The organism is Campylobacter concisus, from assembly GCF_002913745.1.
Taxonomy (GTDB): domain Bacteria; phylum Campylobacterota; class Campylobacteria; order Campylobacterales; family Campylobacteraceae; genus Campylobacter_A; species Campylobacter_A concisus_R.
In genome coordinates this window covers 1-57671 of sequence record NZ_PPCG01000039.1, presented here as the reverse complement: position 1 = coordinate 57671, position 57671 = coordinate 1, and the positions used below count along the sequence as shown (strand labels likewise).

Below are 57671 nucleotides of genomic sequence, written 5' to 3'. Positions count from 1 at the left end.
AATTCTATTATCTTTTAAGTTTGTTGCTTGGCCAAGATCAGCATTATAATAGTAATTTTAGTTTAAGTTTCCACAATAGCATTAGTATGGATGAAAGAGTTGGATTTATGCAGGGAATGAATATAATTAAACAAGATTTTATAAAATGTCTAAATAGTATTCTTGATATATTAAGAGATAGATATATAGAAATAGACTTCTATGAAAATGACAAGCGAACGCTCAATGCATTCCTTGAATATACCAAGAAATTAAAAAAAGATTCTTAATTTATATGCTTTTTAGTAACCCATAATATAAACTATCCACAAAAAAGTGGAGAGTTTAGATGGATAATAATTTAGATTTAACCAGAAAAGCATTTAGCGAACTTGGAAATCATAAGGCGTTACAAACCTTGTGAAAAAGTTTCTTAAATTTACACTCTATGCAAAATAATATACAATAATTTTATACATTATTTTACCAACTCATCCAAATAATCTGCCCACCATTGCATCAATATCTTCATATCTGCTAGATTTTGAGCTCTATTGTAAGCTTCTCTTACCTTATCCTTGTCTTTGTGCGCAAGGCATCGTTCGATGATGTCAGCATGGCAACCATGTTCATTTCTTTTTTCGTTGGCCATAGTTGAAAACATCGCACGAAAGCCATGAGAAACGATTTCGTCTTTGCTATATCCCATGCGTCTTAGTGCTGTATTTAACGTATTTTCACTCATTGGACGGCTTTTGGATAGTGTGCTGGGGAAAAGATACCCCTCAGTGCTTCCGCAAATTTTGGTATAGTCTTTCAGCAAATTTACGACTTGATCGGCTAGTGGTAGTCTAAACGCATCTTTCATTTTCATTTTATCTGCTTTAACCGTCCAAATTTTAGCGGATAGATCAAACTCATCCCACTTGGCAGCTCTGACATTAAATGGGCGCATGGCGGTATAGATCGCAAGCTTTAATGCGACTTTTGTTTTTATGTCGCCATTATATCCATCTACTGACGCGAGTAACGTGTGTATCTCGTTTTCATCTGTGATAGTAGGGAAATTTTTAGGCTTTGCGGTTTTAAAGGCATATTTGAAATTTATATCGGCCACGACGTTGTGAGCGATTATCTCATAAGTGACGGCATATCTAAAAATTTGATTTAGCAATATAAATACACGCTTGATGGTTTCTAAATTTCCAGCTTTTTCTATGATCTTTAATACATCTATTATTTCTACTGCTTTTATATTGTCCAATGGCCGATCGCCTAAATACGGTGCAACGTGCTTGTTAAAAATCAAATTTTGTTTTTTTAAGTAGTTCTGAGTTATGTTTGCGGATTTTATATCTAGCCATTTTGCAGCGATATCGTTTAGTGTTGTTTTGCTACTCTTTTTACTTACTAGCGGATCAATACCATCTAGTATTTGAGCGGCCAACTCCCTGCGTTTTTCTCTGGCGGCTGAGAGGCTAAGGTCTGGGTATCTTCCTAATGCCATACGACGCATTTTTAATGTAAGCGGGCTTTTATACTCAAATGCAAAAAATTTACGACCACTTGGCTCGACAAATATAAATAAATTTTGTCCGTCGGACTTTTTATAAACTTTATCTTTTGGTTTTAAGGCTCTTATGGCTGTATCCGTTAAGGGAGGGTTGATCTTTGGCATTTTTGTCCTTTAAATGTCCGCAAGCCCCTAAAAATCAAGCGGCGATTTTTTACGGACATTTTTTAACGGACAACGTTTTATCTCCTAAATTATCCGTAAAAAGTCCTTAAAGGCAATTAAAAAGGCTTAAAAACATTGAAAGCAATTTAAAGAAAAAAGATGTAACAAAGCTCGTATTTATCGTATCTTTTGAAAGGTTTTTAAAAAGATTGAAAGGGATTGAAAATTGTAAAATGGTGGGTTCACCAGGACTCGAACCTGGGACCATCCGGTTATGAGCCGGATGCTCTAACCAACTGAGCTATGAACCCACAGTTGAAAGAAAACCGTATTATACAAGAAAAAGCTTATCTAAATATAAAAATAGCCTTTTTAATATGACGTATAAAAACGAACAAATTTAAAAAGAAAAAGCCCTAAAATAGGGCTTTTAAATTATTTATAATTTTTTATCGCAGCGTCTAAAATCTCTTTTGCAGCGTTTGCGTCTTTAAATTCTTTCACTTTAACCCATTTATTTGGCTCAAGAATTTTATAAGTTTCAAAGAAATTTTTGATCTTATTTAGTGTCGCAGCTGGCAGGTCTTCGTAGCTTTTTATCGCCTCATATCTTGGATCGATCTTTGTAACTGGCACAGCCAAAAGCTTCTCATCCATGCCTGCTTCATCTTCCATCACCAAAACGCCTATCAAACGGCAAGGGATGACGCTACCAGCTTGGAGTGGATACTCGTTTAGCACCAAAATATCAGCTGGATCGCCGTCAGCTGCAAGTGTGTTTGGCACAAAGCCGTAGTTTGCTGGGTAGAACATCGCTGAGTAAAGCACGCGATCAACTACGACTGCACCGCTATCTTTGTCGATTTCATATTTGATATTTGAGCCATAAGGTATTTCGATTACAGCATTGATTTTGTCTGGGTTTGAGCCAAATTTGATCTTTGAAACGTCCATATATTCGTCCTTTTTATTAGAAATTTTCGTGATTTTAGTATTTTTTGCATTAAATACTCGTAAATTTAACTACTTTACAACCTCTACACTATCTACGTCGATTTCTGTTTTTGTGAAGTCTTTATCTACTTCGCCTCTTATTCTTAAAGGCGTGTCCTCGTTAGCTGTTGCATTGCCCCATTTTTTGTTGTCAATCTCAACAACGATAGTGTCGCCATTTTTATCGGCAAATTCATACTTATCTGATTTGATGTGTGACTTTATCTTGCCCTCAAGCATGACTTTGGCATCGTCATTTAGTTTTAAAGCCTCTTTTACGCTTATAACATTTTCGCTTTTATGCTTTGAGACAAAGCCTCCAGCCATTGCGATGCTAGCAGCCAGTGAAGCGATGAAGATTTTTTCATTTTTATCCTTTTTGGTTGGTTGTTAAATTTAAAGGATATTACATTTTTAGTGTTATATAGATAGTAAGTTTTAAAACCTTGCACCTTTTGATGCAAGGTCTGTAAATTTATATAAGTTTAGCTAGTAAATTTTTGATGTCAGCTACGATCTCGTCGATGCCACGCTCGCCATTTACCACGTGAAGTAGCTCTTTTTCGCTGTAAAATTTGCGGATAGGTTTGATCGGATCAAGATATACTTTCATACGGTTGTTAAAGACTTCGTTGTTGTCATCAGCGCCTCTTGCACGGCCAAGTACTCTAGCCCTTGCCACGTCCTCGCTAACATCCACTTCGATGACACTTTTTAGAGAAATTTCATCTTGCTCGCTTAAGACTTTGTCAAGCTCGGTCATTTGCTCAACGCTTCTTGGATAGCCGTCGATTATGATGTTTGATTTATTCGAGCTTTTGATAGCTGAGACGATCGCATTTACGACAACTTCAAGTGGGACTAAATTTCCTTTTGAGATAAAGCCGTCTATTAGTTTGCCAAGCTCGCTACCACTTGCGACTTCAGCTCTTAAAAGATCGCCAGTTGAAAAGTGTGCAAATTTCTCATCATGCTGTGCAATGATCGATGCGTCTGTTGTTTTGCCGCTGCCTGGAGCGCCTATGATTAAAAATAAATTCTTCATTTTTTCCCTTTTTTATATTTTTTGAGCGCCTTTGAATGAGTTTGAAAATTTCACCCTGCAGCAGACTATATGTCTAGCTTTGGGATGAAATTTTCTACACAACATCCAAAATCATCTCAAAAATTTAATCTTTAAAATAAAATAACTCAAATTTAGACATCTAAAAGTCTAAATTTATTGCAAAAATTTTAATTCTTTTGCTCTTTTTCTCTTATCCTTAGTCCTAGCTCCCTAAGCTGTTCGTTGCTAGCGTAGCTTGGTGCCTTTGTGAGTGGGCACTGAGCGCGCTGTGTTTTAGGGAATGCTATGACGTCGCGGATCGAGCTTGCTTTATTTACAAGCATATTTAGTCTGTCAAAGCCGATCGCGATACCACCATGAGGAGGCGCACCAAATGTCAAGGCATCAAGCAAGAAGCCAAATTTCTCACGCTGCTCGGCTTCATCTATACCAAGAAGCTTAAAGACCTTTTGTTGGATGTCGTTTTTGTGAATTCTTATACTTCCGCCGCCAAGCTCAAAGCCGTTTAGCACGACGTCGTGAGCGATAGAGAGGATATCTTCAAGATCAGGCTCGTCTATATTTTTTGGCATTGTAAATGGATGGTGCATCGCAGAGTAGCTGCCGTCGTCATTTTGCTCAAACATTGGGAAGTCAAGCACCCATAAAAACTCAAGTCTATCTTGATCGATGATGCCCATTTGCTCAGCTAGGAAAATTCTAAATCGTCCCATATAATCAAGTACGATCTTCTTCTTGCCAGCGCCAAAGAATACGACGTCGCCAACTTTTAGCTCACATCTTGAGACGATCTCGTCAAGATCGCTTTGCTCGAAAAATTTGCAAAGCGGGCCTTTTAAACCATCTTCTTTCATCTGGAAGTAGCCAAGTCCTTGTGCACCAAATTTACGTACAAATTCCTCAAATCTATTCATCTCGCGCTTACTAAAGATGTTGTCGCCATTTGGCACTTTTAGCGCTTTTATGCGGTTTTTCTTCTTATCCTTTGCGATAGAGCTAAAAATTTCATTGCTTGAGCGCTCGAAAATATCGATCACATCGATCATTTTTAGATCATATCTAAGATCAGGCTTGTCTGAGCCGTAAGTCTCAGTCGCCTCTTTGTAGCTCATGCGTCTAAATGGCGTTTTGATGTCGTGTCCGCAGGCTTTAAAGATATCTTTTAGCATCGTCTCAGCCATATTTATGATATCTTCTTGCTTAACAAAGCTCATTTCGATATCTATTTGAGTAAATTCTGGTTGGCGATCAGCCCTTAAGTCCTCGTCGCGGAAGCATTTTGCTATCTGAAAATACTTATCAAAGCCAGAACACATCAAAAGTTGTTTAAATAGCTGTGGGCTTTGTGGGAGCGCGTAAAATTGACCTGGATATACGCGGCTTGGCACTAGATAGTCTCTTGCACCTTCTGGAGTTGCGCGTGTTAAAACTGGAGTTTCAAACTCGATAAAGCCCATTTTATCTAGGCTGTTTCTAGCTGCGATCGCTGCGCGAGAACGCATTTTAAAGATATTTTGCAAACGCTCGCTTCTAAGGTCTAAAAAGCGGTATTTTAGCCTGATGTCCTCATTTACGCTCTCATCACCTATCATAAATGGTAGTGGCTCGCTTGGATTTTCGATGATGAGCTCGCTTACTATCACCTCTATCTCGCCAGTTTTTAGCTTTGGATTGGTTAGTCCTTCACCTCTAGCTCTTACTTTTCCTTTTGCTTTTAAGACATATTCATCTCTTACTTTTGCAGCCACGTCGTGTGCTTCTTTGCTGTCGGCAGGATCACAAACTAATTGTATAAGCCCGCTAACGTCTCTTAAGTCGATGAAAACAACGCCACCGTGGTCTCTATATGTGTTTGCCCAGCCACAAAGTATTACTTCTTTGCCGATATCAGCTTTGCTAAGATCGGTGCAATAATGACTTCGCATAAAATGCTCCTTTGCAATGTTTTTTAGGCAATTATAATCGCTTTTTTCTTTTGAAAAGCTTTGTTAAAATAAAATATGTTACAATCATTTCTATGAAAAATGAACAAAAATTTAATACCACAAACGCCAAAAAAGTGGGACTTATCGCGAAAGATTATCCATTATTTAAGCAGGATTTAGCAAAGCTAGAAAAAATTTTAAAAAAGTATAACGCAGAAATTTTGCTTGAAAAAAGCTGTGCAAAGCAGGTAGAAAAAAGTGGCTTTGAGCTGATAAAACTAGCCAAAGAGTGCGAATTTCTTATCACGCTTGGCGGTGACGGCACGATCATCTCAACTTGCAGAAAGCTAGCTCACATCTCGCCGCTCGTCCTTGGCATACACGCTGGCAGGCTCGGCTTTTTGACAGATATCACGATAAATGAGAGTGAGAAGTTTTTTAAAGACTTTTTTGATAATAAATTTGAGGTAGAAACGCCTTTTATGCTTGATGTTACGCTTCACAAAAATGATGGCAAAACTGAGAAAAAGATAGCATTTAACGACGCGGTCATCGTTAGTAAAAATGGCGGCTCGATGACGCATATCGAGGCACTTTTAAATGAAAAGTATTTTAACTCATATTATGGAGACGGCGTCATAGTCGCAACTCCAGCTGGTACCACGGCATATAACATGAGCGCAAATGGTCCTATCATCTATCCACTAAGCGAGGTCTTTGCGCTAACTCCCATCTGCTCGCACTCACTCACGCAGCGTCCAGTCGTGCTTACCAAAAATCACACGGTCAAATTTAGAACAAATAGCGACGCCATTTTAGTCATAGACGGACAAGACCGCTTTGATATGAGTAAAATTTCAGCCGTTAGCATGAGTCTGAGTGATAAAAAAGCGAGGCTGATACGCCATATTGGCAGGGATTATTTTCAAATTTTAAAAGAGAAACTTCACTGGGGTTATAATGATTGATCGAATTTTGATTAAGGATTATCTAAATTTTAAAAATGTCGAGCTAAATTTCAAAGAGGGTCTTAGCGTATTTACGGGTGTTAGCGGTGCTGGTAAATCGGTACTGATGAGTGCCATAATGGCTGTTTTTGGGCTAAAAGATAGCGAGGCAAGGCTGATAGAAGCTGACGTGGAGCATAAATTTGAGCTTGATGAGTTTGGCATAGAAAACGAAGAGGTTAATATTTTCAAGCTTTTAAAAGATAAGAGCACGAGGTATTTTATAAATCAACAAGCCATCTCAAAGAAAAATTTAGCCCAAGTGGCGCGCGAGCACATCAAATATCTCTCGGCAAAAGAGGCAAATGAATTTGAAAATGAGAAATTTCTAAATTTGCTTGATAGGCTTGAAATTTCAAAAAATGAGAAATTTAAAGAGATAAAGCAGGAATTTGAAGAGGTGTTTTTGGAATTTTCTAAAATTTCAAAAGAGCTAGCCACTATAAAAGAGGAAGAGAAAAAGGTCGAGGAGCTAAAGGAGCTTGCTAGCTTTGAGATCGAGAAGATAAGAAGCGTTGGGCCTAAAAAAGGCGAGTTTGAAGAGCTTATGGAAACTAAAAAAAGGCTTAGTAAAAAAGATAAGATAAATGAGGCGTGGGCTAGGGCTGAGCGGATATTTGAGCTAGAGCACAGCGTAAATGAGGCGCTAAGCATCAGCGACCTTGACAACGGCTTTTTTGAAGATGCGATGAATGAACTAAGGGTTGCAAGAGATAGCCTAAATATGGAGGAGCTTGACGATATCGACGTGGAGAGCGTGCTTGATAGGATAGAAGCTCTTAATGCCATCATTAGGCGCTATGGCAGCGAAGAAGAGGCATTAGAAGCGCTTGATAAAAAGGAAAAAGAGCTTGCCAGATATGAAAATTTAAGCTTTGAAAAGAGCGAGCTTGAGAAGAAATTTGAAATTTTAAGCAAAAAGGCAAATGAGTTAGCCAGCGCTTTAAGCAAGGCAAGGAGCGTAAATTTAAAAGAACTTGAGGCGATGATAAATTTATACCTAAAAGAGCTTTATATGCCAGATATTACGCTAATGATCGAGGGCAAAAGGCTTGATATTTTAGGCGTTGATGAAATTTGTTTAAATTTAAACGAGACCTTGCTTAAAAATTTAAGCTCAGGCGAGCTAAACCGCTTAAGGCTGGCCTTCATAGCCGCATCTAGTGAGATCACGAAAACTGGCGGTGATGTCATCATTTTAGATGAAATAGATGCAAATTTAAGCGGAAAAGAGGCGATGAGTATCGCAAATGTCTTGCTCAAGCTTGCAAATTTTTATCAAATTTTTGCCATTTCGCACCAGCCGCAGCTTAGCTCAAAGGCAAATTCGCACTTTTTAGTAGAGCGTCACGGCGAGAGCTCAGTCGTAAGAGAGCTTGACAAAGAGGAGCGTGTAAATGAGCTTGCGCGTATGATAAGTGGCGAGCACATCAGCGAAGAGGCGATAAATTTCGCCAAAGGACTTTTAAAATAGCTTGAAATTTAAGTTTTAAATTTAAGCTTTGTGATTAGGTTTATTTGTTAAAATCCGAGCTAATTTAATAAAAAATCGCAGGAATAATATGGAAAGAATTCTAGTAGTTGATGATAATAAGGCACTTGCTAAGCTAATCGTCATGCAGATGGAAAAGAGCATTGAGGATATGGCTATCGACGTTGCGTACGATTTTGCCGAAGCCCAGATACTTATTAGCGAGCACGGCAAAGATTATTTTATGACTATCTTGGATCTAAATTTACCTGACGCACCAAATGGTGAGATCGTTGATTATGTCCTTGCTCAAGGGCTCTGTGCTATCGTTTTAACTGGTAGCATCGATGATAAGACAAAAGAATTTTTTATAAACAAAGACATAGTTGATTACGTCTATAAGGGCAACATGGATGATATCAACTACATCTTTCAAATGATAAACAGACTAAGCAAAAATAGACAATACAAAGTCCTAGTCGTTGAGGACTCACTGCCTTTTAGAAATATGATAAAAAAAATCTTAACTAGCCTTCAGTTTAAGGTTTTAGCAGCGGCTCACGGCGAAGAGGCGATGAGCTATTTTGCTGATAATCCTGATATAAATTTAATCATAACTGACTATAGAATGCCTGTTAAAGATGGCTTAGAAGTCTTAAAAGAGGTTAGAAAAGAGAAAGATAAAAACCACCTTGGTGTGATCGTGATGACCTCGCCTAGCGAAAAGACTGATGCTTCGATATTTTTAAAAAATGGAGCTAGCGACTTTATAGCAAAGCCATTTTCTAAAGAAGAGCTCATTTGCCGTGTAAATAACACCATTGAGGCGATGGAAAATATAAATAAAATAGCAAATTTTGCCAACCGCGACTTTTTAACTGGCGCTTACAATAGAAGATTTTTCTATCAAGATATAGAAGAGTATGTCCAAGCAGCTGAAGAGCTTGATGAACCTTATGCGATTGCTATGCTTGATATAGATCACTTTAAAAAGATAAATGACACATACGGACATGATGGTGGCAACAAGATACTAAAATCACTCGCAAAGATACTAATTGACAATACAAAAGGAAGAGATGTAGTCGCTAGGTTTGGTGGTGAGGAATTTTGTGTTGTTCTTAAAAAGATAGCAAAAGAGGAGGCGATTAAATTTTTTGTAAATTTAAGAGCAAAAGTGGCTGAAAATGAGGTGATCATAAAAGATAAAACCATAAAAGTGACCGTTTCTATCGGGGTTTCTTTTGGGAAAGGTCACTGCGAGATAGATGATATGCTTGAAGCTTGCGACTCAGCGCTTTATGTCGCTAAAGAAAATGGTAGAAATAGGGTAGAAATAGCTTTATGATTATAGATACGCATTGTCATTTGGATAGTAAAGTTTATGATTTTGACCTAGAGCAAATTTTATCTGAAGCCAGAAATTTAGGGCTAAAAGGCTTTATTATCCCTGGAGCTGATATTAATGATTTACCAAAAGCGGCTAAAATAGCGCACGAAAAAAGTGATATTTTCTTTGCCGTTGGAGTTCATCCCTATGATAAAGAGAATTTTAATATAGAGACTTTAAGAGAATTTGCCAAAGATAAAAAGTGCGTGGCTATCGGTGAATGTGGGCTTGACTACTACCGCTTGCCAAAAGATGAAGAAGAAAAGCTAAGAGAAAAAGCTGATCAAAAACGTGTTTTTTTAGCTCAACTTGATTTGGCAGTTGAGTTAAAAAAACCCGTTATCCTCCATATCAGAGAGGCTAATGAGGACTCTTTTAACATATTAAAAGAGTATGCGCCAAAGCTTGAAGCTGGGGCAGTTTTGCATTGTTATAATGCCTCGCCACTTCTTTTGGAGCTTTGCAAATTTGGGAATTTTTACTTTGGCATAGGTGGCGTTTTGACATTTAAAAACGCTAAGAATTTAGTTGAAATTCTGCCAAAAATTCCTTTTGATAGGGTATTGATAGAGACTGACGCCCCTTATCTCACGCCAGAACCAAATCGTGGCAAGAGAAATGAGCCGGCGTTTACGACATTTGTTGCTAAAAAGATAGCTGAAATTTTAAACCTTGAATTTGAAGTAGTTTGTAAAACGACTTCAGATAATGCCAAAAGGTTATTTAAGTGCTTTGCCTAAATTTTGGGCATTGTGCTTGCTTAAGATGCTAGCATCATTAAGCTTTGACACGAAAAAGGATAGAAATGAAAGCAATGCTTAAGATATTTTTATTATTTGCATGTAGCACCTTGCTACTAGCAAACGCCCCTGAGAAGAGCTCTTACGACACTCAGGTTAAAATTTTAAAGGAGCTAGACATCGATGCTAGCTTTATGAAAACTTCTCACTATGCAAAGATGAGACAAGGCATACAAAACTCACAGGTAAGAACATTTACAGATGCCTTGAAAAACGGCTATATGTATATACCAATGATAAAAGAGCAGATCAAAAAATCAGGCGTGCCTGAGTCGTTTTTCTACCTAGCAATGATAGAGTCAGGCTTTTCAAATCACACTGTCTCAAACGCTAAAGCTACTGGTATGTGGCAGTTTATGGAGCAAACAGCTAAAATTCACGGTCTAAAAGTAGGGCAATACACCGATGAGAGAAAAGATCCAGTTGAATCAACTGTTGCAGCTACAAACTATCTAAGATCACTTAAAAATCAATTTGGCAAGTGGTATCTTGCAGCATTAGCTTATAATTGTGGTGATGGAACGCTTAGAAGAGCAATACAAAAAGCTGGCACAGATGATTTGGTAACACTGATTGATTCAGAAAAGAAGTATCTTCCACCTGAAACTAGAAATTTCATCATTAAAATTTTAAGAGCGGCATATATAGCAAAAGATGCAGACTTTTTGATATCTAAAGAGTCATCTTTGCTAAACATAAATGGTGGATTAAGACTTACGAAAGTAAAAGTACCAGGCGGTACAAATTTAGCTCAGATAGGCGACAGCATCGGTCTTAGCACAAAAAAGATGAAAAGTAATAACCCGCATTTAAAATTTGTATTTACACCTCCAACTTTAAAAGATTATTACGTTTATATCCCTGAAAATAAAAAGCAACTTTTCTCAGATAATTTCAAACCATTTAATGGCAAAAATAACTTCTACGCATACACTGTAAAAAAAGGCGAGACCTTGCTTTCTATCTCTAAAAAGACAGGCGTTAGCCACAGAGCGATCAAGGACTACAACGAGCTTAGCACAAACGCAGTAAGCTATAATCAAAAACTAATAATCCCTTTTTCTACTCAAAATAAATCTCACAACTACGTAGTTCAAACAGGCGATACAATCGCATCTTTATCAAAGAAATTTAATGTAAGCGAAAAAGATATAAAAGATGCAAATTCTTTGGCTAGTTCAAATTTAAATGTCGGAGCAAATATTGTCATACCGTAAGAGCCTAAATTTCTACTTAGGACTAAGTTTTACACTTTTAATCACTGGTTGTTCTTGGAGCGGGGCTCCATTTACTCCAAGTGGCCCAACTAATGTAAGAGGCAACAACTCAGCCTCAGTTCAAAAAGCAACAATGAGACCATACACCATAAATGGCAAAACATACTATCCAACCGTCGTAAGTGTCGGCGATAAAGCCAGCGGAACGGCAAGCTGGTATGGTCCAAATTTTCACGGCAAAACAACATCAAATGGCGAAGTTTATAATATGTATAATATGACTGCGGCGCATAAAACTTTGCCGATGAATACAATACTTAAAGTAACAAATTTAAGAAATCAAAAAAGTGTTATCGTGCGTGTAAATGACAGAGGACCTTTTGTGGCTGACAGGGTGCTTGACCTTTCAAAAGCAGCTGCGATGAAGCTTGATGTCATCGGCACTGGTACAGCTCCAGTTAGTATGGAGGTTATCGGCTTTAATGAAGACATTAACGCTGTTACAACCGCTAGCGCGCAACCAACAAAACCAACAAGCACTGGCATAAAAGTGCCAAATCCAGTCTCTCCAACGGCCCCAGTTGGTGGCATTGTGATCTCATCAGAGCAACGCGTTGTGGGTGGAGATTTTATGGTACAAATTGGCTCGTTTAAAAACCTTGAAGGCGCAAACAGATACCAAAGAGAGCATAAAAGCATAGATGGTTATAGATCAGTCGTTAAGACATTTACGATAGATGGCTCAACCATTTATAGGGTATTTTTAAATGGCTTTAGAAGCGAGGACGAGGCTAGAGATTACGCAAGAAGCGGTAAATTCCAAGGTGCATTTATAGTAAGAGGTTAGGGCGTGAGAGAGGAAATTTTAGAACTAATTAGAAACACAAAAGAGACGCAAATCTCAATGAAGCTCAAAATTTACGGCTCTGGGGTTGCAAAGATAAGCACAGGCATTGGCTTTTTTGACCATATGCTTGAGGCATTTACAAAGCACTCTTTGCTCGATCTTGAAATTTCATGCAAGGGCGACACGCATGTGGATTTTCACCACAGCGTCGAGGATGTAGGCATAGTTTTGGGACAGCTTTTAAAAGAGGCTTTATATCCATTAAGCGGTGTTGAGAGGTTTGGCGAGGCGAGCGTTGTTATGGATGAGGCGGCTGTTTTTTGCGCGCTAGATCTTAGCAACAGAGCCTACCTTGTATATGAAAATTTTAATGAAAATGCCAAGGTTGGTGAGTTTGACACTGAGCTTGTGGAGGAGTTTTTTAGAGCAGTTGCTATAAATTCAGCCATCACTCTTCATCTAAATCAAATTCGTGGCAAAAACACTCATCACATCATCGAAGCAACATTTAAATCATTTGCCGTAGCACTCCGCAGAGCGCTTGCCAAAAACGCAAGGATTGGCACTCCAAGTACCAAGGGCGTTTTATGATAGAAATTATATTTTTAGACGTTGATGGGTGCCTCACTGATGGCAAGATCATCTACAATGCAAATGGCGAAGAGCTTAAATTTTTTGATGTAAAAGATGGTTACGCGATAGAGAGCTGGCTAAAGCTTGGCAAAAAGGTGGCTATCATCACTGGTAGAAAGTCGGCCATCGTTGAGCGAAGGGCTGAGGATCTAAAGATAAATCACGTCTATCAAGGCGTTGGCGATAAATTTGAAGTAGCAAGCGAGATATTAAAATTTGAAGGGCTTAGCTTTAAAAACGCAGCAGCTATCGGCGATGACTATAATGACTATAAAATTTTAGACGCAGTTGCATGGAGCTTTAAGCCAAAAGATGCCATTAAAGAGCTTGATGTAAAGACAAAGCTAAAGCACAAAGGTGGCAATGGCGCTGTTAGAGAGATGATCGAGATGATCATAAAATCAGAAAATTTATATGATGAGTGGTCTAAGCGTTGGTTGTAAAAATTTTCTACTTCGTCGTGGCTATTTTTAGTGCTGTGATGATATTTTTAGCTGCACAAGACCCATACCTAGCAAACGTGCTAAAGGTTGATACCAACATATCAAATATGCAGGTAAATGACGTGGTTGATTATGAGATAAACTCGACCAAGATAAGCGGAGTTTATGAGAGTGACGAGCTAAACAGATATAACGACAGGGATGAATTTTTAGACTTTAAGGCGAGAATTTTAAGGGGAAATTTAAGACATTTTCTAAGCTCAGACAAGGCTATCTCGCAAAACGATGAGATAATCTTTCAAAAAAATGCAAACTATGAAAACAACGATAGTTTGAAATTTAAAAGCGATGAAGTTATATATAATACAAAGACAAAAATAGTAAGATCAGAGGCAAATTTCACCATCACTAGAAATGGCGATAAAGCACTGGGCGATAGTGGAAGCTACGATCTTGGTAAAAAACAAACGCAGATAAAAGGGTTAAGGGCATGGGTAGAAGAAAAGCAGCGATTTTAGCGATGATTTTGGGCTTTACATTTTTAAATGCAGAGCAAGTTGAGATCACATCAAACGATTTTTTTGCTGATGAAAACAAGCAGATCAGCGAATTTGTAGGCAACGTAAATATCAAAAAAGGCTCATACGATGAGCTAAAGGCAAACAAAGTCGTTGTGCATTTTGATAAAAAGCGCCAGCCAGTAAAATATGTAGCCATAGGCAACGCTAGAGCTAAAATTTTCATGAAAGATAAGCACTATGACGGCAAGGGCGATACGCTCACATACGAGCCAGCAAAACAGACATACACAGTAACTGGCAACGGCTACTTGCACGAGGTAGAGACTGATAAAAATGTCTACGGCGAAAAGATCGTGGTCAATCAAAAAGATGGCACATATAGCGTAAATAGCGATGAGAAAAAGCCAGTTAAATTTATCTTTCAAATAGAGGATAAAACCAAGTGATAAGAGCCTTGAGCGCTAAATTTATCACTTCAAGCCCAAGCATAAAAGAGGCTCCAAGCTTTGTGACAAGCGAGGTGGTCTTTTTGGGCAGGTCAAATGTGGGTAAAAGCAGCCTCATAAACGCACTTGTAAATCAAAAAAATTTAGCCAAAAGCTCATCAACTCCTGGCAAAACGCAGCTTATAAATTTCTTTGAGGCTGAGTTTTGTGAGGAAAAAGAAGAGAGTGAAAAAGAGAAATTTAAACTCATCTTGGTCGATCTACCAGGCTTTGGCTACGCAAAAGTGGCAAAGTCAAAACACGATGAGTGGCGTAAAAATTTAGATGAATTTTTGAAATTTAGAAGCGACATCAGACTTTTTATACATCTAATAGACGCTAGACATTTTGACTTAGACATCGACGTAAATGTGGATTCTTACCTAAAAAGCTTTTTAAGGGCTGATCAGAAAATCTTAAATTTATACACAAAAAGCGACAAGCTAAATCAAAGCCAAAAGAGTGCGATAATGAAATTTGACCCAAGTGGCATTTTGGTCTCGACACTCAGCAAAAGCGGCATCGACAAGGCACGGGAAGCTATCATAAACCACGCTCTTGGTAGGTAAAATGCAAACCATAAGCAGCTTAGATATTAAAATTTTTAAAGGCTTTTGGTGGGTCATTTTTTTATTATCTTATGAGATCGCAACTACGCAGTTTGGCTTCTTGCCACCACTTATTGGCATCTTTTTTACATATATGATTTTGGAGTATTCAAGAAAGCAAAAGCAGTATGATGAGTTTAAGCCCTCGTGGTATTTTTCACTCATTTTCTTGGTCTTTGCCGAGCAAATTCATGGCTTTTATCTCTTTTCAACGATCATTGCGTTTTTGCTATTTTACAACTTCGTGCTAGACTGGCTATATACGACGATGAAGTGGCGAAATTGCCTGCTTATCATCTTTGTCGCCTCTGGCTATGTGCTAACTTTTCTTGTAAATAACCTTTTTGCCTACGTCTTAAACGAGCCAAATTTGACTTTTAGTGCAGAGTATCTATTTTTCATAGCGCTTGAAAGTGTGCTTACTATCGTGCTATTTAGGGACAAAGTGCTATGAGGATGCGTATCGTTTTTGGCGTGATCGCTCTTTTTTGGATCATGCTTTTGGGGCGGATTTACCACTTAAGTGTCAATTCAAATACTTACTATAACGAGATCGCTGAGCAAAATGCGATAAAAACTATCTATATCCCGCCAGTTAGAGGCATCATCTTTGATGCACACGACAAGCCTATGGCGGTCAATCGTCTAGGCTTTTCTATTTATGTAAAGCCGCACCTTAGCGCAAACAAAAAGGTGAAAATTTTAGACGATGAGCTAGCCTATATCGGCTCGCTATTTGGCGATCTAAATGTCACCAAGCTTAAAAATGAATATATAAAAAACGACTCAGCCTACAACCAAGACTTTATAAACGTGGTCGAATTTGTTGATTATGATAAATTTTTGCCATTTTTTGCGCCTCTTTCTCTGCGTGAAAATTTAGAGATAAGACCCGCATCAAAACGCCACTATCCATACAACGACCTAGCTTCTCACATCATCGGCTACGTTGGCAGGGCAAACCAAAAAGATATGGAAAATAACCATTTGACAAAGCTTACAAACTATATCGGTAGAAGTGGCGTCGAGCGCTTTTATAACCCGATCTTGCAAGGAATTCAAGGCTTTAAAAAGATCAAGGTAAATGCGCTAAATGAGGAGATCGAGCAGGTGAGCTATCAAGCGCCACAAAGTCAAAACATAAAGCTCGCCGTCGATCTTGAGCTTCAGCAGTTCGTCGCTGATGTATTTGGTAAGGATGCAGGAAGTGTCATAGTTATGAGCTTAAAAGATGGCGCCATCATCGCAGCAGGAAGCTTTCCTGAGTATGATCTAAATCCGTTTGTGCTTGGAATTTCTCAGGCTGAGTGGGAAGAGCTTGTAAAAAACGTCGATCACCCATTTACAAATAAGCTGATAAACGGTCTCTATCCGCCAGGATCTGTCGTAAAAATGGGTATGGCTCTTGCCTTTTTGGACAATGGCATGAGCAAATATGATAGCTTTTTTTGCAGTGGATCGTATGAGCTTGGAGGGCGTAAATTTCGCTGCTGGAACTCGCATGGTCATGGCACGGTTAATATGAACACAGCCATTAGAGAGAGCTGCGATGACTATTTTTACAAGGGTAGCCAAAAGATCGGCATCGACGCCATTGTACCGATACTTGAGCGCATGGGTTTTGGTAGAAAAACGGAGGTTGATTTGCCAAATGAATTTGTAGGGACCTTGCCAAGTAGGGAGTGGAAGATGAGGAAGTATGGCAAGGCGTGGTTTCAAGGCGAGACGCTCATCACCTCTATCGGACAGGGAAATTTTTTAGTCACGCCTATGCAGGTGGCTAAATACACAGCAGGCCTTGCAACTGGGCTAAATGTGACGCCACATTTTTTAAAGAGCATCGATGGCAAGGATGTTGATTTTACGCCAACAGATGATGCTTTTACGCCGTTTGAGAAGTCACAGCTACCTGCCATTAGGCATGCGATGTATGAGGTGGCAAATCACCCAAGAGGTACGGCAAATAGGCACTTTGTGGGAAGTCTTGTAAAGGTTGCGGCAAAGACTGGAACAGCTCAGGTCGTTGGCATCTCGCAAACTGAAAAGAAACGTATGAAAGAGGAGGATATGGCGTATCTGCAAAGATCTCACGCGTGGATGACGACCTATGCGCCTTTTGAGGACCCACAATACGTCATAACGATGGTTGTCGAACACGGCGGTCACGGTGGTAGCGCTGCTGGACCAAAAATCTCTCAAATTTATAACAAGCTAGTTGAAATGGGATATATAAAGCTAGATAAAGTCCAGACTGAGAAAGAGAAGAAATAGAATTTTTAAGTATATATTTGAAGCTTATATGTAAATTTTAGAGCCAAAATAAATTCTAAATTTACGAGGAATTTGCTGAGTATATTCTTTTTTTGTATTTTGCTTTGCAAGCTACAAACAGAATATAATTCAAGTTTTTGTTTTTTGCAAAAAAATATAAAGCTTACAAAATTTTAAACCTTCATTCATCCCTAAGAATTGATTACTAAAATTTGGCTTCACTTGTAGCTTAGGTTAAATTATAGAGCAAAAATACCATTTCAAATTTGCTCAAATTTAACCAAAAACGTATATAGAGTTTTTGCACAGTTGCATGTTATCTTGAACGCGCCAGGGAAGAAGGATTGTTAAGGGGAGAAGGGAGCTTTTTTTGTTCCATGAGCTCGCAACTGCAAGTAGAGTGTAATTTAAGCCTTTTTTGTCTCTTTTTTGATAAATTTATATCGCAAGTCAAATTTTAAAATCGTGCTCACTCGCCTTAGTAACTTAGTAAATTTAGGGCTCATAGTCATTCGCCACTAAATTTAGAAGCGTGATATGCTCGCTCATAAATTTTAAAATTTATTTTTCTCTAGTGTGCTACATGTACTTATAATGTTTAAATTATTAATTGCCTTTATGCGTTATATGGCTTTTTATTTGGATTTTAAAATCGTCAAAATTTATAAATTTTCCTAGCCCTAATCTCACTTAGGACTAGGAAAAGATTATTTTTTAGCTACAAGAGCATTTTTTAGCACATCATCGATCGTATCTACTGCGATGATCTTTATATCAGCCTTTACTTCAGCTGGGATGTCGATAAGGTCGCGATCATAGTTTTTGCGAGGTATTAGAGCTGTTTTGATGCCAGCTTTGTGTGCAGCGATGAGCTTCTCTTTTAGACCACCGATCGGTAGCACTCTACCAGTTAGCGTGATCTCGCCAGTCATTGCTATGTCGTGTCTTACCTTTGTATTAGTTAGTATCGATGCGATCGCGGTTGCCATCGTGATACCAGCACTTGGTCCGTCTTTTGGCACGGCACCCTCTGGCACGTGCAAGTGAAGGTCATAGCGTCTATAAACGTCACTGGCTTCTAGCTTGTGCTTGTCATCGTCAAATTTTGGCACGATAGCCATCGGCACTTTTATTTTTTTGTTGTCTATTAGCACTTTAACAACACTAAATGCGATCTGAGCACTCTCTTTCATCACGTCGCCTAGTTGACCGGTGATCTGCATATTACCTTTGCCTTGGATTCTGATAGCCTCGATCCTTAGCACATCGCCACCGACACTCGTCCACGCTAGGCCATTTACTAAGCCGATCTGATCTTTTTTATCCGCTGGCTCGATCTCATAGACCTTTTTCTCTAAAAATTCTTTTAAATTTTTGGCCGTGACGCTGATCTTGCCCTCATTTTTTTTAGTGAGGATATTTTTGGCGACTTTTCTTAATATATCAGCGATCCTACGGCGTAAATTTCTCACACCGCTCTCTCTTGTGTAGTCGCTGATAATTAGCTCAAGTGCCTCTTTGCTGATGCTAACATCGCTTGGTTTTAGACCGTGCTTTTTAAGCTCCTGAGGCAAGAGATATTTTTTAGCGATCTCAAATTTCTCTTGTGGAGTGTATGAGCTAAGCTCGATAAACTCCATCCTATCTCGAAGTGCGGCTGGGATCATGCTTACATCATTTGCTGTAGCGATAAAGATGATCTTGCTAAGATCGATGTTGAAATTTAAGTAGTAATCTCTAAATTTATTATTTTGCTCAGGATCTAAAATTTCAAGTAAAACCGCGGTTGGATCGCCTCTGTAGCTTCTACCAACCTTGTCGATCTCGTCTAAAACAACCACTGGATTCATCTGCTTAGCTTCTATGAGCCCTTGCACAATGCGACCTGGCATAGCGCCTATGTAGGTGCGGCGGTGACCTCTTAGCTCATTTACATCCTCAAGTCCGCCAAGTGCGATCCTAACTAGTTCGCGCTTTAACGCCTTTGCGATCGAGTTTGCAAGGCTTGTTTTGCCTACGCCTGGAGGGCCTGCAAAGCATAAAATGGCGCCGTTATTTACCTTTTCGCCAACACCTCTAAGCTCCAAAAGCTCACGCAAGGCAAAATACTCTTCGATGCGCTCTTTTGGCTTCTCTAAGCTGTAGTGATCGGCATTTAGGTGCTTGCTCACTTCAGCGATAGATGATTTTTTCTTAGCTACATTTTCAAATGGTATCTCAAGTACCCAATCAAGATAGCTTTGCAAAGTGTTTGCATCAGCTGAGTCTGGGTGCATACGCGAAAGCTTATCTATTTGTTTTTTGATCTCTTTGTAAGCGTCCTCGGCCATAAATTTCTTCTTCGCATCAAGCTTTTTGCGGTACTCTTCAAGCTCCTCTTCACGGCTCGTGTCCGCTCCAAGTTCGGCTTGGATTTGCTTTAACTGCTCTTTTAAAAAGTACTCTTTATTTGTCTTATCGATCTTTGAATGGACTTTATTTTTTATCTCTTTTTGAAGTTTATTTGCCTCGATCTCTTCGATGACGTAGTCAATTAATTTTAGCAAGCGTTGTTCTAAATTTTCCTCGACAAAAAAGCTATAAGCGATCTGTTTTTTTAGGCGAAGTGCACTTGAGACTAGATCACAAACTCTGATCGCCTCAGCACTCTCTTCGATCGTTTTTAAAAGATCAGGCGGGAAAAAATGGCTAAACTGCGAAAGCTCTCTTACTTTTTCTCTTAAAACTACGATGAGAGCGTCAGTTTTGACCTGTGATGGGCGCTTTACGTGGAGCATATCGACGATGCCACGGAGTGGGTTTATGCCTGATTGTTTTAAAATTTTACCTTTGTCGATGCCCTGAAATAGCACTTTTACGCGTCCGTCAGGTAGAGGCACACGGCGCATTATCGTGCCGATAACGCCTGCGTCATATATGCCGTCAAAGTCTCTAGCGCCGTCTTGCTGTGGCTTTGTAGGCACGACAAGGATCGGCGTTTCTCCTTGTATGGCAAGCTCAAGCGCTTTTAAATTTTCTTCGTCGCTTAAAAAAAGCGGTGTTATCATAAATGGATATAAAAATAGCTCGTCCTCAACGATGATAGGGATCTCAGTGGGGAAGCCTTTGTTTTCGTTTATTTGCAAAATTTCTCCTATTCAAACAGTTTTCTATACCATGCCACGTCAGGTTTGATAAGGTCTGAGTTTTTAAACGGTGACTCTTCTAGCTTTTGCTCGTAAATTTTAGCCGAAACGTCACGGCCAGTTCTCTTGTAAAGATCTGCTATTTGCATATCTAAGAAGTAAAGAGCAAGTTTAAATTTGATAAGCATGGTCTCGATAAGTGGCTTATACTCGGTATTTGGATACATATAAAGAAATTTCTCGATCTCAGTTACGCTATCCTCCATTAGCTTTTGGTTGCGGTTTGGCTGGGTAAATGAGTCAAAATTTGCTTTTATCTTTAGATATTGAGCAAATTCTGTTTTTGGGCCGTTATCGCCGTATCTTTTGATGTATTCATCAAGATAGTGATTTGCCATGAGATACTCTTCATCATTTGCGTGAGCTTGGGCAAGGATGAGTAAAATTTGCTCCAAAAGCGGGCTTGCAACGTGCTCGCTAGCCATTGAAACGTAGTGTTTATCAGCTGACTCCAGATCGCCATCTTTTATGTCAGCGATGACCTGAGCGTACCACTCGTCTGGAGTTAGATTGTAAAGTTCGGTGTATTTTTCAGCACAACCACTAAAAAGCCCTAAAAGAGCCACGACTGCTAGAAATTTAGAAAATTTTTTCATGCTTTTCCTTAAAAATTTTAAATTCGCTTATTTTACATTTTTTGGCATTATTTTTGTATAAATTTTTTAAAACTATGCTAAAATAAGGCAATTTTACAAAACAGGAGTTAGTATGATTTTTAGTGTTAAAAGCCCTATTTTAGGCTTTGAGCATATCAAGACGATGGAACTGATTGAGCTCGATAAATTTTTTGTTAAGTTAGCAAGTAAAGATGATGAAACATCTTTTACAATGATAAATCCTTTCGCGTTAAGAAGTTATGAATTTGACATCCCAAGCTACTACGAAGAGCTTATGGATATCAAAGAGAGTTCGCAACTTAGAATTTACAATATCATCGTAGTTGCCCTTCCACTTGAGAAATCAACCGTGAATTTCGTGGCTCCTATCGTTTGCAATATGGACAATATGACCTTGTCCCAAGTTGTTTTAGATGTTACAAAATATCCACAATACGGGCAAGCCGAGATGATAGAAAATTTTATACAGAAAGCAACAAGCAAGGACATTTAGAAATTTTGAGTCTAATTACATTGAAGTTATTGTAATTTGAAATTTTTTTGTTTTATTTTTTTATCTTGTATTTATATCTTTGGTGATGAAGTATATCCAATAGATTATTTATTTATACCACATAGTGATGTATGCTCTTTTGCTGATGTTTGTAATGCTGGTTATGAATGCTCGATAGACAAAGATGGTTATAAGCATTGCATAAAAAAGGATACTTCTGCTACTGAATCTATGTATTATGTTGCTAATGACGATTATGGCAATCCAGTAAGAGCACGTATATATAGATATAATGATGATAGTGAAAGTATTGTACTGAAAAAGAGAGAAGAAGCTAGTTTTAAAAGAATTATAGGCGATATGGATGTTATTGGGGCTAGTGTAATTATACCAAAGATAGATGGTTATAATTTTTTGCCTCAAAAAAACATAGGCGGCAAAAATAAATTCTCGCAAACTTCTCAAATTGTAGAGAAAAGATTTGTTAATGAAGAACCTAGTTTAGGAACAACTAAATTCCCAAACTCATCTAGTGCAAAATTTAAATTTGAAGAAAAAAGTCAATATGAAAGGGAACACATAGATGGGAGCAAAATAAAATATGCGAGATTATATTGGGGAGGTAGCTTATATAAAGAATGGAATATAAAAACAAACTATTTTGCAACTATCTTTGAAGACACATATGGTTATTCAAGAGTAAATTTTAAGACTCCAAAAGGAACATTTGTAGTACAAGCAGATAAAGATGATATCAAATGGATTGGATCTTTTTCTCAAGGTGATCCAACTATAATGACGCATGATAGTTGGACAAAAGATGCAAGTCCTAATATAAGTGGAAGAGGCGGATATTACTATATTTATCAAGCAAGTGCCAACGTAACAAAAGAGGTGAGGGATAGCCTTGGTACTTCAAGTCAAAATAGAACATTTAGTGTTGGTAATATAGCGGCTAGTATTATAAAGTTAGAAAAAGAAACAAATAAATCCATAACATTTCCTGTTTTTACTACACCTATTGAAATGGTAACTAAAAAATTTAACTCACCTTATGGAGCTATACTTTACGGAGATGGCAAATGGAATTCGTCTTTTAGTGCTTCTCAGTTTGGTGGTTGGAGTTTAGTTATAGTTTATGATATGGGTGAAGATGGTGAAGTAAAAGGAGTCGAGCCAAGAGCAGTAAATATATATGATGGTATGGCAAATATCTATCCTGGCGGTATTGGAGTTAGCCAAGTAAATTTAAAATTTGATGGTTTTTACACTCCACCAAGCGGAGATATTAGATCAACCTTGGCTCTTTTTAGCTTTGGAGGTAGACAAGAAGTGAAAGGTGATGATATAGCAATAAAGCAGGATGGTACTTTTAAAAGTGTTTGGTCTCCGCTAAATTTACAAAACGCAAAAGATAATCAGTTTAACTCTTCTATTGCCAGATTTAATAATCCAGCAGATAGTAGCAAAATTTATAATGGACAGATGGATCTTGATTTATTTGACATTTCAGACAATATGTCGCATAGACAAAAAGATGTAGAGGTGCAGTTTCAAGTTACCAGTGAACGTGATCAGGATGGTAACTTCCAGGGAGAGAGACAAAACATTGGTATGGTTGCCTTTTCTACCTTGCTCTATAATCCTAAAGTGTGCTACACAGAAAAGCTTGAGGTTAGTAGAGATAAAGGTGCTAGCTGGATACCTGTAAAGTTAAAGGGCAGTTCTGGAGAATCAACTATCGTAAAAAAAGGCTCCTTGGTAAGGACTACCGTAACAGTTGAAAATGGAGGTAGCGAGGATGCTTATGGCTCTATCTTAAGAGTAAATTTAAAACCTGAATTTATGAGCTATAAGGATACTTCTACTAATTTAAGAACTAGTAAGGTGATAATATCTGATGCGAGATCAAATTCAGAAAACTGGACCACGCTTACTAGCGATACTAATGAAAATCTAAACAGGATTGATAGTCATACTTTAGAATATAAAATAGGAAAAAACGCAAGCCATGCAGTAGGCGGAGAGCTAACGCATGGTCGTCAAAACTATGCAAGAGTTCAGTTCATAGGCGTGATAGAAAAAGAGTATAAAAAGACAAGATATGAGGCTAAATTTCAAAATAGTGACGCAGGCTTAAAGTTTGATGATAGGATAAGCGAATGTATTCTAACATCGCCTAATCTAAAGATCGTAGAGGAAGAAGAAAATGACTTCTATCCACGAAGTAAAAAAGATGATAATTCAAATGGGGACTATAAAAACAGGCTTTTTACAAAGATAGCAAAAAAACCTTTTAGTATATACATCACAAACTATAGTGAGATAGATGGAAAGGCAAAAGCACCCGACTCGCCTACTGATGTGGATCTTAAACTTGTAGAGAACTGCAGTAGTGAAAATTCTGTATTAGGGCATCCTGTAACACTTCATTTTGCAAGTAAAGACACTGAAGAAGTAAAAGTAACTGTGCCAAGACCTTATAGGAAACTTCATGTTAAGCTAAAGTATCATAGCAAGCCAAAAAATCAAGATGTGGTAAAGTGTGAAGTCTTTGATGCATTTGCTGTAAGACCAGCTATGTTTCAGCTCTATGATAAGTCAGGCAGTGGTGGTGTATATAATGGTAGTAGTGTACTTGTGGGAGGTAAAGACTATAAGGACATAACTCTAGCTGCTTATAATATAGATAATACAACTCTTGCAAATGGATATACAAATACCCTAACAGCAGGCAGCTCAGTAACTGGAGTAAATCGTTATACAGAAAACAATGTATCAATCTTGCCTGTGGATAAGGCAGGGTGCATAATCACCGAAGATACAAAAAAGAGATTAAGTGAAGACAATAAACTAAAGATAGCCTTTGACAATCCAGCAAAAGCGGTAGGTACTATAACTAATTTAAAAACAAATAAAGAGGGATTTTCTTTCTCTGATATCGGAAATGCTAAATTTTATGTGGTGGATAAAAGCTATACAAGTATAGATAAAAAAACTCCACCACAAGATAGTGACTGTGTGCTTGATAAGAGTGATAATAATGAAAATACCGAAGGCAAGGTCGGTTGTGATATAGAATTTGGTGAGAAAAAATTTGGTTTTGAGCCAAATGATCTTGAAGTAAGCGAGTTTAAAATTTTGCCAAGAGGTATTAGCTACATTGCAAATGAAAGCAATGCAAGCTTTACCCCTATCTTGAGCTTTAAAGTAAAAGCTAGACTTTTTGATGATAATCCTGCACTTTTATATAAAGACGGTTGTTACTCAAACAATACACGCTTTAAGATAAAAGTAGGAGAAATGATAAATGGCTATACTGACAACAATGGCACCTTACTAAAAAACGACACAGATGGGTTAGCTAAGCTAAATAGTGAAATTTTGTTTTTTGGCAATCTTGATGCTAACAAAGTCGAAAAAGTACATCCAGCTTCTTTACACGAAGGGCTCTTTGAAGTCAAAAAAGAAGCGTTTAAAGGCGGCTATGCTGATGTAAATTTAAAATTTAATTTCAAACGCGAGAAAAATATGGCTAAAAATCCTTTCGAGGTAACAAGTGATACTTTCACGTTTGAAAGTTTAGTCGATGCAAATAAAACAAAAAACAATGGCAACTACAAAAAGCCAACTACAAAAACATCGGCGAAATTTTACTACGCTAGGACATACGCACCTTACTATGAGGGGCCAAACACTGGCTTTAAGGCAAAAATTTACTACGGAGTGTATTGTAATGGTTGCGACGAGAGCAAATTTATGTTGCAAAAACCAGGATCAAGCGCTCGCTGGGAGGAGTTTGCTGGTACGCACTCATGGTATGTAAATCCTCTGCACGATGCTAGTTATGGCAATGTAGATAGTTACAGCTTTTCAAATCACACTACGCGAGATATAGCCAAAGAGACAGCACTTAGTGACGGCGTCAGCTACATTTATGTAAAAAATGACCGAGCAGTTACAGATATAGCTAAGATGCATACGAAAAACTGGCTCATATATAATGAATTTGACAAAGATGCAGCGACAAATGATTTTACAGTGAGATTTCTCGTGCCAAATGGTGACTGGGCTGGCAAGACCCTAAAAAGTGGCTCTGGCAAAGGTGACGTAGGAAATGTCATAGGCGGCGAAAACAACTTTAACGATCTAAGCGATAAGACAAATAGGAGAATTTCTTGGTAAAAAGAGGCTTTTCTCTTATAGAGCTTATCCTCTCGATAGTCGTTGTGGCGATTATCAGTACGTCGATACCGCTTGTACTAAAGACCACATCTGAGCTAAATCAAAAGGCAGTTACGCAAGAGAGCTTGATGAATGCCAAGACCTACATGGGGCTTATCTTAAAAGCTCCCTTTAGCGACAAGGTCATCAAGGTCTCGACAAACATTGGCGGCAGTAGCGCTGAGACGGCTTACTTTTTTCCTATCATATTAAAGCCAGGTGATAAAAGAAACGAATTTTATAAGATAAATAAAATAACAGGCGACGGACATAGAGTTTTTGCCTATACAAACTCATCAGATCTAGCGCTTGATGCAGCCGTGAGGTCTGTGGATTATTACAAAACAAAAAATAAAAATTTAAACACGGCAAATCAAAGCAGAGACTATATAGTTGGCTCAGACTATGAGGTAAGTGTTAGCGAGGATAAGGGCTGGTTTAAGCCAAATTTGGCGCTAGATAACAGCGACGTAAAAGAGATAGTAGTAACTGCAACTTCATACAAAAATGATACAAAACAAGAGACGACATCGGTGCTAAGAGCTTACGCTTTTAACCTAGGTGAGGGCGGCTCGCTAAATACGAAAGCGTGGAAATGAAAAGAGCCTTTACTCTCCTTGAGCTTGTAGTCGTCATCGTCGTACTTGGTATCATCGCTATGATGAGCTTTAATGCCATAATGAACATCTACTCAAACTACTTTCAAACAAGGACAGTAAATGAGCTCGAGACGCAAACGGAGATCGCACTGGAGCAAATTTCAAAGAGGCTAGAACACCGCATAAAGCCAAGCGTGATCGCTAGAAAAACTGATGGAGCTTTTTTGGCGCTAAATGATAGCGGGGTAAATTTAAATGCCGAGTATGAAATTTTAGAATTTATCCCCTATGCGTATGAAATTTTTAATGACGTTATATCCCTTGATGCTAATGACAATGTCATAGAGCAGGGCGGAAAGGCAGGCAGATATAGTGGCTACGCAGATCTTGCTAAGAGCTCACCAGCAACTGGTCTTATAAGTCCGGGAAGTAATTTCACTACTGGAGTGGTCGAGACCATAAAAGATCTAACTTGCAAAGATGACACAAGAAATAGTAAATGCGTGGATTTTGAAAATAAAGATGGCGGTGTTGTAGCGATATTTTATGATGTTTATTATGATGTGCAAAACTCTTTTGGGTATAAAGGTATTTCAAATTTAGACATAGCAAAAGTTGGTGTAAAAGGCGGTCAAAGTGGTTTAAACGGCGATACGCTAGAAATTTCTGGTTTTGCAAACAAACAAATTTCAGAGCAGTATCATCTAGCCTACACAGCAAATGCCATAGTACCAGAGCAAAGCGCTGATCCAAAAGATACAGCAAATGGCGTCTTTGATCTAAATTTATACTACGACTATCGTCCATGGATGGGAGAAAAATATAAACAAAATGGCGAAAAAGCAACCCTTGCCAAAAACGTTACGAGGTTTGTCTTTACTGAAAAAAATGGTGTCATCGTGCTAAAACTTTGCATGAGAGCAAAAAACTCAGAGATAACCATCTGTAAGTCAAAGGCGGTTTATTGATGAGGCGAGGATTTACACTCATTGCAGCGATATTTTTTGTGGTGATCGCAAGCTCTATTTGTATGCTAGCTCTTTCGATCGCTAGCACTTCAGTTAAGCAAAATAGTGAAATTTATCTAAGAGAGCAAAGCGAGCTGGTAGCCCGTGCAGCGACAGAATACGCCATGCTAGCTATCATAAGCAATGACTTTTATAAAACTGGAGCAGTTTGCCTTGGCGACGAGCATAATCCGATAGCTGGCGAATTTGGTGATCTTTTTACCTTTAAAGTATTTGTAAAATACTTTGGCGATATGGGCATTTGTTCTGGTGACGCAGTGGCTACTACTGGAACAAATCAAGGCACGATAATGCTTGATGTATTTGTCAGCTCAAAACCAGGAAAAGCCTCAAATCCTATAAATTTTCACAAACGAACTCTTCAGAAACTTTAAAATTTTATAAAGATTTTACTTTAATTTGCTTTTAGTTTCGTCGTGTTATAATTATCTTACTTTCTATAAAGGAGATTGCGATGAACATAAGCATTGTAGGAAAACAATTTGAGCTAACAGAGCCCATCAAAAACTACATCCAAGACGCTTTTGACACCCTTGGCAAGTACAACCTTGACATCATCTCAGCAAGATGCGTAGTAGGAGCAGACGAAAAGCAAGGTAAAAAGGGCTTTAATGCAGAGTTTTCTCTAAATATGGCACATAAAGACACGATAGTCGTTCGCCAAAAAGATAAAGATCTCTATGCGGCGATTGATCTTGCTATCGAAAAGGCTTCAAAAGTTTTAAGAAGAGAGCACGATAAGAAATTTACCGTAAAAGGTAAGGCTGATGATAAAGAATTTCGCTCTAGAATAGGCGAAGAAAAGATCGAAGGTGTTGAGGAGATCGTGCCTATGGAGCTTGAAATTTACAAACCACTTGAGGTAGAAGAAGCGCTTGATAAACTAAAATCAAGCGATAAACAATTTTACGTATTTAACGATGTCGATGCCAAAATGCGCGTCATCTACAAAAGAACAGACGGAACTTTTGGTCTATACTAAAACTATGGGGCGCTTTGCCCCTAAATTTATTATCCATTTTTAACTCTTGCTTTAAATTCCAAATTTTATTTTGTGTTCTCTAGTGTTTTGTGTGGTAGAATTTTCATGATCAAATTCTAAATTTAACTTGCTAAATAATATAAAATTGAGTGCCAAATTTAAAAAATATTTTGTTGTTTAAAAATGGTGCATAAATTTAAAAATTAGCGAGTGAAATTTATAAAAACACTCTAAAAACCTTGATGAAAATTAATATGTAAAGTTAAAGAATAGACAGCGTTTAGATAAATTTGGTTACTTAGGTAATTTTAAAATGCTTATAAATTTAAGAATTTGATGAGAAAATTTTATAAAAGATTAGAAATAGTAAATATTAAGAGTTGAATTTAAAAGATTTTAGCCCAAAATAGGGCTAAAATTTATGGATTATAGACCTTCAAAAGGGTTCGAAACTACGTCTTTACGATCAACTATGTAAGGTATGATAGCCGCGTGGCGAGCTCTCTTGATCGCTTTTTCTACCATCTCTTGGTATCTTTTTGATGTGCCAGTTAGGCGTCTTGGCATGATTTTAAATCTCTCTGACAAGCAATACTTCAAAAGTGAAGTGTCTTTGTAATCTATAAAATCAATTTTCGCTTCTGTAAATTTGCAATATTTGCGTGAATATTTTCTTTTTTCTGCCATTTTTTATCCTTTAAAATTAAAACGGTATTTCTTCGTTGTTGAAGCTATCAGCATCAACGTCTATATCAGGAACTTCTGAATAACTCTCTTGCTTTCTTTGCGTCGTAGCTTGTGGTCTAGTTTCTTGTTGGCGGCTGTATTGATTGTTTTGATATCCGCCTTGTTGTCCGTAGCCACCACTATTTTGGCTATTCATAGAGTATCCGCCTTGTTGCGTTTGGTTATTTGAGCCAAGCATCTCCATGCTCTCAACGGCGATAGAGTGTTTTGAACGATTTTGTCCGTTATTGTCGGTCCACTGATCAAATTTGAGTCTTCCTTCGATAAGCAGCTTTGATCCCTTGTTGAGATATTGGTTTGCTATCTCTGCACTCTTGCCAAAAAATGATATATCAATAAAGCAAGTCTCATCTCTTCTTTCCCCATTTGAGGTGATTTTGCGTGTCACAGCTATACTAGAATTTCCTATGGCAACGCCGCTAGTAGTATATCTAAGCTCTATATCTCTGGTTAAATTTCCAACTAATACTACTTTATTGAACATTTTTTATCCTTGATTATTCTTCTGTAAATGTTTGCTCGTCTACTTTTTCAGCTCTTGGCTCGCGTGGTGCTCTTGGCTCGCGAGGTTCTTTTTTTATAGTTTGCTTGATACCTTTGCAAAGTCTTTCCCAAGCTGCGATTTCGCGTTTGTTTTCATATTTAACGCTTAAAAATCTTATGATATCTTCTGTAATCCTTACGTTTCTTGTAAGCTCTGCAAGAAGTGCTGGTGGAGCTTTGTAGTAGATAACAAAATATGTTCCACGCTCATATTTTTTGATGGTATAAGCTAGCTTTCTAGTGCCCATCTCAACGACAGTAGCGATCTCGCCGCCGTTTTTTGTTATGACTTCTTTTACGAAATCAACCTTAGCTTTAACTTCCTCTTCCGTCAATGTCGGCTTAAGAATAAATAAAAGCTCGTAATGTTTCATTTTTTCTCCTTATGGATATTTAGCTCACTTTGTGAGCAAGGATTTTGCATTAAGCAAGGGTGGATTTTAGCTTAAATTTACTTAATATTTGCTGTTGATGTGAGGTGCTGGAGGTTTAAAATGGTTGATAAAACGAAAATTTCTTTATCCATTTTTGTATTTGTTTTTAGCTCTAGCTCGGCTAAATTTAGCGTTTTAAAGATCTCTAAATAGGCATTTAAACTTAGCTTTAAGCTATTTGCTTTTAGTAAATTTGCCACATTTACTGGTGGCTGATAGCCGATCGCTTCGTCTAAATTCAAGCGGCCATTTATCTTTATATAAGAGTAAATTTTAAATAGCCTAAAAAATGCCTTGTAAAGTGAGTTTAGAAGTAAAATTTCATTAAAATTTGGATCTTCTAAGTAGGTAAAAAAGTCGTTTTTTATATCTTTTAGAGCCATAAATTTATTGAAAAAATCATCAAAATTTATCCCGCCAAGTCCAAAAACAAGCCTTTTTACATCGTCTTGTTCGATGTGGGTGTTTAGGCTCTTTAGTTTTGTTAGCTCGCTTGCTGCAAGGTATAAATTTTCATTATGCGTAAAATAAAGCTCATAAAGTGCGTTTTTGGTTATGTTTAGGCCTATTTTAGCTGAGCTTTTGGCTAGTAAATTTATCGCTTCATCTGGGTTTGATGGCTTAAAAAATCTAGCAAAATTTGTCCCAAAAGCCTTTTGCGTATCAAAAACTAGCTTCATATCAGCCTCATAAAGCTCAAACAAAAAGTAGTTGTCCTGGCTCTTTGAACAAAGCGAGATGAGCTCTTTTAGCTCTTTTGCTGGGATCTTTTTGTCGCTTTTTACATAGAGGATATTTTTGCCGCCAAAAAGCGACTGCTCACTTAGGTGAGAGCTTGCTTGCGCGTAGTTGTACTCGTCAAAATAAAGGCTTAATAAATTTGCATCTTCGCTTGCATAAAAGCTCAAAATTTCTTTGCCAAAAAGCTCTATCTGAAACTCATCTGCGCCAAAAAGCAAGAAGTAGTTGCTTAAATTTGCATTTGTTAAATTTAGCTCCAAATCTTTTCTATACATCGATCTTTCTTACCACTTTTGCAAAAATTTTAGCGCTCGCGATATCAGCCTCTGTGATCTTTACGACAAGCTTTTGAAGTAAATTTGCGCTGTATCCAGTGATGAAAATCCTAGCTCCAACAAAGTAATCATCAAGCTTAGCGACCAAAACATTTTGGTTTTCGCTCACGTAGCAGCGCACCTCTTTGCCGATATTTGCAGCTGCCCAGCGTGCAAATTTCCTATCCATAAAGTCGTAGGCTACCTTGTCAGCCTCTCTTTCAAGCTCGCTTAAGGTTGCACATGTGCTTTGGATGTTTAAAAGTAAGAAGTTGTAAAGCTTCTCATCTTTTGAAATTTTAGCTTTTAAAAGTCTGTGTAAAATAAGGTCAGTATAGCGTCTAATAGGGCTTGTAAAGTGTGTGTATCTATCAAATCCAAGCCCAAAGTGGCCTAAATTTTCACTTGAATATTCAGCCTTTTTTTGTGACTTGATGATGAGCTTGTCTATCTCCTCGCGGTTGCCTAGTTCATCGGCCTTTAGCTGGATCTTTCTTATCAAATTTGCAAGGTCACTCTCGTAGGTAAAGTCAAGCCCTAAAAGTTGCAAGTCCTCAAGCAAGGTATCTATCTTTTTAAAATCAGGCGAAGCGTGGTTTCTAAAAACGCCCTTTGTAATGAGCTTTGCAGCAGCTTTGTTTGCTAAAAGCATGCAGTCCTCGACTAGTCTATGTGAGTCGGAGTCGCTTTCAAACTTGGTTTGTGAAATTTGCCCCTCTTCATCAAGGCTCATTCTAAGCTCTTTTGTCCTAAAGTCAAATGCGTGCAAAAGCCTTTTTTTGCGAAGTTTCGTGGTGAGTTTAAAAAGTGGCTTGATCCATGAAATTTCACACTCTCTTTTGCCCTCTAAAATTTCATCGATCTCATCGTAGTTAAAGCGCCTTTTTGAAAGGATGATCGTTTCAAAACGCTCCTCTTTTTTTACATCGTTGTTTGCATCGAGTGAAATTTTAAAACAAAATGCAAGGCGCGGCACATCTGGCTTTAGCGAGCAGATATTTTCACTAAGCGCACGCGGCAACATCGGCACTGAGATGTGCGGAAAGTAGATAGAAAAGCCTCTTTTTTTAGCCTCGCTATCGATAGCACTATATGCGGTCACATACTCGCTTACATCGGCGATTGCTACGTAAATTTCTCGCTTTTTCTCATCAAAATATATGGCATCGTCAAAGTCTTTGGCATCGACTGGGTCGATCGTGCAAAAGTCTAAATTTCTTAGATCAACCCTGTTTGGATACATGCTAGCATCGACTTCATCGCCAAATGCCTTTGCCTCAAGCTCGCAAGCCTCGCTAAATTTATCATTTTTATTATAAATAGCAAGCGAAATTTTCTCATCGCTTAGCGGATCTTCTAAATTTCCTAAAACCTCGACTATTTCATTGTTTAGGTTGTTTATCTTTAGTAGCGTCCCAAGCGGGAGCATCTTTAGGCTTTTTTGAGTTGCCTTTAGGGTTGTACTTAGCCCAGTTTTTAAATTTACCCCTAAAATGGCCACTCCAAAGCGTTTTGTATAGACCACGCTAGTCTCATTTGCAAGCTTTAGGCTCATTACTATCTTAGCGCTTTGGCGTTTTTTCTTAAGTGGCAAAAGCTTTGCTAACACGATATCACCAAGGTGAGAGTTGTTTAAATTTTTATTTTCGACGATGATATCTTGCTTGAAGCGCTTGTCAAATGGCATGATAAAGCCAGTTGCGTTTTGGCTTATGTCTAGCTTGCCGCAGACATAGCCGTTGTTTAGGTAAAATTTATTTTTGTGGGAGCTTACGGCACCAAGGTTTAGGAGATTACGTAAGACCTCTTTATCTTCGTTTGATATCTCTTTTTCTTTGATGCCAACGAGTAGTGATGTTAAAAATTCTTTCACAAATTGTCTTTGACTTTGCTAACAGCCATTAAAAATGTATCTCTCTCAAAGCCATATTCGTTTATAAGAAGTGTTGCATTATTTATGCTTACATCGTCAAGCTGGTTAAAGATATTAACCGCTGTTTTTACTACCTTTAGAGCCCTTGCGTACTCTTTTATGTGATCAGGTGCCTCTTCTGGAGTATTTGAATAAAGTATTGAATTAATAAGTTCTGTCTCAAGGTTCCATTGTTCAAAAATTTTAGCAGTAACCTCTTCATTTGTCATATCAAAAATCTCTGTTTCTAATAAAGCTAGATCAACAGAGCCTGTTATTTTTTTTATTTTTTCTTTAAATTCTATATTCTGGTTGTTTTCAACTAATTCATGAGCAAGCACTATCTTTCCAACTTCTAGCATAAATGAGGCTGGAGAGAGGACTTCTAGTTTTTTAGGATTAATTTTGGAATACCAATGATACATTAATGTATTTTGCATTATAGATATATTTAAGAAGTCTTGTCCTGTGATACTATAAGGTTCTAAATTGATAGAAAAACTTTTCCTGATAGCACTTGATAATGCAAAGCCGCGGATAGTAGCCATACCAAAAAGTGAAATGGCTCTCGCGATAGTCGTGATCTCTTGAGAGAAACCGTAAAGCGGTGAGTTTGCAGAACGTAAGATGTTTGCTGTTAACATCGGATCCTTTTCGACCACTTTTGTAAGGTCGTTTATCGAGCTGTTTTCGTCAGCGTGTATACGTTGAATTTGTATAACAGTGTCATCTAGCGGAGGTAATGTCTTGATTTTTTTTAGAATAGATTCATTCATTGAGTCGTCTCTTTTGGTTAAATTTCTGTGTATTTTAGCAAAATAAATTATCATAAAACTTAAAATTAGTTTCTGCCTGTTTCAGCCGAATTTTTGCTGGCTAGAGTTATAATTTAGCCAAATTTTAACAATAGGAGAAACAATGGCCATAAATGTTTATTATGATAAAGACTGTGATTTAAGCCTTATTCAGAGTAGAAAAGTAGCGATCATTGGCTTTGGCTCACAAGGTCACGCACACGCTGAAAATTTAAGAGACAATGGTGTAAGCGTCGTAATCGGTCTTGCAAAAGGCGGCAAAAGCTGGGCAAAAGCTGAGGCAAAGGGCTTTGAAGTAAAAACTGTAAGTGAAGCTACAAAAGGCGCTGATGTAGTTATGATCCTAACACCAGACGAGCTTCAAGCTGAAATTTATAAAAATGAGATCGAGCCAAATTTAAAAGATCACGCTGCTATCGCATTTGGACATGGTTTTAACGTTCATTTTGGACAGATCAAAGCTCCGGCAAACATAGACGTCATCATGATCGCTCCAAAAGCTCCAGGACACACAGTTAGAAGCGAATTTGTAAGAGGTGGTGGCATACCTGATCTTATCGCTGTCGAGCAAAATGCAAGTGGAAAGGCTAAAGAAATCGCTCTAAGCTATGCTTGCGGCATAGGTGGCGGTAGAACTGGCATCATTGAGACAACATTTAAAGATGAAACTGAAACAGATTTATTTGGTGAGCAAGCTGTGCTTTGCGGTGGTCTTTGCGCACTTGTAAATGCTGGCTTTGATACACTTGTAGAGGCTGGATATGAGCCTGAGATGGCGTATTTTGAGTGCTTACACGAGCTAAAACTAATCGTTGATCTAATGTATCAAGGTGGCATGGCTGATATGCGCTACTCTATCTCAAACACAGCTGAATATGGCGATTACGTAAGTGGTGTAAGAGTAGTTGGCGAAGAGAGCAGAAAAGCTATGAAAGAAGTTTTAAGAGAAATTCAAAATGGTAAATTTGCAAAAGACTTCATCCTAGAGAGAAAAGCAGGATATGTTAGAATGAACGCTGAACGCGGTATAGCTGAGAGAAGCTTGCTAAATAAAACTGGCAAAAAACTTCGCGCAATGATGCCTTGGATAACTAACGGCAAACTTATAGATCAAAGCAAAAACTAAGCCTTGAGCGAAAAAAAGACTACAAAGAAGCGTCCTGCGAAAAAGAGTGCAGGTCGCTCTCATAATAAAATTTTACTTGGTATCGGTGTTATCGCTGCTATTTTGATAGTGGCACTCATCGCAGCTCTTAGTATCAAAAACAAAGATGTTGAGCAGATAAGTAAAGTAAATGAGCCAAAGAGCGAGAAGCAAATTTCAAAAAAGGCCGAGCAAAAAGTTGCTAGCAAAGATAAAAAACAAGAGTATGAGAAGAGAAAATACCCTCTAAAATTTGATGAAGATGAAAATTTAAGTAAAATTTTTACCGATCCTAAACACAAAAGCGAACTTGCTCTAAAGCCAAAAACTGAGCCAAAAGAGCAAAAAAAAATAACTCCTGAGATAAAACCTGAAGTAAAAGTAGAAGCTAAAAAAGAAGAGCCAAAAAAAGAGCAAAACGATACTAAAAATTTGCTTGCAAATTTATATAAAAATATGCAAAGTAGCGTAGATACAAGCTCTGAAGCAAAGAGTGAAGAAAAGCCTGAGCAAAAGCCTGAGCAAGTAATCGAGCCATTTTACGCAGGCAAAAATGAAGTAAAAGCAGATACAAAAACAGAGCAAAATAAAAGCGCTGAAGCAAATTTAAGCATAAAAGAAAATTTAAAGCATAGTGAAATTTTAAAACCAGAACCTACTAAAAAAAGCGGGATTGAGCCTGGCAAAAAAGATAAGAAGCAAATTTACAGCGAAAAACCGCAAAAAGAGGGCGCGAAAAAAGATGACTTTGCGGTTGTGCCATTTACTCCAAATAGCAGCGTAAAAGGGCGTGCTAAGTTAGTGCTAATAATCGATGATGTGGCGACATTTGAGCATGCTAGCATGGTAAAGTCGCTTGGTCTAAAGATAACGCCGTCTATTTTTCCAGCGACAAAAACTCACCCAGATACACCTTCGATCGCTAGGTCGTTTGAGTTTTACATGATACATCTGCCGATGCAGGCAAAGCACTTTGATAGCCCAGAGATAGGCACTCTAACGATAAATGAGAGTTTTGAGAGTATGCATGAAAAGATAAAAAAGATACGCAAGGACTTCCCGCGTGCAAAATATACAAACAACCATACAGGATCGCGTTTCACGAGTGATTATGACGCGATGGACAAGGCTTATAGAGCGCTGATAGAGCAGGGTTTTATCTTCGTTGATAGCAAGACGATCGCTCAAACTGCGGTGGCAAGGGCTGCGAAAAAGTATAATCAGCCTTACATTTCAAGAGATATATTTTTAGATGATGATCCATCGGCTAGTGCTGTCAGACGTGAGCTTGTAGCTGCTGTAAATTTAGCCAAAAAAAGAGGCTACGCGATCGCCATCGGACATCCAAAGAAAAATACGATCGCAGTGATAAAAGCTAGCAAAAACAACATCTTAAAAGATGTAGAAGTTGTTTATCTAAAAGATATTTTATGAAGCTTGAAATCATCCCAGAGGCGCTAAATAGGCTAAAAAATCCCCCAAAAGAGCTAAATTTCATAGGCGACACTTCGCTTCTTAGCATGCCAAAAGTAGCAGTCGTTGGCTCAAGAAAGGCAAGTGTCTATACAAAAGAGTGTGTCACGGCACTTTGCGCAGCGCTAAAAAGTGCAAATGTTTGCGTGGTGAGTGGTGGGGCTATCGGTGTGGATATCACAGCTCATAAAGCTGCCATGCCACGAACTATCGGTGTTTTTGCGAATGGACTTGACATCATCTATCCAGCTCAAAATAGGGCGTCGATAAAAGAAATTTATGAAAAAGGCTTGGCTCTAAGCGAGTATGACGAGGGTGAGCCACCGATCGCTTATAGGTTTTTAGAGCGAAACCGCATAGTTGTGGGGCTTGCACAAGCCCTGGTTGTCGCTCAGGCTGATCTAAGAAGCGGCTCTATGCAAAGCGCAAGACTGGCAAATGAGCTTAAAATCCCTCTCTTTGTCCTGCCGCAGCGCATAAATGAGAGCAATGGGACAAATGCCTTGCTAGCTAGCAAAAAGGCCGAGCTTATCGATGATTACGTTAAATTTGCTTCGCTTTTTGGCGAGGTAAAAGTGCAAGAAAAAACAAGCGACGAGATCTTGAAATTTTGCAAAAACGGCGTTAGCCTTGATGAAGCATTGTCTAAATTTGGCGAGATCATCTACGAGTACGAGCTTGATGGGCTAGTTGAAATTTCAAATTTAAGAGTAAAAAGCGCGCTATGAAAGAGAAATTTATGGCGATCGATGTTGGACTAAAGCGCATAGGGCTTGCTTTTGGCTTTGGCGAGGTCGTGACGCCCCTTGAGCCAGTTCTCAGAAAAAACAGAAACCAAGCCGCAAGAGATGTGAGCCAAAAAGTAAATGAATACGCTCCTAACACGCTAGTGGTGGGCGTGCCAATCGGTGGTAGTAGCGAAGACGAGATGAGAAGGCGCATAGAGCACTTTGTATCGCTTCTTGACGTGCAGGCTAATATCGTCTATCAAGATGAGGCCTTTAGCAGCAGCGAGGCAAGTGAAATTTACACAAACACAAAGCGAGATGGCAGACTTGATAGCGTCTCAGCCACTATTATTTTAAAGAGATACCTAAAAATTTTATAAATTCCTAGCCACTATCTCCAAAGTCTCGTGCAAACTATCGCTAGTAAATGGCTGCCTAAGCGTAGTCATCTTCTCGCTTTTTATGCTTTTGGCTTCATCCTTGCTAATGATGACGATGTAGAAATTCTTAAGCTTTTGATAAGTTAGCATCTCGTCAAGCCTTGCTTTGTCGCTTAGATACTCCTTTTGCACAAAGATTATGTCTGGCTTGAAAATGGCATCTTTTATGTGTAAATTTAAACTCTCAAAGCTCTTTTGTTTGCTAAGCTTCAGCCCATTAAAGCTTAGTTCATGGCTTATAATCGAAAATATATCTTCATCTTGACAAGCTATTATTGCATTTTTACCAGACAAGTTAGATATTTTTGAATTGCGTTTTTTGAAAGTGCCACTTTTTGGCAATGGAATATTTATATTTATACAAAAGCCATCGACTATTTGATTTATATGAGCATTTAGTTCACTTAATAAAACATCTGCTTCATTTATAAGTTTTTTATTTTGTTTTAATGGCACTGTTGTGCATTTTATATATATGTCAAAATGCACTGAAGTTAAACTATAATTAACTATATTAAAAATTATTGAAAGTTTTGAGTTGGTGACTTCTTTTAAATAATATCTGCTTAAATTTTTGATCGCGCCTATTAGCTTGTGTGCTTCAAAGCTTAGATAGCGTGGGTAGTTTGGATTGTAGTTAAAGACGATGGCGTTATCTCTAGTGGTTGCGTCTTTAAAAAGTGCCTCTAAAAAAAGCTCCATTTGCGCGACAAAATCGACATTTTTCATATCACAAGCATCCCATCGCCATATGAGTAAAATCTATACTTTTGGCTAACTGCAGTTTCGTAAATCCTTATTGTCTCCTCAAGCCCTATAAAGCTAGTAACTAGCATTATCAGCGTTGATTTTGGTAGGTGAAAATTTGTAAGCAGATACTCTTGCCTGATCGGTCTATTGTTTAGGTTTAAAAATAGCTTGCAAAAGCCACTTGGCTGCTTGCTTCTAGCAAATTCTTCAACGCACCTAGTAACTGTCGTGCCAACGCCAAGGATGGGCTTATTTGAGCTTATGATCTCGCATGCTTGCTCGCTGATCTCGTAAAACTCAGAGTGCATCTTGTGGTCATTTATGTTTTGGCACTCCACGCCTTTAAACGTCCCAGCGCCCACGTGAAGTGTGATGTAGGCGACCTCGTGTTTTGCTTTTATGCTCTCTAACATCTGCTCGCTAAAGTGCAGACTAGCTGTCGGAGCTGCCACTGCGCCACTATTTTTGGCAAATATGCTTTGATACCAGCTCTCATCATCCTTTGTATCAGCCCTTTTGATATATGGCGGAAGTGGGACGTGGCCGATCTTTTCTAGTTCGCTAAAAAGTTGCGTCGTATCTAAAATAACGCCATTTTTGGTGAAATTTACCACCCTTGAGCCATCATCATTTAGCTCAAGCACATTTACCTTTATATCATTAGCGAAATTTAAAACGCTACCAACGCTCACTCTGCCCCTTATATAGACGCTAAATTTATTATCATTAAGAGGTTGATTTAGCATCACTTCGCAGGCTCCGCCACTTTGCTTATGCCCTAAAATGCGAGCCTTAACTACCTTTGTATTGTTAAAAATGACTGCCGCGTCCTCTGGGATGAGGCTGGCTAGATCTTTAAATTTATAGTGTTTTATCTCTTTTGTTTTTTTAAAATAAACAAGCAGCCTTGCCTCTTCTTTTGGCAAAACTGGCTCTTTTGCGATGAGCTTTTCTGGCAAAAAGTAGTCGTAGCTTGAGATATCGTTTATGTCACTCATCGTCTGCGTCGCTGTTTGTGTCGCTATCTTGCTCATCGTCGTCGCTTTTGCCGGCTCTTTTAGCGACTATTATTGAAATTCCATAAAGTCCGATGAGTGGCAGTGCCATTAAAATTTGGCTTATAACATCTGGCGGTGTGACGATAGCTGCGAAGATAAAGATGACGACTACTGCGTATCTGAAATAATCTTTTAGCATCTTGTCATCAACAAGTCCTATCTTTGCTAAGAAAAATGTAATGACTGGCAGCTCAAATGAAATTCCAAAGCCGATCAGCAGTTTTGTAAAAAAGCCAACGTATTCGCCGATGCTTGGCAGTGCCGTAAAGAGCTGGCCGCCAAAATTTACCAAAAATGTAAAACCAAGCGGGATGACCACGTAGTAACAAAACGCCGCCCCACACGCAAACATAAATGAAGCAGAGAGGACAAATGGGATCACATATTTTTTTTCATTATCATAAAGTCCAGGTGCGACAAATAGCCAAAACTGCCAAAAAATGATAGGCAAAGCAAGCACCAAGCCAGCAAAAAATGCGACCTTCATTGCAGTGAAAAATGGCTCTTGGATCTGTGTAAAGATGATGTTTGAGCCAGCTGGCAAGACCTGCTTTAGCGGCTCGCTCATCCATGCAAGCAGTGGATTCCAAAATGTAAAACAGATGCCAAAACAGACAAAAACGCTTACAATGCTTATAAAAAGCCTCTTTCTAAGTTCGATCAAATGGGGTCTTAGCTCTTCAAACATCACGCCTCTTTTTTATCGTTTAAGATCGCATCTTTAACTAAATTTGTTGGATTTTGTATATTTTCTACCGTTTTTTTGGTGTCGCTTACGACGTTTTGTATGCTCTCAGTGACGTCGCTTGCACTTTTTTTGATCTCGTCAAGCTCTTCAAATGTGAGCTTTTTACGCACGCTTTGCGCACTTTGAGTTATGCTCTCTTTGTATTTTTGAGCGTCTTCTTTGAGCTCGGCTATCTTCATCTCTTGATCAAATGTCGATTTTGCGTCGTTTATGCCTTTTTTAAACATCTTTAGAAATTTAGCGATCTGCACCATCGCACTTGGCAGCTTGTCAGGGCCCAAAACTAGCACAGCGATCACGGCGATGACCAAGATCTCAGAAAAACTCATTCCAAACATTTTTGCCTCTGTTAAATTTTATTTAAGCTTTGTATTTTATCTTGACTTTGCTCAAATTTTTATAAATTTAGCCCTCGATAAAGAGTGCGATCTCGTCGCTTAGTAAGAAATTTGGGTTATAAAATTTGCCCTCTTTAAATAGCAGTTTTTCATTTTCTACAAGTAAATTTGCTCTTTTTTTCTGAGCCTCACTTAAGCGCCCAGCCTCCACGCCAACGACGCTTCTAAGCCCTAAAAATATATGCTCTCTTGCTAGCTCGCTTTGGCTTAAAATTTCTTTTTCTCTATGTGTTGGCTGAGCGATGTAGGCGTCTATGCTACTTTTGGCGTAGTATCTGGTGGCGTCCTTAAAGCCCACGCTAAAAGCTCCCACGCCAAGGTAGTTTTTGCCCTGCCAGTAGCCAAGATTATGCCTGCAAATTTGGCCGAAATTTGAAATTTCATACTGCCTAAAGCCAGCCCTCTGGGTCTGCTCTATCATAAATTTGGCCAAAGTGTCGCTATCCTTTTTATAGCTTTTTTTGCCAGCAAACGGGGTGTTTTCTTCAAGCGCGAGCGAGTAGGCGCTTAGATGCGTGATAGCAAGACTTTTTAAATTTTCAATCTCCGCCAAAAGGCGCTTTTTGGTATCAAATTTAGTGTCATAGATGAGGTCTAAATTTATGCTCTTAAAGCCAGCTGTATGGGCATTTTCAACCGCTTTAAAAATTTGCTCCCTGCTGTGAATGCGCCCTAGAAATTTAAGCTTATCTTCAAAAAAGCTTTGAGCGCCAAAGCTTATGCGGTTTGCGCCTAAAATTTTTACATGCTTTAGCCAAGCTAAATTTGCAGAATTTGGATTTGCTTCAAATGTGATCTCAGTTTCTGGCGTGCAAAGTGGAGCTAAAATGCTAAAAATTTCATTATAAAATTTGGCATTTACCGCGCTTGGTGTGCCGCCGCCAAAAAAAATGGTTGAAATTTCTTTTACATTTTGGCTTTTTAGCTGAAAATTTAGATCAAGGCAAAGCGCTTTAAAATAGGCGCTAACCTTGTTAAATTCGTCATCGCTTGAGCCAAAAGCGCAGTAAGGACACTTGCTTTCACAAAATGGCACGTGGATATAAACTTGCAAATTTCTCTCTTTTTTAAATTTTGGCGATTATAAGAAATTTGGCATTTAGTGCAGTTTAAAAGTAGCTTTTTTGCCTTATTAGCTCGCTTGGTAAAAAGCCAAAAGTGCCTTTAAAAATTTTTGCAAAATGAGCTGCATTTGCGTAGCCAACGATGCCGGCAGCCTCTTTTATGCTGATATCATTTTGTTTTAAAAGGGCAAATGCAAGCTTTAGCCGCTCTTTTGCTAAAAGCTGATAGATCGTATCTTTAAAAAAGAGTTTAAAATTTTTCTTAAGCCAAAAGTCATTAGTGCCGCAAAGATGCGCTAACTCCTTGATGCTTGGGGGATTTTGCATGCGAGTAAGTAAGATTTTCTTAGCCTTTAAAAGCACTTTTTCTTCGTCACTGCTAAAATAAATTTTCTCATCTTTTAAGGCTTTACTCTTATAGATTAGCTCTAAAATTTTTGACTCTATAAAGATCTCTCTCATCATGCCATCATATAAATTTGTCGTCTCAAGCTCGTTTAAAACGCAAATTTGAGCCTTATCTTTTTTGTATTTTATAAGATCAAATTTCTCTTCAAATTTTAGCTCACTAAAAATTTCAAGCTTATTTGCGTACTGCTCTTCAAAAAGCAAGGTTTTGGTTTTATAAAATTTATTTTGATATTCAAAAACGCCTTTTAAGCTATCATTTACTAGCCCTATGCAAAACTCATCCCTGTTTAAAAGATACTCTTTTTTATCAAGTTTAAAGCAAAGATTATCTTTTGCTTCGTTAAACATTAAAAATAGATATTTTTTATCTCCCTCGCTCTCTCTTTTGATGATTTCGTTGCATAAAATCTCGCTTTTTAGGTAGCTGATGCCATTATTTTGTTTGAAAAATTCTACATTTATCCGCTTGTTGTTTTGTGAGATTTTACTTATGCCATATCTTTTATCTAAATTTATCATTTTATCCCTTGAGCGTTAAATTTAATCCCTCTAGCGTTATGTCTGATATTGATAACGATTATTTAATTTTAGTAAAATGTGATTTAAATTTTAATAAGGAGTTTTTTGTGAGAAGTCTATTAAAAATTTCTGTTTGTGCGGCAGTTTTTATAAATTTACCGCTTTTTGCAAATGAAGATAAGCTCTTGCCAGAGGTCAAAGTAGTGAGCGCAACTGGCTTTGAGCAAAATATAAAAGACGCCCCTGCAACGCTTAGCGTCATCACTCAAGATGCGCTAGAAAAGAGAAATCACAAGGACGTTGAGAGCATGGTAAAAGATGTGCCAAGCCTTTTTGGAGCGACACTTGGTGCGGCAAATAGGCGAGGCATCTCCATAAGGGGTCTTTCGCAAAGATATACAAAGATCTTAGTAAATGGCATACCAGTGCCAGGAGATAACGCTTACAAGGGGCTAAGAAGCGTTGGAGGCTCATATAGCTTCATCCCGCCAGCAAGTGCGATAAGCCGTATCGAAGTGATACGCGGTCCTATGAGCTCACTTTATGGTAGTGACGCACTGGGTGGCGTGATAAATATCATAACAGATGAGTTTAGTAACGACTTTCATGCAAATCTTGGCTCAAGCTATAAATTTGCTAGAAATAAAAATATAAGCGGCGAGTTTTACAACAGCCTATATCTGCACTCTGGGCTAATTGACGATGTTTTAAGCATCTCAGTTTATGGCAAAAATTTAAACAAATCAGAAGATAAAATCTCATACGCAAACAGAGAGCAAAAAGATAGAAATTTTGGTACGAAGCTCTTTTTTAGACCAAATGAAAATAACGACATCACGCTTGAGCTTGCAAGAAGTGATGTGAAATATAAAAGAAGCAAAGGCAAAACTTTAGCCTCTGGCACAAATAATAGCTCAGTCGATCTTGAGCGTATAAAAGGCGATATGGTAAATTTAAGCCACGAAGCAAGGCTTGATGATATCTTGCTTCAAAGCTACCTGTCTTACGGCAAGATAAAAGAGATCGCTCAACAAAATTTGACGCTAAAAACACTAAATTTCGACACAAAAGGCTCATATTTTACTGATAACAATGCCTTTACTTTAGGGCTAAACGCCAAAAAAGAAAAGCTTGATGAAAAGGCAACCACAGCAGACGCTGCAAATGTAAAAAGATATGACATTTCGCTTTACGGCGAGGATGACTATCACCTTACAAAAGACTTTATCTTAAGCACTGGAGTTCGTTACAACTACGATGAGAACTATGGCTCGCACGTTTCGCCAAGAATTTATGGTATCTACAGCTTTAACGACTTTTTTGCCCTAAAAGGCGGAGTTGGCACAGGATATGCGACACCTGACATCAAACAACGCACGCAAGATCTTGCTATGCCATTTGCTGGAGGGCTTGGAGCACAGCTTGGCAGAAGCGACCTTAAGCCAGAGACAAGCGTGAGCTATGAATTTGGCGGTGTTTATAACGACAATGAAGGCTTTGAAGCCTCACTAACTGGCTTTTACACTAGCTTTAAAGATATGCTAGGCACCAAGCGTATCTGCACTCCAAGACCTGGTAACCCTTGCACGCATAAAGGCAAAATTTATCGCCGTTGGATTTGGGAGAGTGTAAATGTCGGCAAGGCTGAAATTTACGGAGTTGAACTAACAAATGAGTGGCAGGTAACAAACGCTCTTAGGCTAAATCAAAGCTATGTCTATACAAGATCAAAGCAAAAGGATGGAGCGGAGATAGGCAAAAGTTTAAACAACTATCCTCTTCATACATTTAAATTTGGAGCGAACTACGAGCTAAACAGATGGCTAAATTTCTGGTCTCAGATAAATTATTATGGCAGGAGCAAAGACTCACTTAGCTACGATGATGACATCAGACCTTACGTGATCGCTGACCTTGGTATAAACTACAACGTAACAAAGAATTTCAGTCTAAATTTGAGCGTTTATAACCTCTTTAATGAGTTTTTTACGACAAGATCGGGCAGATACGACATCTTAATAGCTGACGGGCAAAAGATCGAGCTTGGCTTTAATCTAAAGTTTTAAAATGATAAAAATTTTGAAAAAATTTCATCTTATTTTGGCTTTTATCTTTGCCTTACCGCTTCTTGTGCTTAGCATTAGCGGGGCGATCATCTCGTATCACGATGAGATAATCGATATCTTTAGCAAAGATGAGGTCGTGGCTGGCAAAAAGCCTTTAGAGATAGATGAAATTTTAAAAATTTTTAGCAAGAGCGAGCCAAATTTTAATCTTAGCTACCTAAAGATAAAATCAGAGGCAAACAAGGCTTACGTCATAAGCGGAACTACTGAAAATGGCAAGTTTGAGTCGTTTTTTATAAATCCTTATACTGGTGAAATTTCAGGCAAAAATAGTGCAGAGAAATTTATAGGGCTGGTTTTAAATTTACATAAAAACTTAGCCCTTTCGCTTTTTAAAAATGAAAATTTGACCAAATTTGCAAGCGAGCTAGTAGCACTTTCTACGCTTGCGTTGCTTTTTATCTTGATAAGCGGGGCGGCGATATATTTTTGGAGGTTTAGAAGCAGGGTGGGGGATGCTTTTAAGCTAAATTTAAAAGCAAAGAAATTTGCATTTTTGTATTCACTTCACGGCTTTTTGGGTATCTATCTTGGTGCTGTTTTAAGCGTGATTTGCATTAGTGGGCTTTACTTTTCTTATGAGAGCTTTGCTAAGGTTATAAATCAAATTTGTGGCGAAGAAAAGGTCTTTAAAAAGCCAAATTTTACAAATAAAAATGGCTTTATCTTAAGCGACGAGCAAAAGGTGGCAAACCTTAAAAAAGCTTATGAAATTTTCATCTCCAAATTTGGAGATGAGTTTGATGCTTTAAATTTTATAGCAAATAGTGACGGCATCAAATTTATGCTCTTTTACCTGCCAAAAGGTGCTAGCGAGAGAGAAGGCGTTAGGCTTTTAGTCGATACAAAAAGCGAGCAAATTTCAAAAAATGCCATGCCAAAGTCATTTGAAATTTATAAATTTATGCTTGATTTGCACGCTGGATATATCTTTGGCGAGCTTGGTAAATTTATATTTTGTCTAGCATCATGTAGTCTGGTTTTACTACTTTTTAGTGGAGGTGCGATTTATTACAAACGGCGCAAAAACTAACTTCATTTATCTATCTCTTAACTCTTTTTCGTTATCATCTCAAATAAATTTTTTGGAAAAAACATGCAAAAAAAATATAGACCAAATGTAGCAGCTGTCATTTTGTCTAGCTCTTACCCTTTTAAATGCGAAATTTTAGTCGCAAAAAGGGTTGATATGGACGATATCTGGCAGTTTCCTCAAGGTGGCATAGACGAAGGCGAAAGCCCAAAGCAGGCACTAAAAAGGGAGCTTAAAGAGGAGATCGGAACTGATAAATTTGACTTCTTAGAAGAGTATCCTGATTGGCTTAGCTACGACTTTCCAGCAAATGCGTCAAAGAAATTTTACCCATTTGATGGGCAGACGCAAAAGTACTTTTTGGTTAGGCTAAAAAACGGTGCGAGCATAAATTTAAAGACCGAGCATCCAGAGTTTAGCGAGTATAAATTTATCGAGTTTGGCAAGGCTTTAGAGGGGATAAACCACTTCAAAAAGCCTATTTATGATAAAGTTTTGAGTTATTTCAAAGAGAAAGGATATTTTTGATGTTGATCGTTCAAAAATTTGGCGGAACTAGCGTAGGCACGCTTGAACGCATCGAAGCTGTGGCAAACAGGGTCATCGAGACTAAAAACAGCGGCGCTGACGTGGTTGTGGTAGTTTCTGCGATGAGTGGAGTTACTAATCAATTAGTTGAATATAGTGAGTATTTTTCAAAGCACCCAGACGGCATCGCAACTGATATGCTTTTAAGCTCAGGTGAGCAAGTAACAACCGCACTTTTGACGATTGCACTTAATGCAAAAGGCTATGCGTGTGTAGGGCTAACTGGCGCAATGGCTGGGATAATGACTGATGATGTGCATACAAAGGCTAGGATAGAAACGATAGAGACAACAAGGCTAAAAGCTGAGCTAAGTGCTGGCAGGATAGTTGTCGTAGCAGGCTTTCAGGGCATAGATGATAAAGGTGATATCACGACACTTGGTAGGGGCGGAAGTGACCTTAGTGCGGTTGCATTAGCAGGTGCGCTTGAGGCTGATCTGTGCGAAATTTTTACCGACGTTGATGGCGTTTATACGACTGATCCAAGGATAGAAAAAAAGGCAAAAAAACTAGAAAAGATAAGCTATGACGAGATGCTTGAGCTTGCCTCTGCTGGGGCAAAAGTGCTACAAAATCGCTCAGTCGAGCTAGCAAAAAAACTAAATGTCAAACTAATCACAAGAAGCAGTTTTAACCACAACGAAGGTACATTAATAGCAAAGGAAGATAATATGGAAGCGGTTTTAGTAAGCGGTATAGCACTAGATAAAAATCAAGCAAGAGTAACTTTAAGAGGTGTAGTCGATAAGCCTGGCATCGCAGCTGAAATTTTCACAGCTCTAGCTCATCAAAATATAAATGTAGATATGATCATCCAAAACGTAGGACACGATGGCACGACAAATTTAGGCTTTACAGTGCCTCAAAACGAGCTTGACCTAGCAAAAGAGACTATGCAAAAGCTCTCAGCTGCAAAACATGTCGAGTATGACGATGCTATCGTGAAAGTCTCAGTCATCGGCGTGGGTATGAAGAGTCACAGCGGCGTAGCATGTCTAGCATTTGAGACGCTTGCAAAAGAGGGGATAAATATCCAAATGATCTCAACAAGTGAGATAAAAATTTCAATGATCGTCGATCAAAAATATGGCGAGCTCGCGGTTCGCGTACTTCACGATGCGTATAAGTTAGATAAATAATGCAAGATTTTATCCAATGGACGCTTGAGACTATAAGAAGCGAAAGATATATGAGCTGGATGGAGGAGAAGCGCGTTGAATGGACGCCTTTGCTTGCATCTAGGCTTAAATTTTTGCTTGATAGCAAGGCTTTTATAGTCATCTGCGACGATGAGCGAGAGTGGTTTGAAAACTATCTTTTAAGAAATATCAACCGCACAAAAAGCGAGCGTCCATTTTTGCCATTTTTTAGCCTAAGATCGCTCTATCCAGCCTTTGATAGCGTCGAGACAAACGAGCAAAAGCAGCTTTTAAAAGATATGCTAAGCCTTGCCTTTCCAAATGGCTACATCTTTTTTTACATCGGCAAGAGCATAGACAAGCGTGCAAATTTAGCTAAGACTGATGAAAACAGCTATATGTGGCTCTTTGATGAGCAGGCGCAAAACAGCTTTACGCTAAGCTCTAGCGATGAAAACTTAGACATCAAACTTCTAAATTTATATAAACTTTTTGACAAGAGCATAGACGCTGTGTTGTTTGCAAAGGTGATACTCTAAATGCTAAATAAAATCGTCATAACAAGCGATTTTGAAAATTTAAAAGCCAAGCTTGAAGCCGAGTTTGGCGTAAATAACTTAAGATTTTTTATAAGCGATGATTTTTTACTAGAAAATGCAAAAGAGGTCATCGCTGAAGCCTACATCGCTGAAAAAGATGAGAAAATTCTAGTCATCGAGGCAAAATCCTTCCGCACTGAGGCTCAAAACGCACTTTTAAAGATCATCGAAGAGCCCCCAAGAAACATTAAATTTATAATAGTAACGCAGAGTAAAAATTTACTTCTACCAACGATAAGATCGAGGATGCTAATAGAAAACAACCTCACCAAAAAGCCAAAAATAAGTGTCGATCTAAATTTAAAAGCCCTTAGTCTAAAAGAGCTAACAAGCTTTATCGATCAAAAGATAGCAGAGGAGCAGGCGCAAAAATTTGGCAAAAACGAGCTAAAAGAGCTTGTGGGCGCTATCGTGACAAAGGCGGTTGATAGCGGGTATAAATTTAGCGGCGAGGAGATGGAGTATTTTTTCTCGCTTATCAAGCTTGCCGATCTAAACGCTAAGTCTCATGCCGTTTTGACGCCACTTTTGCTTACTATCTTTGAGAAAGGACGACGTTGAAATTTTATAAGATAAATAACAAAAGCAACTTTGATCAAATTTGTAAGGCCATCTCGCCAAGTCCGGCTGGTGCGAAGCTCATGCAAGAAAAGAGCGAGATCAATTTTATCTTCATTGACGAGATAAAGACCCCAGCGGCAAATATCCTAAAGCAAGACGCTCTAAGTGTCGGCGCCGAGCTTGTGACACATAATGATACGATCTTTGGTTGCGAGAGCCTAAACAAAGCCTTGCTAATGGCGACAAACGCGCAGCTTAGGCAGTTAGCTAAAAAAGAGAAGCTACAAGACTTTGGACTTAAAAAGCTCGCCACCTTTTTAGAAACTAAATTTACAAAGCCAGCAAAGCCTCTTATAATGGGCGTTGCAAATATAAATAGAGATAGTTTTAACGAGCAAAGCCGCATAAATACTCAAAATGGCATAGCAAAAATCGAAGCCATGATCGAAGCAGGAGCCCACTATATCGACCTTGGAGGCGTTAGCTCAAGGCCAGGGAGCGAGTATTGCGGACGTGAGGAAGAGTTTAGGCGTATAAAAGATATCGTGGAGGAAATTTACAAGCTAAATTTACATGAAAAGGCAAAATTTAGCCTTGATAGCTTTGATCCTTATTGCTTAGAATTTGCGCTAAATCACGGCTTTAAGATGATAAATGACATCACAGCAAACGCAAATTTAGCCTCGCTTGCTGCAAGATATGATGCCGAGCTTTGCATGATGCACATGCAAGGCGATCCTGCCACCATGCAGATTGCACCAAAGTATAACGATCTAATCGGCGAAATTTCAGACTTTTTTGAGCAAAAGATAGCCCTTGCAAGGGAGCTTGGCGCTAAAAAGATAGTGCTTGACGTTGGCATTGGCTTTGGTAAGACGGCTGAGCAAAATTTGCTGCTTATTAAGCATTTGGAGCATTTTTTGAAATTTGGCTGCCCGCTACTTGTTGGTGCTAGCCGCAAATCAGTCATAAATTTTTATAGCCCCAGCGAGATAAAAGACCGCTTGCCGGGTAGCCTTTATCTGCATCTAAAAGCCTTCGAAAATGGCGCACAGATCATAAGAACGCACGATGTGGCCGAGCACAAGCAGCTTTTTGATATGCATGAGGCGATGAGCCAAGCCACGCTTTGGTAGGGCGCTTGGCTAAAAAGAGGCTAGATGAAAAATTTACTTCCGCCACCTTGGATCAAATTTCCCCAGATTAGCCCCTTTTCTATCGGCTGGAGGATGGGCGTTGGCGAGGATTATAAGTTTAAATTTAACGACTGGCTTAAAACGCTAAGCCAAGATGAGCGTGGCGAGTATCAGCAGCTCTTTGCTGAGCCTGCGATGTGGCGTGGATACTGGAGTGATAGGCTAGGCTCTGGTGAAAGCGCGCTTTTTACTTATAATGATTTCGAGCTAGATCTTTGGGAGCGTGAGCCTAGATATGAGTTAAAGTGGCTTAAGAAGCGCTATAACGCTGGCAAGTCGGATAAATTTCTCTTATTTTGGGGTCATCAAAAGAGTGCAAGCATAAGCGCAAGCTGTCTAAGTCAGTGGTACGGCTCTAGCTTTTGGCAAGACGAGGTTCATTACGTTTGCGCCGAGCAATATATGATGGCTAAAAAGGCCGAGTGTTTTGGTGATAAAGAGACTTTGGGGCAAATTTTAGCCGCCAAAGATCCAGCGCAGATGAAGGCGCTTGGCAGGCAGGTGCGTGGCTTTGATGCTAAGATATGGGACGAGATAAAATTTAGCGTCGTGTTAAATGCGAGCTATTTAAAATTTAGCCAAAATGCCAAGCTACGAGAGTTTTTGCTCTCGACAAAGGATAAAATTTTGGTTGAGGCAAGCCCTGTTGATAAAATTTGGGGCATAGGCATGAGTGCCGATGATGAGAATGCGCAAAATCCTATGAAGTGGAGAGGGCAAAATTTGCTTGGCTTTGCGCTGATGAGGGCGAGGGACGAGATAGCAAAGGTCTATAAAAATGTCCATTTATGTGACGCTAGAGAGCTAAATTTGGATCATTTATAAAGTATGTTTAAGATAAAATGCGGTGTAAATTTGGAGCGAAAATGACAAAACAAGAGTACGAACGAGCGATAGATACGCTAAATGCGTGGGCAAAGGCCTACTACGACGAGGACGAGCCACTTGCAAGCGACGAGGAGTATGATGCGCTATATCACGCAGTGCTAGCCTTCGAGCAGGCAAACCCAAGTGAAATTTCGCTATTTTCGCCGACTAAGCGAGTGGGCGGAGGCGTAAAAGAGGGCTTTAGCAAGGCAAGCCACATAAAGCGCATGTGGAGCATGGAGGATATCTTTAGTCTTGGTGAGCTTGATGCGTGGCTAAAGCGTGGAGAAAAGGAGAATTTAACCTTTGTTGCTGAGCCAAAATTTGACGGAGCGAGCCTAAATTTACTCTATGAAAACGGCGTTTTAGTTAGGGCGATAACCAGAGGCGACGGCGTTACAGGCGAGGACGTGACGCAAAATGCAAGGACCATTAGCTCGGTGCCAAAGAGCATTAGCTACAAAGGGCTCATTGAAATCAGGGGCGAAGTCGTCATAAGAAAAGATGACTTTGAGCTATTAAACGCAGAGCGCGCAAAAGAGGGCGATGCACCACTTTCAAACCCTAGAAACGCAGCCGCAGGAAGCCTTAGACAGCTTGATAGCGCAGTCACTGCAAAAAGAAAGCTACTTTTTATACCTTGGGGCGTGGGCGAGCAGAGCCTTGGGCTAAAAGATCACAGCGAAGTGATGAAATTTGTGCGTGATCTTGGCTTTGAGAGGGATGAATTTTTCAAAATTTTAAAAAAAGATGAGCTTGAGACCGCATATAACGAGCTTTTGGCAAATCGCGACTCAAAAAGTGTGATGATGGATGGTATGGTGATACGCGTAAATGACCTTGCGCGCTGTGAGCAGCTAGGCTACACGGTTAAATTTCCAAAATTTATGGTGGCATTTAAATTTCCAGCCATTGAGAAGGTCACAAGGCTAAGAGATGTCGCACTTCAAGTTGGCAGAAGCGGCGTGGTGACGCCTGTTGGCGTGCTTGATGAGGTAAATATAGACGGAGCCAATGTAAAATCAGCCACCCTTCATAACTTCGACGAGATCGAGCGCCTTGGCGTTATGAAAAACGACTACATCGGCATTATCCGCTCAGGAGATGTCATACCAAAGATCACAAAGGTCTATAAAGATAGGCGTGACGGCAGTGAGCAAGCGATAGAGAGGCCTAAATTTTGCCCAGTTTGTGGCTCGCACCTGCTTGATGAAGGGGTCTTTGTAAAGTGTCAAAATTTAAGTTGCAGGGCAAGAGTGGTGGGCTCGATAATCCACTACGCATCGAAAAAATGCCTAAATATCGACGGCCTTGGCGATGCGATCGTAAATTTGCTATTTGACAAGGGGTTGATTGCTTGCATAAAAGACATTTACAGCCTTAAATTTGATGATCTCATGGCGCTTGAGGGCTTTAAAGAGAAAAAGGTAAATAACCTTTTAAATGCGATCGAGGCTAGCAAAGGTGCGGAGCTATCACGCTTTATCACGGGCCTTGGCTGCGAGCACATCGGCGAAGTGGCGGCTAAAAAGCTAGCAAGTAGCTTTGGACTAGGCTGGCTTGATGCTAGCTTTGATGAGCTTGTCTCGCTTGAGGGCTTTGGCGCGGAGATGGCAAATAGTTTAACCGACTTTGCCGAGGTCAATAGAGCGGAAATTTTAGCTCTTAGCGATATCGTGCAGCCAAGCGTGACGCAGGTGCAAAGCATCTCAAATGCGCTAAGTGGCAAAACGGTCGTTATAACTGGCACGCTAAGTCGCCCAAGGGACGAGATAAAGGCGGAGCTTGAGAGTTTTGGCGCAAAGGTTTCTGGCTCAGTTTCTAAAAAAACGGACTTCGTCCTAGCTGGCGAGGAGGCTGGCAGCAAGCTTGATAAAGCAAATGAGCTAGGCGTGCTGGTGATCGATGAGAGCGAATATGAGAGGCTAAAACTTGAGGTTTGATAACTACGTCGCAAGCGTTTTAAGCATCAGTAGAAACAAGGCGAGCGAGCTCATTAAATCTGGCAAGGTGCTAACAAATGGCGAAATTTGCACCAAGGTTTCAAGCGAGGTTAGCGAGGCTAAAATTTCACTGCTTGATGAAATTTACGTTGGGCGAGGCGCGCTTAAGCTAAAAAGCTTTTTGGAGGCGATGAAATTTGACCTAGCTGGCAAAAACGCACTTGATATCGGCAGCTCAACTGGTGGCTTTATGCAAATTTTACTTGAGCGTGGTGTAAAGGGCGTGACTGGCGTTGATGTGGGCACTGATCAGCTAGACGCTAGTCTAAGAAGCGATGAGCGAGTGAAAATTTATGAAAAGACTGACGTCAGGGAGTTTGCAAAGCAAAATCAAAGCAAATTTGATCTCATAACCTGTGACGTGAGCTTTATCTCTTTGGCTGAAATTTTGCCAGCTATTAGTGAGCTAGCAAGCAGGGATTCGCTCATTATCACGCTTTTTAAGCCGCAGTTTGAAGTGGGCGTTGGCGTAAAACGCAATAAAAAAGGCGTTGTCACCGACGCTAAGGCTGTAAATTTAGCTATGAAGCGCTTTGAAGTGCTAGCAAGCAGCTTGAAATTTGAACTTATAGCTTGCAAAGAGTGCGAAGTCAAGGGAAAGGAAGGAAATGCCGAGTTTTTCTACGCTTTTAACAAAAGATAACATCACGGCCGTCGCTATCGGGCACTTTGACGGCGTACACAGGGGGCACAAGCAGCTTTTAAAGCAGCTAGGCGAGTTTGGCGGACTTGTTGTCATCGACAAAAACAAAGCCAACATCACGCCAAAGCTAAAGCGAGCCGAGTACTCGAGCTACCCATGTTTTTTGTATGATTTTGACGCTATAAAGGGGCTTAGCGGCGAGGAATTTATCGCGCTTTTAAAGCGAGATTTTAAAAATTTAAAAAAGATCGTTGTTGGATTTGATTTTAGATTTGGTAGAAATAGGGCTTGGGACAAGTATGATCTGAAAAGAATTTTTGATGGCGAGGTAGTCGTCGTTGATGAGGTTTGTTATGACGGCATGGGCGTGCATAGCTCATCCATCAGAGAGCTGATACGCCAAGGCAACATCGATGAGGCAAATAGGCTAATAGGCAGGGAGTACTCGATCGAGGGTAACGTGATAAAAGGGCAGGGCATCGGCGCAAAGGAGCTGGTTGCTACGCTAAATTTAGATATAAAAAGCTATCTTTTGCCGCGCGAGGGCGTCTATGCGACAAGAACGAGGATGGGCTCATACACCTATGGCTCGGTCACTTTTATAGGCAACAGACTTAGCACGGATGGAAATTTTAGCGTCGAGACGCACATCTTAGACGAGGTCGCGCCAAAAGTGACGACGCACGTTGCTGTTTGCTTCATAAAACGCCTAAGAGATAATAAAAAATTTAATTCTCTAAGCGAGCTAAAAGAGCAGATAAAGCGCGATATAAACGATGCTAGGCAGTGCGTGGGCGTGTGCGATCTCTTTTTTGGAGAGACGATGAGATACTTTGACGGATATGGAGCTGGGATATGAGAGATGAAATTTTTAAAGAGCCTATAAGCAAGCAGTTTGAATTTGATGACTTTGTGGCGAGCGTTTTTGATGATATGATCTCGCGCTCGGTGCCATTTTACGACGTTAGCTCAAATTTAAATGCAAAGTTGCTAGCTAAAATTTTGCCAAAATCAGCAAAAGTGTGCGACCTTGGCTGCTCTACGGCAAATAGCCTGCTTTTGCTAAATAACCTTAGAAATGACCTTATGCTAAGCGGCGTGGATAACTCTGAGGCGATGCTGGCAAATGCTAAAAACAAGGCAAAGGCTTATGGGGCTGATATAGAGTTTATTTTAGATGACATTTTAGAATGCGAGCTAGAGGGCTTTGATGCAGTTTTGGCAAACTATACTTTGCAGTTTATCAGACCGCCAAAAAGGGCAGATCTGGTGCAAAAAATTTATAACGGGCTAAATGAAAATGGAGTCTTTTTGTTTAGTGAAAAGATCATCTTTGAAGATAAAAAGCTCACTAAAAGTGTCATAGAAATTTACGAGGACTACAAGCAAGCGCAAGGCTACTCACGCTACGAGATCGCCCAAAAAAGAGAGGCGCTTGAAAATGTTCTGGTGCCATATACAGAGGAAGAAAATAGAAACTTAGCCCTAAATGCTGGCTTTAAGCGAGTTGAGAGCACATTTAAATGGGGAAATTTCATGAGCTTTTTGGCGTTTAAGTAAAATTCTCTTTTAAAAAACTATTTTTATAGTGCGTGTTTTATAAAACTAAAGCCCTAAATTTAATATAAATATGGCTTACATAATGAAAATTTAAAATTAAAGACTAAAAAGCAGCTTTTGATCTACTAAGTAATCGCCTGAAGCGTATCAAATCAATCAAAACAAATATAAAAATAAGTGATATCTTTGGGCTTATAAAAACAAGAAATTTAAATTTGATAATAAAGAAATTTAGCGGGAGTTACCCGCTAAATTTACTCATTTATCGCTGCGTTTCCGTGGTGGTGGAAGTCATCGTAGATGATCTTTGAAGTTTGGAATTTCTCGCGTTTTAGCTCGCGAACTCGTAAAAATTCCTCTTCATCGATCTTTTTGATCTGGATAGCTGCTTTAAATGTCGGAGTCTTGCTGATGTAGTCCCAACCGCTGCTTGTTAGCTCGTTGCAAGAGCTCTCCCAGTAGTGGAAAGTCATCTGTATGATGCCATCAGGCACGATGTCAGTCACTTCAGTTTTTACGACGATGTAGCCGTATCTACTCCAAGCTTTGATGAAGTCGCCTTGTTTTAGCCCGTATCTCTCTGCAAGCGCTGAGCTCATCTCAGCGATAGGTCCGATGCTATCTCCGCCCTCTTCGATGGCACGTGAGCGTCTTGTCATGGTACCAACTGTGTATTGATAAACTTTTCTTGTTGTTAAAAGCTGTATCGGATACTGCTCGTCAGTCTTCTCATCGACTGAACCAGCCATGATAGGATACTCTGGTGACATATTCATCTTCTTAGCAAACTCAAGTTTTGCGCTCTCGATCTCATCAGCCTTATCCACAAATAGGCATGGCACGAAACGGCCTTTACCATCAGGTGTAAAGAATTTCTTATCAAGATAGAGGCTCTGACCGCCCATATCATCTTCAGTTGGGCATGGCCAGTGAAGTCCGTGGTATTTTTTGATGCGGTAGTAGCTCATGCCGCCATAGCGTCTAGGGTCGCATTTTCTAACTTCTTCCCAAATTTCTTCTGGTGAGTTGTAGTTAAAGCCCTCAGTTGCGCCCAAACGACGTGCGATCTCACAAACGATCCACCAGTCTTGTCTGGCATCTCCTGGAGGTGTGATAACCGCTTCGTTGTGCTGGACACGGCGCTCTGCATTTGTGTAAAGACCCTCTTTTTCGCTGCTTGCCACGCCAGGGAGAACGACGTCAGCTTTTAGCGATGTCTCAGTTAAAAACAGGTCTTGAACCACGTAGAAATCGACATTTGCGATGCCTTTTAAGAAGTGATTTGTATTTGGCTCAGAGATGACTGGGTTTTCGCCGATAGTCCAGAAAAAATGCACTCTGCCATCAAGGATTGCATCAGGCACTTCAGTTTTATGGATGCCTATCTTTGAGTTTAAAAATCCAGGTTCTAGGTGCCACATTTTCTCAAACCAAGCTCTTTGCTCTGGGTCGGTGACTGAGCCAAGGTTTGGAAAGATATTTGGCAAAACACCCATGTCGCAGCAGCCTTGAACGTTCTCTTGACCTCTAAGCGGCAAGTCGCCTGTGCCAAGCTCGCATATATTACCAGTGATCAAGAATAAATTTGATACGTCACAAACTCCGCCAACGCCGTGATTGAAGTGAGTTACGCCCATGCCGTGAGTGATGACGGCTGGTTTTGTGGTGGCATACATCCTGGCGGCTGCTCTGATATCCTCTGGATTTAGTCTTGTGTATTTTGCTACAACCTCTGGGGCATAGTCTTTTACAGCCTCTTTGACATACTCGATGCCTATTGTGTGGTCTCTTACAAATTCCTCATTTACAAGGCCTTCTTCGATGATAGTGTAAAGAAGTGCGTTGATAACTGGGATGTTGTGTTCGGGCTCTAGCTGCAAGTGGATGTCGGCTCTACTTGCAAACTCAGTCTTGATAGGGTCGATAACGATCAGTTTTGCGCCGCGGTTTAGCGCTCTTTGGATGTGCATAGCTGCTATTGGGTGGCCATTTTCTGGGTTTGAGCCTATCATTAATATACAGTTACTATAAGTGCCAATCTCTGTAAAGCTATTTGTGGCAGCTCCGTTTCCGATTGTTTTAGCAAGTCCTGCTACTGTCGGAGCGTGTCAAATTCTAGCGCAGTGATCGACGTTATTTGTGCCAATTACAGCGCGCATTAGCTTTTGAGCGACGTAGTTGTCCTCTAATGTACAGCGTGCTGAGAAGTTTCCTGCTAGTGAGTCAGGGCCGTATTTCTCTTTGGCTTCTTTCATCTTTTCTACGACAAGGTCAAGTGCCTCGTCCCAGCTAGCCTCTTCAAATTCGCCATCTTTTGAAAAAACGCCGTTTTTCTTTCTAATAAGCGGTTTTGTTAGCCTATCTGGACTTGCAACGTAGTCCCAGCCATAAAAGCCTTTTAAACATAAATTTCCTTGATTGACTGGATTGTCTTCGACGCCAGTAGCGGCACGAACGACATTATTTTCCACGTGCAAGGTTACTTGACAGCCTGTCCCGCAATAAGGACAGATGACTTTGCCTTCTTTCATCACTTTCTCCTTCTAATTATGCATTTTTTGCATATTTATTTTAAGTAATATTACTAGTGCGAAACTTAATCTTTTATGAAAAATTCTTTATTTAAAAAATAAATTTTAATTTTAAGTTATATTT

General features: G+C 39.2%; 56 protein-coding genes and 1 tRNA gene (1 of these 57 running past the window's edge). 36 read left to right on the top strand and 21 right to left on the bottom strand.

What is annotated here, in order from left to right; translation table 11 throughout:
* Window positions 1-269 carry the end of a TIR domain-containing protein gene (locus tag CYO90_RS05635; protein WP_103578779.1) on the top strand. Its footprint begins 757 nt before the window's first position, so 269 of the gene's 1026 nt are visible here — the last part of the coding sequence; its start codon lies beyond the left edge, outside the window; its stop codon occupies window positions 267-269.
* A 188-nt stretch (window positions 270-457) separates the two neighbouring features.
* Here the strand turns inward: CYO90_RS05635 and CYO90_RS05630 are convergent, their stop codons facing one another.
* From CYO90_RS05630 to aspS, 6 genes are all read right to left on the bottom strand, one after another.
* Window positions 458-1657 (bottom strand): tyrosine-type recombinase/integrase, encoded by a 1200-nt coding sequence (locus tag CYO90_RS05630; RefSeq protein WP_103578778.1) that lies wholly within the window; start codon window positions 1655-1657, stop codon window positions 458-460.
* A gap of 234 nt (window positions 1658-1891) precedes the next feature.
* Window positions 1892-1968, bottom strand: a tRNA-Ile gene (locus tag CYO90_RS05625).
* A 124-nt stretch (window positions 1969-2092) separates the two neighbouring features.
* The gene (gene ppa, locus CYO90_RS05620; RefSeq protein ID WP_004317619.1) at window positions 2093-2611 is read right to left on the bottom strand and encodes an inorganic diphosphatase; all 519 of its coding nucleotides are present in this window, start codon (window positions 2609-2611) and stop codon (window positions 2093-2095) included.
* A gap of 69 nt (window positions 2612-2680) precedes the next feature.
* On the bottom strand, window positions 2681-2995 hold the full coding sequence (locus tag CYO90_RS05615; protein WP_429827829.1) for a NirD/YgiW/YdeI family stress tolerance protein: 315 nt from the start codon (window positions 2993-2995) through the stop codon (window positions 2681-2683).
* 130 nt (window positions 2996-3125) lie between these two features.
* Window positions 3126-3695 carry an adenylate kinase gene (locus CYO90_RS05610; RefSeq protein WP_103578776.1) on the bottom strand — a complete coding sequence of 190 codons (570 nt, stop codon included), beginning with the start codon at window positions 3693-3695 and terminating at the stop codon, window positions 3126-3128.
* Window positions 3696-3883: 188 nt separating this feature from the next.
* Window positions 3884-5641: an aspartate--tRNA ligase gene (gene aspS, locus CYO90_RS05605; RefSeq protein WP_103578775.1), complete on the bottom strand. Its 1758-nt coding sequence runs from the start codon at window positions 5639-5641 to the stop codon at window positions 3884-3886.
* A 92-nt stretch (window positions 5642-5733) separates the two neighbouring features.
* On the opposite strand from aspS, the gene CYO90_RS05600 reads away from it, so the two are divergent.
* From CYO90_RS05600 to mrdA, 13 genes are all read left to right on the top strand, one after another.
* The gene (locus CYO90_RS05600) at window positions 5734-6609 is read left to right on the top strand and encodes an NAD(+) kinase (protein WP_103578774.1); all 876 of its coding nucleotides are present in this window, start codon (window positions 5734-5736) and stop codon (window positions 6607-6609) included.
* A complete protein-coding gene (locus CYO90_RS05595; RefSeq protein ID WP_181000220.1) occupies window positions 6602-8122 on the top strand; it encodes an AAA family ATPase in 1521 nt (506 codons plus the stop codon). Before CYO90_RS05600 ends, CYO90_RS05595 begins: the two co-directional genes overlap by 8 nt.
* 88 nt (window positions 8123-8210) lie before the next feature.
* Window positions 8211-9467 carry a diguanylate cyclase gene (locus tag CYO90_RS05590; RefSeq protein ID WP_103578773.1) on the top strand — a complete coding sequence of 419 codons (1257 nt, stop codon included), beginning with the start codon at window positions 8211-8213 and terminating at the stop codon, window positions 9465-9467.
* The gene (locus tag CYO90_RS05585; RefSeq protein WP_103578772.1) at window positions 9464-10249 is read left to right on the top strand and encodes a TatD family hydrolase; all 786 of its coding nucleotides are present in this window, start codon (window positions 9464-9466) and stop codon (window positions 10247-10249) included. Before CYO90_RS05590 ends, CYO90_RS05585 begins: the two co-directional genes overlap by 4 nt.
* Before the next feature lie 65 nt (window positions 10250-10314).
* Complete coding sequence (locus CYO90_RS05580; protein ID WP_021084294.1) at window positions 10315-11526, top strand: lytic transglycosylase domain-containing protein; 1212 nt, start codon at window positions 10315-10317, stop codon at window positions 11524-11526.
* Entirely contained in the window at window positions 11513-12373 is an 861-nt protein-coding gene (locus CYO90_RS05575) for a septal ring lytic transglycosylase RlpA family protein (RefSeq protein WP_009294185.1), read from the top strand. The genes CYO90_RS05580 and CYO90_RS05575 overlap by 14 nt, the downstream gene beginning before the upstream one ends.
* Window positions 12374-12430: 57 nt before the next feature.
* Window positions 12431-12964 (top strand): imidazoleglycerol-phosphate dehydratase HisB, encoded by a 534-nt coding sequence (hisB, locus tag CYO90_RS05570; protein ID WP_050880896.1) that lies wholly within the window; start codon window positions 12431-12433, stop codon window positions 12962-12964.
* Complete coding sequence (locus CYO90_RS05565) at window positions 12961-13449, top strand: KdsC family phosphatase (protein WP_004317467.1); 489 nt, start codon at window positions 12961-12963, stop codon at window positions 13447-13449. The genes hisB and CYO90_RS05565 overlap by 4 nt, the downstream gene beginning before the upstream one ends.
* On the top strand, window positions 13440-13967 hold the full coding sequence (lptC, locus tag CYO90_RS05560) for an LPS export ABC transporter periplasmic protein LptC (protein WP_004317464.1): 528 nt from the start codon (window positions 13440-13442) through the stop codon (window positions 13965-13967). The genes CYO90_RS05565 and lptC overlap by 10 nt, the downstream gene beginning before the upstream one ends.
* Window positions 13940-14416 (top strand): lipopolysaccharide transport periplasmic protein LptA, encoded by a 477-nt coding sequence (gene lptA / locus CYO90_RS05555; RefSeq protein ID WP_103578771.1) that lies wholly within the window; start codon window positions 13940-13942, stop codon window positions 14414-14416. Before lptC ends, lptA begins: the two co-directional genes overlap by 28 nt.
* Window positions 14413-15024: a ribosome biogenesis GTP-binding protein YihA/YsxC gene (gene yihA / locus CYO90_RS05550; RefSeq protein WP_004317590.1), complete on the top strand. Its 612-nt coding sequence runs from the start codon at window positions 14413-14415 to the stop codon at window positions 15022-15024. The genes lptA and yihA overlap by 4 nt, the downstream gene beginning before the upstream one ends.
* A 1-nt stretch (window position 15025) precedes the next feature.
* Entirely contained in the window at window positions 15026-15517 is a 492-nt protein-coding gene (locus CYO90_RS05545; RefSeq protein WP_103578770.1) for a hypothetical protein, read from the top strand.
* Entirely contained in the window at window positions 15514-17334 is a 1821-nt protein-coding gene (mrdA, locus tag CYO90_RS05540) for a penicillin-binding protein 2 (RefSeq protein WP_103578769.1), read from the top strand. Before CYO90_RS05545 ends, mrdA begins: the two co-directional genes overlap by 4 nt.
* A gap of 707 nt (window positions 17335-18041) precedes the next feature.
* Here the strand turns inward: mrdA and lon are convergent.
* Window positions 18042-20459 carry an endopeptidase La gene (gene lon, locus CYO90_RS05535; RefSeq protein ID WP_103578768.1) on the bottom strand — a complete coding sequence of 806 codons (2418 nt, stop codon included), beginning with the start codon at window positions 20457-20459 and terminating at the stop codon, window positions 18042-18044.
* Window positions 20460-20467: 8 nt separating this feature from the next.
* Window positions 20468-21115 (bottom strand): outer membrane protein assembly factor BamD, encoded by a 648-nt coding sequence (locus tag CYO90_RS05530; RefSeq protein WP_021084369.1) that lies wholly within the window; start codon window positions 21113-21115, stop codon window positions 20468-20470.
* A gap of 112 nt (window positions 21116-21227) precedes the next feature.
* Here CYO90_RS05530 and fliW point away from each other — a divergent pair, with 112 nt between their 5' ends.
* The 6 genes from fliW (at window position 21228) to hpf (ending at window position 28462) form a co-directional block, all read left to right on the top strand.
* Window positions 21228-21629, top strand: coding sequence for a flagellar assembly protein FliW (gene fliW, locus CYO90_RS05525; protein ID WP_002939483.1), 402 nt, complete (start codon window positions 21228-21230; stop codon window positions 21627-21629).
* 795 nt (window positions 21630-22424) lie between these two features.
* Complete coding sequence (locus tag CYO90_RS05520; protein ID WP_258030667.1) at window positions 22425-25814, top strand: hypothetical protein; 3390 nt, start codon at window positions 22425-22427, stop codon at window positions 25812-25814.
* A complete protein-coding gene (locus CYO90_RS05515) occupies window positions 25808-26452 on the top strand; it encodes a type II secretion system protein (protein ID WP_103578766.1) in 645 nt (214 codons plus the stop codon). The genes CYO90_RS05520 and CYO90_RS05515 overlap by 7 nt, the downstream gene beginning before the upstream one ends.
* Window positions 26449-27420: a prepilin-type N-terminal cleavage/methylation domain-containing protein gene (locus CYO90_RS05510; RefSeq protein ID WP_103578765.1), complete on the top strand. Its 972-nt coding sequence runs from the start codon at window positions 26449-26451 to the stop codon at window positions 27418-27420. The genes CYO90_RS05515 and CYO90_RS05510 overlap by 4 nt, the downstream gene beginning before the upstream one ends.
* The gene (locus tag CYO90_RS05505) at window positions 27420-27854 is read left to right on the top strand and encodes a hypothetical protein (RefSeq protein WP_103578828.1); all 435 of its coding nucleotides are present in this window, start codon (window positions 27420-27422) and stop codon (window positions 27852-27854) included. The genes CYO90_RS05510 and CYO90_RS05505 overlap by 1 nt, the downstream gene beginning before the upstream one ends.
* A gap of 80 nt (window positions 27855-27934) precedes the next feature.
* Window positions 27935-28462, top strand: coding sequence for a ribosome hibernation-promoting factor, HPF/YfiA family (gene hpf, locus CYO90_RS05500; protein ID WP_004317788.1), 528 nt, complete (start codon window positions 27935-27937; stop codon window positions 28460-28462).
* Between the two features lie 426 nt (window positions 28463-28888).
* Here hpf and rpsR read toward each other — a convergent pair whose 3' ends face one another.
* The 6 genes from rpsR to CYO90_RS05470 form a co-directional block, all read right to left on the bottom strand.
* The gene (rpsR, locus tag CYO90_RS05495) at window positions 28889-29149 is read right to left on the bottom strand and encodes a 30S ribosomal protein S18 (protein WP_004317775.1); all 261 of its coding nucleotides are present in this window, start codon (window positions 29147-29149) and stop codon (window positions 28889-28891) included.
* 16 nt (window positions 29150-29165) lie between these two features.
* Window positions 29166-29693 carry a single-stranded DNA-binding protein gene (locus CYO90_RS05490; RefSeq protein WP_004317797.1) on the bottom strand — a complete coding sequence of 176 codons (528 nt, stop codon included), beginning with the start codon at window positions 29691-29693 and terminating at the stop codon, window positions 29166-29168.
* A gap of 13 nt (window positions 29694-29706) precedes the next feature.
* Window positions 29707-30126 (bottom strand): 30S ribosomal protein S6, encoded by a 420-nt coding sequence (gene rpsF / locus CYO90_RS05485; protein ID WP_004317779.1) that lies wholly within the window; start codon window positions 30124-30126, stop codon window positions 29707-29709.
* A gap of 77 nt (window positions 30127-30203) precedes the next feature.
* Window positions 30204-31202: a DNA polymerase III subunit delta gene (gene holA, locus CYO90_RS05480; RefSeq protein WP_103578764.1), complete on the bottom strand. Its 999-nt coding sequence runs from the start codon at window positions 31200-31202 to the stop codon at window positions 30204-30206.
* Complete coding sequence (locus CYO90_RS05475; RefSeq protein WP_103578763.1) at window positions 31195-33114, bottom strand: RNB domain-containing ribonuclease; 1920 nt, start codon at window positions 33112-33114, stop codon at window positions 31195-31197. The genes holA and CYO90_RS05475 overlap by 8 nt, the downstream gene beginning before the upstream one ends.
* The gene (locus CYO90_RS05470) at window positions 33111-33929 is read right to left on the bottom strand and encodes an HDOD domain-containing protein (RefSeq protein WP_103578762.1); all 819 of its coding nucleotides are present in this window, start codon (window positions 33927-33929) and stop codon (window positions 33111-33113) included. The genes CYO90_RS05475 and CYO90_RS05470 overlap by 4 nt, the downstream gene beginning before the upstream one ends.
* A 142-nt stretch (window positions 33930-34071) precedes the next feature.
* Here CYO90_RS05470 and ilvC point away from each other — a divergent pair, with 142 nt between their 5' ends.
* The 4 genes from ilvC to ruvX are packed head-to-tail and all read left to right on the top strand — an operon-like array spanning window position 34072 to window position 37693.
* On the top strand, window positions 34072-35094 hold the full coding sequence (ilvC, locus tag CYO90_RS05465; RefSeq protein ID WP_103559128.1) for a ketol-acid reductoisomerase: 1023 nt from the start codon (window positions 34072-34074) through the stop codon (window positions 35092-35094).
* Between the two features lie 3 nt (window positions 35095-35097).
* Complete coding sequence (locus tag CYO90_RS05460) at window positions 35098-36546, top strand: divergent polysaccharide deacetylase family protein (protein WP_103578761.1); 1449 nt, start codon at window positions 35098-35100, stop codon at window positions 36544-36546.
* Window positions 36543-37313: a DNA-processing protein DprA gene (dprA, locus tag CYO90_RS05455; protein ID WP_103578760.1), complete on the top strand. Its 771-nt coding sequence runs from the start codon at window positions 36543-36545 to the stop codon at window positions 37311-37313. The genes CYO90_RS05460 and dprA overlap by 4 nt, the downstream gene beginning before the upstream one ends.
* Window positions 37310-37693 carry a Holliday junction resolvase RuvX gene (gene ruvX, locus CYO90_RS05450; protein WP_103578759.1) on the top strand — a complete coding sequence of 128 codons (384 nt, stop codon included), beginning with the start codon at window positions 37310-37312 and terminating at the stop codon, window positions 37691-37693. The genes dprA and ruvX overlap by 4 nt, the downstream gene beginning before the upstream one ends.
* Here ruvX and CYO90_RS05445 read toward each other — a convergent pair.
* The 6 genes from CYO90_RS05445 to CYO90_RS05415 form a co-directional block, all read right to left on the bottom strand.
* Window positions 37688-38482, bottom strand: a complete 795-nt coding sequence (locus CYO90_RS05445) for a hypothetical protein (protein WP_103578758.1) — start codon at window positions 38480-38482, stop codon at window positions 37688-37690. The genes ruvX and CYO90_RS05445 overlap by 6 nt on opposite strands.
* Window positions 38479-39501 (bottom strand): tRNA preQ1(34) S-adenosylmethionine ribosyltransferase-isomerase QueA, encoded by a 1023-nt coding sequence (queA, locus tag CYO90_RS05440; RefSeq protein ID WP_103578827.1) that lies wholly within the window; start codon window positions 39499-39501, stop codon window positions 38479-38481. Before queA ends, CYO90_RS05445 begins: the two co-directional genes overlap by 4 nt.
* Entirely contained in the window at window positions 39494-40249 is a 756-nt protein-coding gene (gene tatC, locus CYO90_RS05435) for a twin-arginine translocase subunit TatC (RefSeq protein ID WP_021092305.1), read from the bottom strand. The genes queA and tatC overlap by 8 nt, the downstream gene beginning before the upstream one ends.
* Window positions 40249-40647: a Sec-independent protein translocase protein TatB gene (tatB, locus tag CYO90_RS05430; RefSeq protein ID WP_012140063.1), complete on the bottom strand. Its 399-nt coding sequence runs from the start codon at window positions 40645-40647 to the stop codon at window positions 40249-40251. Before tatB ends, tatC begins: the two co-directional genes overlap by 1 nt.
* Window positions 40648-40714: 67 nt before the next feature.
* Entirely contained in the window at window positions 40715-41761 is a 1047-nt protein-coding gene (gene hemW, locus CYO90_RS05420) for a radical SAM family heme chaperone HemW (RefSeq protein WP_103578757.1), read from the bottom strand.
* A 55-nt stretch (window positions 41762-41816) separates the two neighbouring features.
* Entirely contained in the window at window positions 41817-42701 is an 885-nt protein-coding gene (locus CYO90_RS05415; RefSeq protein ID WP_103578756.1) for a helix-turn-helix domain-containing protein, read from the bottom strand.
* Between the two features lie 107 nt (window positions 42702-42808).
* On the opposite strand from CYO90_RS05415, the gene CYO90_RS05410 reads away from it, so the two are divergent.
* The 12 genes from CYO90_RS05410 (at window position 42809) to cmoA (ending at window position 55016) form a co-directional block, all read left to right on the top strand.
* Window positions 42809-44767: a TonB-dependent receptor domain-containing protein gene (locus CYO90_RS05410; RefSeq protein WP_103578755.1), complete on the top strand. Its 1959-nt coding sequence runs from the start codon at window positions 42809-42811 to the stop codon at window positions 44765-44767.
* Window position 44768: 1 nt separating this feature from the next.
* On the top strand, window positions 44769-45860 hold the full coding sequence (locus CYO90_RS05405) for a PepSY-associated TM helix domain-containing protein (protein WP_103578754.1): 1092 nt from the start codon (window positions 44769-44771) through the stop codon (window positions 45858-45860).
* A 63-nt stretch (window positions 45861-45923) separates the two neighbouring features.
* Window positions 45924-46388: an RNA pyrophosphohydrolase gene (locus tag CYO90_RS05400; protein WP_103578753.1), complete on the top strand. Its 465-nt coding sequence runs from the start codon at window positions 45924-45926 to the stop codon at window positions 46386-46388.
* Window positions 46388-47587, top strand: coding sequence for an aspartate kinase (locus CYO90_RS05395; RefSeq protein ID WP_103578752.1), 1200 nt, complete (start codon window positions 46388-46390; stop codon window positions 47585-47587). The genes CYO90_RS05400 and CYO90_RS05395 overlap by 1 nt, the downstream gene beginning before the upstream one ends.
* Entirely contained in the window at window positions 47587-48126 is a 540-nt protein-coding gene (locus CYO90_RS05390; RefSeq protein ID WP_021087775.1) for a HobA family DNA replication regulator, read from the top strand. The genes CYO90_RS05395 and CYO90_RS05390 overlap by 1 nt, the downstream gene beginning before the upstream one ends.
* Window positions 48127-48747 carry a DNA polymerase III subunit delta' gene (locus CYO90_RS05385; protein WP_103578751.1) on the top strand — a complete coding sequence of 207 codons (621 nt, stop codon included), beginning with the start codon at window positions 48127-48129 and terminating at the stop codon, window positions 48745-48747.
* Window positions 48744-49883, top strand: a complete 1140-nt coding sequence (folP, locus tag CYO90_RS05380; RefSeq protein ID WP_103578750.1) for a dihydropteroate synthase — start codon at window positions 48744-48746, stop codon at window positions 49881-49883. Before CYO90_RS05385 ends, folP begins: the two co-directional genes overlap by 4 nt.
* A gap of 24 nt (window positions 49884-49907) precedes the next feature.
* Complete coding sequence (locus tag CYO90_RS05375; protein WP_103578749.1) at window positions 49908-50768, top strand: NADAR family protein; 861 nt, start codon at window positions 49908-49910, stop codon at window positions 50766-50768.
* A gap of 41 nt (window positions 50769-50809) precedes the next feature.
* Entirely contained in the window at window positions 50810-52753 is a 1944-nt protein-coding gene (gene ligA / locus CYO90_RS05370) for an NAD-dependent DNA ligase LigA (protein ID WP_103578748.1), read from the top strand.
* Window positions 52743-53456, top strand: a complete 714-nt coding sequence (tlyA, locus tag CYO90_RS05365; protein ID WP_103578747.1) for a 23S rRNA (cytidine-2'-O)-methyltransferase TlyA — start codon at window positions 52743-52745, stop codon at window positions 53454-53456. Before ligA ends, tlyA begins: the two co-directional genes overlap by 11 nt.
* Complete coding sequence (locus CYO90_RS05360) at window positions 53422-54315, top strand: bifunctional riboflavin kinase/FAD synthetase (RefSeq protein WP_103578746.1); 894 nt, start codon at window positions 53422-53424, stop codon at window positions 54313-54315. Before tlyA ends, CYO90_RS05360 begins: the two co-directional genes overlap by 35 nt.
* Window positions 54312-55016, top strand: a complete 705-nt coding sequence (cmoA, locus tag CYO90_RS05355; RefSeq protein WP_103578745.1) for a carboxy-S-adenosyl-L-methionine synthase CmoA — start codon at window positions 54312-54314, stop codon at window positions 55014-55016. The genes CYO90_RS05360 and cmoA overlap by 4 nt, the downstream gene beginning before the upstream one ends.
* A 254-nt stretch (window positions 55017-55270) precedes the next feature.
* Here the strand turns inward: cmoA and CYO90_RS10665 are convergent, their stop codons facing one another.
* The gene (locus CYO90_RS10665) at window positions 55271-57547 is read right to left on the bottom strand and encodes a molybdopterin oxidoreductase family protein (protein ID WP_343218575.1); all 2277 of its coding nucleotides are present in this window, start codon (window positions 57545-57547) and stop codon (window positions 55271-55273) included.
* Window positions 57548-57671 lie beyond the last annotated feature (124 nt).

What these genes read in the sequence shown, in the direction of transcription:
- rpsF (WP_004317779.1), bottom strand. Translation starts at nt 30,126, where the DNA reads ATGAAACATTACGAGCTTTTATTTATTCTTAAGCCGACATTGACGGAA.
- hisB (WP_050880896.1), top strand. Translation starts at nt 12,431, where the DNA reads ATGAAGCTCAAAATTTACGGCTCTGGGGTTGCAAAGATAAGCACAGGC.
- CYO90_RS05580 (WP_021084294.1), top strand. Translation starts at nt 10,315, where the DNA reads ATGAAAGCAATGCTTAAGATATTTTTATTATTTGCATGTAGCACCTTG.
- CYO90_RS05385 (WP_103578751.1), top strand. Translation starts at nt 48,127, where the DNA reads ATGCTAAATAAAATCGTCATAACAAGCGATTTTGAAAATTTAAAAGCC.
- fliW (WP_002939483.1), top strand. Translation starts at nt 21,228, where the DNA reads ATGATTTTTAGTGTTAAAAGCCCTATTTTAGGCTTTGAGCATATCAAG.
- CYO90_RS05530 (WP_021084369.1), bottom strand. Translation starts at nt 21,115, where the DNA reads ATGAAAAAATTTTCTAAATTTCTAGCAGTCGTGGCTCTTTTAGGGCTT.
- CYO90_RS05545 (WP_103578770.1), top strand. Translation starts at nt 15,026, where the DNA reads ATGCAAACCATAAGCAGCTTAGATATTAAAATTTTTAAAGGCTTTTGG.
- CYO90_RS05510 (WP_103578765.1), top strand. Translation starts at nt 26,449, where the DNA reads ATGAAAAGAGCCTTTACTCTCCTTGAGCTTGTAGTCGTCATCGTCGTA.
- CYO90_RS05445 (WP_103578758.1), bottom strand. Translation starts at nt 38,482, where the DNA reads ATGAAAAATGTCGATTTTGTCGCGCAAATGGAGCTTTTTTTAGAGGCA.
- CYO90_RS05610 (WP_103578776.1), bottom strand. Translation starts at nt 3,695, where the DNA reads ATGAAGAATTTATTTTTAATCATAGGCGCTCCAGGCAGCGGCAAAACA.
- hpf (WP_004317788.1), top strand. Translation starts at nt 27,935, where the DNA reads ATGAACATAAGCATTGTAGGAAAACAATTTGAGCTAACAGAGCCCATC.
- cmoA (WP_103578745.1), top strand. Translation starts at nt 54,312, where the DNA reads ATGAGAGATGAAATTTTTAAAGAGCCTATAAGCAAGCAGTTTGAATTT.
- lptA (WP_103578771.1), top strand. Translation starts at nt 13,940, where the DNA reads ATGGGTAGAAGAAAAGCAGCGATTTTAGCGATGATTTTGGGCTTTACA.
- CYO90_RS05630 (WP_103578778.1), bottom strand. Translation starts at nt 1,657, where the DNA reads ATGCCAAAGATCAACCCTCCCTTAACGGATACAGCCATAAGAGCCTTA.
- CYO90_RS05470 (WP_103578762.1), bottom strand. Translation starts at nt 33,929, where the DNA reads ATGAATGAATCTATTCTAAAAAAAATCAAGACATTACCTCCGCTAGAT.
- CYO90_RS05590 (WP_103578773.1), top strand. Translation starts at nt 8,211, where the DNA reads ATGGAAAGAATTCTAGTAGTTGATGATAATAAGGCACTTGCTAAGCTA.
- dprA (WP_103578760.1), top strand. Translation starts at nt 36,543, where the DNA reads ATGAAGCTTGAAATCATCCCAGAGGCGCTAAATAGGCTAAAAAATCCC.
- CYO90_RS05595 (WP_181000220.1), top strand. Translation starts at nt 6,602, where the DNA reads ATGATTGATCGAATTTTGATTAAGGATTATCTAAATTTTAAAAATGTC.
- ilvC (WP_103559128.1), top strand. Translation starts at nt 34,072, where the DNA reads ATGGCCATAAATGTTTATTATGATAAAGACTGTGATTTAAGCCTTATT.
- CYO90_RS05415 (WP_103578756.1), bottom strand. Translation starts at nt 42,701, where the DNA reads ATGATAAATTTAGATAAAAGATATGGCATAAGTAAAATCTCACAAAAC.
- CYO90_RS05375 (WP_103578749.1), top strand. Translation starts at nt 49,908, where the DNA reads ATGAAAAATTTACTTCCGCCACCTTGGATCAAATTTCCCCAGATTAGC.
- ppa (WP_004317619.1), bottom strand. Translation starts at nt 2,611, where the DNA reads ATGGACGTTTCAAAGATCAAATTTGGCTCAAACCCAGACAAAATCAAT.
- aspS (WP_103578775.1), bottom strand. Translation starts at nt 5,641, where the DNA reads ATGCGAAGTCATTATTGCACCGATCTTAGCAAAGCTGATATCGGCAAA.
- rpsR (WP_004317775.1), bottom strand. Translation starts at nt 29,149, where the DNA reads ATGGCAGAAAAAAGAAAATATTCACGCAAATATTGCAAATTTACAGAA.
- CYO90_RS05400 (WP_103578753.1), top strand. Translation starts at nt 45,924, where the DNA reads ATGCAAAAAAAATATAGACCAAATGTAGCAGCTGTCATTTTGTCTAGC.
- queA (WP_103578827.1), bottom strand. Translation starts at nt 39,501, where the DNA reads ATGAGTGACATAAACGATATCTCAAGCTACGACTACTTTTTGCCAGAA.
- tatB (WP_012140063.1), bottom strand. Translation starts at nt 40,647, where the DNA reads ATGTTTGGAATGAGTTTTTCTGAGATCTTGGTCATCGCCGTGATCGCT.
- CYO90_RS05505 (WP_103578828.1), top strand. Translation starts at nt 27,420, where the DNA reads ATGAGGCGAGGATTTACACTCATTGCAGCGATATTTTTTGTGGTGATC.
- tatC (WP_021092305.1), bottom strand. Translation starts at nt 40,249, where the DNA reads ATGTTTGAAGAGCTAAGACCCCATTTGATCGAACTTAGAAAGAGGCTT.
- CYO90_RS05390 (WP_021087775.1), top strand. Translation starts at nt 47,587, where the DNA reads ATGCAAGATTTTATCCAATGGACGCTTGAGACTATAAGAAGCGAAAGA.
- CYO90_RS05490 (WP_004317797.1), bottom strand. Translation starts at nt 29,693, where the DNA reads ATGTTCAATAAAGTAGTATTAGTTGGAAATTTAACCAGAGATATAGAG.
- CYO90_RS05395 (WP_103578752.1), top strand. Translation starts at nt 46,388, where the DNA reads ATGTTGATCGTTCAAAAATTTGGCGGAACTAGCGTAGGCACGCTTGAA.
- CYO90_RS05360 (WP_103578746.1), top strand. Translation starts at nt 53,422, where the DNA reads ATGCCGAGTTTTTCTACGCTTTTAACAAAAGATAACATCACGGCCGTC.
- ruvX (WP_103578759.1), top strand. Translation starts at nt 37,310, where the DNA reads ATGAAAGAGAAATTTATGGCGATCGATGTTGGACTAAAGCGCATAGGG.
- CYO90_RS05585 (WP_103578772.1), top strand. Translation starts at nt 9,464, where the DNA reads ATGATTATAGATACGCATTGTCATTTGGATAGTAAAGTTTATGATTTT.
- CYO90_RS05520 (WP_258030667.1), top strand. Translation starts at nt 22,425, where the DNA reads ATGACGCATGATAGTTGGACAAAAGATGCAAGTCCTAATATAAGTGGA.
- ligA (WP_103578748.1), top strand. Translation starts at nt 50,810, where the DNA reads ATGACAAAACAAGAGTACGAACGAGCGATAGATACGCTAAATGCGTGG.
- CYO90_RS05405 (WP_103578754.1), top strand. Translation starts at nt 44,769, where the DNA reads ATGATAAAAATTTTGAAAAAATTTCATCTTATTTTGGCTTTTATCTTT.
- holA (WP_103578764.1), bottom strand. Translation starts at nt 31,202, where the DNA reads ATGTATAGAAAAGATTTGGAGCTAAATTTAACAAATGCAAATTTAAGC.
- CYO90_RS05600 (WP_103578774.1), top strand. Translation starts at nt 5,734, where the DNA reads ATGAAAAATGAACAAAAATTTAATACCACAAACGCCAAAAAAGTGGGA.
- CYO90_RS05565 (WP_004317467.1), top strand. Translation starts at nt 12,961, where the DNA reads ATGATAGAAATTATATTTTTAGACGTTGATGGGTGCCTCACTGATGGC.
- mrdA (WP_103578769.1), top strand. Translation starts at nt 15,514, where the DNA reads ATGAGGATGCGTATCGTTTTTGGCGTGATCGCTCTTTTTTGGATCATG.